The 57671-nt window shown below is 53.4% G+C and carries 56 protein-coding genes and 1 pseudogene (2 of these 57 only partly in view); 26 read left to right on the top strand and 31 right to left on the bottom strand.

The features are described from left to right. Positions 1–571, bottom strand: the 5' portion of a protein-coding gene (locus tag PanJK_RS05820) for a MipA/OmpV family protein (RefSeq protein ID WP_008110363.1). The gene continues 179 nt to the left of window position 1, outside the view; the window shows 571 of its 750 coding nt (coding positions 1–571); it begins with the start codon at positions 569–571; the stop codon falls past the left edge of the window. Between the two features lie 407 nt (positions 572–978). Between PanJK_RS05820 and yeaG the strand changes: the two genes are divergently transcribed. From yeaG to PanJK_RS05790, 6 genes are all read left to right on the top strand, one after another. Beyond that, on the top strand, positions 979–2913 hold the full coding sequence (gene yeaG / locus PanJK_RS05815; protein ID WP_008110364.1) for a protein kinase YeaG: 1935 nt from the start codon (positions 979–981) through the stop codon (positions 2911–2913). Positions 2914–3004: 91 nt separating this feature from the next. Then, positions 3005–4282 (top strand): YeaH/YhbH family protein, encoded by a 1278-nt coding sequence (locus tag PanJK_RS05810; protein ID WP_256696589.1) that lies wholly within the window; start codon positions 3005–3007, stop codon positions 4280–4282. A 230-nt stretch (positions 4283–4512) separates the two neighbouring features. Beyond that, entirely contained in the window at positions 4513–6240 is a 1728-nt protein-coding gene (locus PanJK_RS05805; protein ID WP_256696590.1) for a potassium/proton antiporter, read from the top strand. Between the two features lie 78 nt (positions 6241–6318). Continuing rightward, the gene (locus PanJK_RS05800) at positions 6319–6552 is read left to right on the top strand and encodes a DUF1480 family protein (protein WP_008110367.1); all 234 of its coding nucleotides are present in this window, start codon (positions 6319–6321) and stop codon (positions 6550–6552) included. 377 nt (positions 6553–6929) lie between these two features. Further along, on the top strand, positions 6930–8396 hold the full coding sequence (wbaP, locus tag PanJK_RS05795) for an undecaprenyl-phosphate galactose phosphotransferase WbaP (RefSeq protein WP_008110368.1): 1467 nt from the start codon (positions 6930–6932) through the stop codon (positions 8394–8396). A gap of 112 nt (positions 8397–8508) precedes the next feature. Further along, the gene (locus tag PanJK_RS05790) at positions 8509–9702 is read left to right on the top strand and encodes a multidrug effflux MFS transporter (protein WP_256696591.1); all 1194 of its coding nucleotides are present in this window, start codon (positions 8509–8511) and stop codon (positions 9700–9702) included. Here PanJK_RS05790 and dadX read toward each other — a convergent pair. Together dadX and PanJK_RS05780 are read right to left on the bottom strand one after the other, a co-directional pair. Beyond that, positions 9695–10765: a catabolic alanine racemase DadX gene (gene dadX, locus PanJK_RS05785; protein ID WP_265297960.1), complete on the bottom strand. Its 1071-nt coding sequence runs from the start codon at positions 10763–10765 to the stop codon at positions 9695–9697. The genes PanJK_RS05790 and dadX overlap by 8 nt on opposite strands. A gap of 21 nt (positions 10766–10786) precedes the next feature. Continuing rightward, complete coding sequence (locus PanJK_RS05780; RefSeq protein WP_265297957.1) at positions 10787–12088, bottom strand: D-amino acid dehydrogenase; 1302 nt, start codon at positions 12086–12088, stop codon at positions 10787–10789. A gap of 494 nt (positions 12089–12582) precedes the next feature. Here PanJK_RS05780 and PanJK_RS05775 point away from each other — a divergent pair, with 494 nt between their 5' ends. Beyond that, positions 12583–14118 carry a SpoVR family protein gene (locus PanJK_RS05775; RefSeq protein WP_265297954.1) on the top strand — a complete coding sequence of 512 codons (1536 nt, stop codon included), beginning with the start codon at positions 12583–12585 and terminating at the stop codon, positions 14116–14118. Between the two features lie 37 nt (positions 14119–14155). Here PanJK_RS05775 and fadR read toward each other — a convergent pair whose 3' ends face one another. After that, complete coding sequence (gene fadR, locus PanJK_RS05770) at positions 14156–14875, bottom strand: fatty acid metabolism transcriptional regulator FadR (RefSeq protein ID WP_008110376.1); 720 nt, start codon at positions 14873–14875, stop codon at positions 14156–14158. Positions 14876–15194: 319 nt separating this feature from the next. Between fadR and dsbB the strand changes: the two genes are divergently transcribed. Continuing rightward, entirely contained in the window at positions 15195–15725 is a 531-nt protein-coding gene (dsbB, locus tag PanJK_RS05765; protein WP_154156351.1) for a disulfide bond formation protein DsbB, read from the top strand. A 40-nt stretch (positions 15726–15765) separates the two neighbouring features. Here dsbB and PanJK_RS05760 read toward each other — a convergent pair whose 3' ends face one another. The 3 genes from PanJK_RS05760 to PanJK_RS05750 form a co-directional block, all read right to left on the bottom strand. Beyond that, entirely contained in the window at positions 15766–16212 is a 447-nt protein-coding gene (locus tag PanJK_RS05760; RefSeq protein WP_008110381.1) for a YcgN family cysteine cluster protein, read from the bottom strand. Positions 16213–16276: 64 nt separating this feature from the next. Next, positions 16277–16936, bottom strand: coding sequence for a fumarylacetoacetate hydrolase family protein (locus tag PanJK_RS05755; RefSeq protein WP_265297949.1), 660 nt, complete (start codon positions 16934–16936; stop codon positions 16277–16279). Positions 16937–17203: 267 nt separating this feature from the next. After that, positions 17204–17479 carry a YcgL domain-containing protein gene (locus PanJK_RS05750; RefSeq protein ID WP_007889664.1) on the bottom strand — a complete coding sequence of 92 codons (276 nt, stop codon included), beginning with the start codon at positions 17477–17479 and terminating at the stop codon, positions 17204–17206. 153 nt (positions 17480–17632) lie between these two features. Here PanJK_RS05750 and minC point away from each other — a divergent pair, with 153 nt between their 5' ends. Genes minC through minE form a run of 3 tightly spaced genes read left to right on the top strand, consistent with a single transcriptional unit; the run spans position 17633 to position 19462 of the window. Then, positions 17633–18343, top strand: a complete 711-nt coding sequence (gene minC, locus PanJK_RS05745; protein WP_256696593.1) for a septum site-determining protein MinC — start codon at positions 17633–17635, stop codon at positions 18341–18343. Positions 18344–18376: 33 nt separating this feature from the next. Further along, positions 18377–19189 (top strand): septum site-determining protein MinD, encoded by an 813-nt coding sequence (gene minD, locus PanJK_RS05740; protein ID WP_007889662.1) that lies wholly within the window; start codon positions 18377–18379, stop codon positions 19187–19189. A 3-nt stretch (positions 19190–19192) separates the two neighbouring features. Beyond that, positions 19193–19462: a cell division topological specificity factor MinE gene (gene minE, locus PanJK_RS05735; protein WP_007889661.1), complete on the top strand. Its 270-nt coding sequence runs from the start codon at positions 19193–19195 to the stop codon at positions 19460–19462. Between the two features lie 55 nt (positions 19463–19517). Here the strand turns inward: minE and rnd are convergent, their stop codons facing one another. The 5 genes from rnd to PanJK_RS05710 all read right to left on the bottom strand — a co-directional run bounded on the left by rnd (position 19518) and on the right by PanJK_RS05710 (position 25938). Continuing rightward, complete coding sequence (rnd, locus tag PanJK_RS05730; protein ID WP_265297939.1) at positions 19518–20639, bottom strand: ribonuclease D; 1122 nt, start codon at positions 20637–20639, stop codon at positions 19518–19520. Between the two features lie 98 nt (positions 20640–20737). Continuing rightward, positions 20738–22414 (bottom strand): long-chain-fatty-acid--CoA ligase FadD, encoded by a 1677-nt coding sequence (gene fadD, locus PanJK_RS05725; RefSeq protein ID WP_265297936.1) that lies wholly within the window; start codon positions 22412–22414, stop codon positions 20738–20740. Positions 22415–22622: 208 nt separating this feature from the next. Beyond that, positions 22623–23216, bottom strand: a complete 594-nt coding sequence (locus tag PanJK_RS05720) for a Slp family lipoprotein (RefSeq protein ID WP_265297934.1) — start codon at positions 23214–23216, stop codon at positions 22623–22625. Positions 23217–23276: 60 nt separating this feature from the next. Further along, the gene (gene tsaB / locus PanJK_RS05715) at positions 23277–23975 is read right to left on the bottom strand and encodes a tRNA (adenosine(37)-N6)-threonylcarbamoyltransferase complex dimerization subunit type 1 TsaB (protein WP_265297931.1); all 699 of its coding nucleotides are present in this window, start codon (positions 23973–23975) and stop codon (positions 23277–23279) included. Positions 23976–24027: 52 nt separating this feature from the next. Further along, positions 24028–25938 carry an ATP-dependent DNA helicase gene (locus PanJK_RS05710; protein ID WP_265297929.1) on the bottom strand — a complete coding sequence of 637 codons (1911 nt, stop codon included), beginning with the start codon at positions 25936–25938 and terminating at the stop codon, positions 24028–24030. 124 nt (positions 25939–26062) lie between these two features. On the opposite strand from PanJK_RS05710, the gene PanJK_RS05705 reads away from it, so the two are divergent. After that, entirely contained in the window at positions 26063–26407 is a 345-nt protein-coding gene (locus PanJK_RS05705) for a RidA family protein (RefSeq protein WP_061718729.1), read from the top strand. A 14-nt stretch (positions 26408–26421) separates the two neighbouring features. Here PanJK_RS05705 and PanJK_RS05700 read toward each other — a convergent pair whose 3' ends face one another. After that, entirely contained in the window at positions 26422–26619 is a 198-nt protein-coding gene (locus PanJK_RS05700; RefSeq protein WP_008110398.1) for a YoaH family protein, read from the bottom strand. 110 nt (positions 26620–26729) lie between these two features. On the opposite strand from PanJK_RS05700, the gene pabB reads away from it, so the two are divergent. The 4 genes from pabB to PanJK_RS05680 all read left to right on the top strand — a co-directional run bounded on the left by pabB (position 26730) and on the right by PanJK_RS05680 (position 32111). Continuing rightward, complete coding sequence (pabB, locus tag PanJK_RS05695; protein WP_265297924.1) at positions 26730–28088, top strand: aminodeoxychorismate synthase component 1; 1359 nt, start codon at positions 26730–26732, stop codon at positions 28086–28088. Position 28089: 1 nt separating this feature from the next. After that, positions 28090–28659: a CoA pyrophosphatase gene (locus PanJK_RS05690; protein ID WP_265297922.1), complete on the top strand. Its 570-nt coding sequence runs from the start codon at positions 28090–28092 to the stop codon at positions 28657–28659. A 305-nt stretch (positions 28660–28964) separates the two neighbouring features. Next, entirely contained in the window at positions 28965–30329 is a 1365-nt protein-coding gene (locus PanJK_RS05685) for an L-serine ammonia-lyase (RefSeq protein ID WP_265297919.1), read from the top strand. Between the two features lie 219 nt (positions 30330–30548). Further along, positions 30549–32111, top strand: a complete 1563-nt coding sequence (locus tag PanJK_RS05680) for an EAL domain-containing protein (protein ID WP_265297916.1) — start codon at positions 30549–30551, stop codon at positions 32109–32111. Between the two features lie 48 nt (positions 32112–32159). Here PanJK_RS05680 and PanJK_RS05675 read toward each other — a convergent pair whose 3' ends face one another. Then, entirely contained in the window at positions 32160–33725 is a 1566-nt protein-coding gene (locus PanJK_RS05675; protein WP_008110408.1) for a TerC family protein, read from the bottom strand. 511 nt (positions 33726–34236) lie between these two features. On the opposite strand from PanJK_RS05675, the gene manX reads away from it, so the two are divergent. From manX to PanJK_RS05655, 4 genes are all read left to right on the top strand, one after another. Continuing rightward, a complete protein-coding gene (gene manX, locus PanJK_RS05670; protein WP_265297913.1) occupies positions 34237–35208 on the top strand; it encodes a PTS mannose transporter subunit IIAB in 972 nt (323 codons plus the stop codon). 58 nt (positions 35209–35266) lie between these two features. Then, complete coding sequence (locus PanJK_RS05665) at positions 35267–36067, top strand: PTS mannose/fructose/sorbose transporter subunit IIC (RefSeq protein ID WP_008110410.1); 801 nt, start codon at positions 35267–35269, stop codon at positions 36065–36067. Positions 36068–36081: 14 nt separating this feature from the next. Further along, positions 36082–36927 carry a PTS mannose transporter subunit IID gene (locus tag PanJK_RS05660; RefSeq protein ID WP_265297910.1) on the top strand — a complete coding sequence of 282 codons (846 nt, stop codon included), beginning with the start codon at positions 36082–36084 and terminating at the stop codon, positions 36925–36927. Positions 36928–37019: 92 nt separating this feature from the next. Beyond that, on the top strand, positions 37020–37478 hold the full coding sequence (locus tag PanJK_RS05655) for a DUF986 family protein (protein WP_061718723.1): 459 nt from the start codon (positions 37020–37022) through the stop codon (positions 37476–37478). On the opposite strand, the gene rlmA is transcribed toward PanJK_RS05655, so the two are convergent. The 4 genes from rlmA to PanJK_RS05635 all read right to left on the bottom strand — a co-directional run bounded on the left by rlmA (position 37475) and on the right by PanJK_RS05635 (position 39752). After that, positions 37475–38281, bottom strand: a complete 807-nt coding sequence (rlmA, locus tag PanJK_RS05650; RefSeq protein ID WP_265297904.1) for a 23S rRNA (guanine(745)-N(1))-methyltransferase — start codon at positions 38279–38281, stop codon at positions 37475–37477. The genes PanJK_RS05655 and rlmA overlap by 4 nt on opposite strands. 141 nt (positions 38282–38422) lie before the next feature. Next, positions 38423–38632 (bottom strand): transcription antiterminator/RNA stability regulator CspE, encoded by a 210-nt coding sequence (cspE, locus tag PanJK_RS05645; protein WP_008110414.1) that lies wholly within the window; start codon positions 38630–38632, stop codon positions 38423–38425. Positions 38633–38715: 83 nt separating this feature from the next. Then, on the bottom strand, positions 38716–38790 hold the full coding sequence (locus PanJK_RS05640) for a DUF2627 domain-containing protein (RefSeq protein ID WP_110866451.1): 75 nt from the start codon (positions 38788–38790) through the stop codon (positions 38716–38718). 686 nt (positions 38791–39476) lie between these two features. After that, positions 39477–39752, bottom strand: coding sequence for a YebO family protein (locus PanJK_RS05635; RefSeq protein ID WP_256696604.1), 276 nt, complete (start codon positions 39750–39752; stop codon positions 39477–39479). Positions 39753–39966: 214 nt separating this feature from the next. Here PanJK_RS05635 and PanJK_RS05630 point away from each other — a divergent pair, with 214 nt between their 5' ends. Beyond that, a complete protein-coding gene (locus PanJK_RS05630) occupies positions 39967–40203 on the top strand; it encodes a YobH family protein (protein WP_008110416.1) in 237 nt (78 codons plus the stop codon). A 35-nt stretch (positions 40204–40238) separates the two neighbouring features. Here PanJK_RS05630 and kdgR read toward each other — a convergent pair whose 3' ends face one another. Next, entirely contained in the window at positions 40239–41030 is a 792-nt protein-coding gene (gene kdgR / locus PanJK_RS05625; protein ID WP_265297900.1) for a DNA-binding transcriptional regulator KdgR, read from the bottom strand. 193 nt (positions 41031–41223) lie between these two features. On the opposite strand from kdgR, the gene PanJK_RS05620 reads away from it, so the two are divergent. Then, entirely contained in the window at positions 41224–42606 is a 1383-nt protein-coding gene (locus PanJK_RS05620; RefSeq protein ID WP_256696606.1) for an MFS transporter, read from the top strand. Positions 42607–42657: 51 nt separating this feature from the next. Here the strand turns inward: PanJK_RS05620 and htpX are convergent, their stop codons facing one another. From htpX to PanJK_RS05600, 4 genes are all read right to left on the bottom strand, one after another. Continuing rightward, complete coding sequence (htpX, locus tag PanJK_RS05615; RefSeq protein WP_256696607.1) at positions 42658–43539, bottom strand: protease HtpX; 882 nt, start codon at positions 43537–43539, stop codon at positions 42658–42660. 220 nt (positions 43540–43759) lie between these two features. Beyond that, positions 43760–45799: a carboxy terminal-processing peptidase gene (prc, locus tag PanJK_RS05610; RefSeq protein WP_265297897.1), complete on the bottom strand. Its 2040-nt coding sequence runs from the start codon at positions 45797–45799 to the stop codon at positions 43760–43762. Positions 45800–45818: 19 nt separating this feature from the next. Further along, positions 45819–46499 carry an RNA chaperone ProQ gene (gene proQ / locus PanJK_RS05605; RefSeq protein ID WP_008110425.1) on the bottom strand — a complete coding sequence of 227 codons (681 nt, stop codon included), beginning with the start codon at positions 46497–46499 and terminating at the stop codon, positions 45819–45821. A 96-nt stretch (positions 46500–46595) separates the two neighbouring features. Further along, positions 46596–47096 carry a GAF domain-containing protein gene (locus PanJK_RS05600; protein ID WP_008110428.1) on the bottom strand — a complete coding sequence of 167 codons (501 nt, stop codon included), beginning with the start codon at positions 47094–47096 and terminating at the stop codon, positions 46596–46598. A gap of 217 nt (positions 47097–47313) precedes the next feature. On the opposite strand from PanJK_RS05600, the gene yebS reads away from it, so the two are divergent. The 3 genes from yebS to rsmF all read left to right on the top strand — a co-directional run bounded on the left by yebS (position 47314) and on the right by rsmF (position 52663). Continuing rightward, positions 47314–48558, top strand: coding sequence for a membrane integrity lipid transport subunit YebS (yebS, locus tag PanJK_RS05595; protein ID WP_265297893.1), 1245 nt, complete (start codon positions 47314–47316; stop codon positions 48556–48558). After that, positions 48527–51166 (top strand): PqiB family protein, encoded by a 2640-nt coding sequence (locus PanJK_RS05590; protein WP_265297891.1) that lies wholly within the window; start codon positions 48527–48529, stop codon positions 51164–51166. Before yebS ends, PanJK_RS05590 begins: the two co-directional genes overlap by 32 nt. A gap of 72 nt (positions 51167–51238) precedes the next feature. After that, positions 51239–52663, top strand: a complete 1425-nt coding sequence (gene rsmF / locus PanJK_RS05585) for a 16S rRNA (cytosine(1407)-C(5))-methyltransferase RsmF (RefSeq protein ID WP_265297889.1) — start codon at positions 51239–51241, stop codon at positions 52661–52663. A gap of 3 nt (positions 52664–52666) precedes the next feature. On the opposite strand, the gene PanJK_RS05580 is transcribed toward rsmF, so the two are convergent. Further along, positions 52667–53314, bottom strand: a complete 648-nt coding sequence (locus tag PanJK_RS05580; RefSeq protein WP_265298559.1) for a metallophosphoesterase — start codon at positions 53312–53314, stop codon at positions 52667–52669. A 256-nt stretch (positions 53315–53570) separates the two neighbouring features. Between PanJK_RS05580 and PanJK_RS05575 the strand changes: the two genes are divergently transcribed. Continuing rightward, the gene (locus PanJK_RS05575) at positions 53571–54302 is read left to right on the top strand and encodes a class I SAM-dependent methyltransferase (RefSeq protein ID WP_265297886.1); all 732 of its coding nucleotides are present in this window, start codon (positions 53571–53573) and stop codon (positions 54300–54302) included. A gap of 78 nt (positions 54303–54380) precedes the next feature. On the opposite strand, the gene PanJK_RS05570 is transcribed toward PanJK_RS05575, so the two are convergent. From PanJK_RS05570 to copC, 7 genes and pseudogenes are all read right to left on the bottom strand, one after another. Continuing rightward, positions 54381–54548: a hypothetical protein gene (locus tag PanJK_RS05570; RefSeq protein WP_008110452.1), complete on the bottom strand. Its 168-nt coding sequence runs from the start codon at positions 54546–54548 to the stop codon at positions 54381–54383. Between the two features lie 117 nt (positions 54549–54665). Further along, positions 54666–54985: pseudogene (locus tag PanJK_RS05565) on the bottom strand (hypothetical protein). 195 nt (positions 54986–55180) lie between these two features. After that, on the bottom strand, positions 55181–55324 hold the full coding sequence (locus PanJK_RS05560) for a cold-shock protein (protein WP_085982370.1): 144 nt from the start codon (positions 55322–55324) through the stop codon (positions 55181–55183). A gap of 2 nt (positions 55325–55326) precedes the next feature. After that, positions 55327–55539 carry a cold-shock protein gene (locus PanJK_RS05555; protein ID WP_007889586.1) on the bottom strand — a complete coding sequence of 71 codons (213 nt, stop codon included), beginning with the start codon at positions 55537–55539 and terminating at the stop codon, positions 55327–55329. A gap of 504 nt (positions 55540–56043) precedes the next feature. Continuing rightward, positions 56044–56391 carry a YebY family protein gene (locus tag PanJK_RS05550; protein ID WP_061718597.1) on the bottom strand — a complete coding sequence of 116 codons (348 nt, stop codon included), beginning with the start codon at positions 56389–56391 and terminating at the stop codon, positions 56044–56046. A 33-nt stretch (positions 56392–56424) separates the two neighbouring features. Beyond that, positions 56425–57306: a copper homeostasis membrane protein CopD gene (gene copD, locus PanJK_RS05545; RefSeq protein ID WP_265297881.1), complete on the bottom strand. Its 882-nt coding sequence runs from the start codon at positions 57304–57306 to the stop codon at positions 56425–56427. Between the two features lie 3 nt (positions 57307–57309). Next, positions 57310–57671, bottom strand: the 3' portion of a protein-coding gene (gene copC / locus PanJK_RS05540) for a copper homeostasis periplasmic binding protein CopC (RefSeq protein ID WP_256696616.1). 16 nt of this gene lie beyond the right edge of the window; 362 of the gene's 378 nt are visible here — the last part of the coding sequence; its start codon lies beyond the right edge, outside the window; its stop codon occupies positions 57310–57312.

Here is a 57671-nt window from a genome sequence, read left to right as displayed (position 1 = left end):
GATACTCAGCGATGCCGGTACGCGCACTTTCATGCGATGAAACACCGTAGTAATAACGGTTCTGATTGGCGCTGTTCCACAGCGCGCCAATGCCTGGCGTCAGGCTGAAAGCACCGAAATTAAAGCGATATAAATAGGTGAGATCCCACATCATGCCGTTGCTGTTATTGAGCACATCACCCAGCAATGTGGTTCGCACGATGCCCCAATCAGCGACATGACGATAGTTGGCGCCAGCCATCAGCGTCATACGACGCTTATCCAGCGCTTTCATATCACCCAAATCGTTGTCTTTCGGGTCGTACTCCTGCGGCGATCCCAGCACGGTCAGCGACAGCTGATTCTGCGGGTCTTTCCACAGGTAATAGCCGCCTTGCAGGCTGCGGAACCAGAAGTTTTCACCTTCATAATTAATCACCGGAATCGGCAGATAGCGGTCTTGTCCGCCCCGATAAGGTGACTGCGCGTAAATGACAGATGCGCCAAGAGATAAGGGTTCTGCATGAGTGCCGAACGCCGCAAAATAACAAGGAACAGCCAGAGCAAGCGCTTTAAGTTTGAATTGGTTCACAATTTAATCAGTCCATTAATATAACAATCACACGCAGAGTCTAACCAAATTTTTGCTATCGGTTAACGTTTAATGATGCTCTCTAACCAGCACCGGGAAATAATCTGAGTGGCTGCAACACTCTCGCTGCTTAGGTTGAATGCCTCAGTGCTTATGAGACTTTGTTATTGATATATCGCTGAATAAGGAGAAAAGTGGCTGCAGGTTTTCTGAATGCCTTCTACAGTTAAATGTAAGACGAGACTTTTTGTACGAGCAGAGTAACCATAAGAATTGTGTACCCCGATTAAAAAACGTCAGGTTGGCATAAGGGTTGCTGTACTCAATAAAGAATATCTTCCGGGAGCTGCTACAAACTTTTATTACGCTCCTTTACCTGTGCTAAAAACGAAAGGACGGGCATCGCTATGAATATATTCGATCACTATCGTCAGCGTTATGAAGCTGCCAAGGATGAAGAGTTCTCATTGCAGGAATTCCTCGCCATCTGTAAACAGGATCGCAGTGCCTACGCCAACGCTGCAGAGCGACTATTAATGGCCATCGGTGAGCCGGTGATGGTTGACACTGCGCAAGAGCCACGCCTTTCCCGCATCTTCTCCAACCGCGTCATGGGACGCTACCCTGCGTTCGAAGAGTTTTACGGTATGGAGGAAGCGATTGAGCAAATCGTCTCCTATTTGAAACACGCCGCGCAGGGTTTGGAGGAGAAGAAACAGATCCTTTACTTACTGGGCCCAGTGGGCGGCGGTAAATCCTCGCTGGCGGAGCGCCTGAAAGCGCTGATGCAGCGTGTGCCAATTTATGTGCTGAGCGCCGACGGCGAACGCAGCCCGGTAAACGATCATCCACTCTGCCTGTTTAACCCACAGGAAGATGCCAATATTCTGGAAAAAGAGTATGGCGTACCACGCCGCTACCTTGGCACCATCATGTCGCCTTGGGCGGCAAAGCGCCTGCATGAGTTTGGCGGCGATATTACCCGCTTTAAAGTGGTGAAAGTGTGGCCGTCGATTCTTGAACAGGTGGCGATTGCCAAAACTGAACCGGGTGATGAGAACAATCAGGATATCTCTGCGCTGGTCGGTAAAGTTGATATCCGCAAACTGGAAAATCACGCACAAAACGATCCTGATGCTTACGGCTATTCAGGTGCGTTATGCCGCGCGAACCAAGGTGTGATGGAATTCGTCGAGATGTTTAAAGCACCGATTAAAGTGCTGCATCCGCTGCTGACCGCCACGCAGGAAGGTAACTACAACGGTACCGAAGGGATCTCTGCCCTGCCGTTCAACGGCATCATCCTGGCACACTCCAACGAATCTGAATGGGTCACCTTCCGAAATAACAAAAACAATGAGGCGTTCCTTGACCGTGTTTACATCGTCAAAGTGCCTTACTGCTTACGCGTTTCCGAAGAGATCAAGATCTACAACAAACTGTTGGATCACAGTGAGTTGACCACAGCGCCGTGCGCACCGGGTACGTTAGAAACGCTGGCCCGCTTCTCCATTCTCTCGCGTTTGAAAGAGCCGGAAAACTCCAGCATCTACTCAAAAATGCGTGTTTATGATGGCGAGAGCCTAAAAGATACCGATCCAAAAGCAAAATCCTGGCAGGAATATCACGATTACGCGGGCGTTGATGAGGGCATGAACGGCCTTTCTACCCGCTTTGCGTTTAAAATCCTGTCGCGCGTGTTCAACTTCGACCATGCCGAAGTGGCCGCCAACCCGGTACACCTGTTCTACGTACTGGAGCAGCAAATTGAGCGTGAGCAATTCCCGCAGGATCAAGCCGAGAAGTATCTGGAGCACCTGAAAGGCTACCTGATTCCAAAATACGCCGAGTTTATTGGTAAAGAGATTCAGACCGCCTATCTGGAGTCCTACTCTGAATACGGTCAGAACATCTTTGATCGCTACGTCACCTACGCTGATTTTTGGATCCAGGATCAAGAGTATCGCGATCCTGACACCGGACAGCTGTTTGACCGCGAATCGCTGAACGCTGAGCTGGAAAAGATTGAGAAACCTGCCGGGATCAGTAACCCGAAAGATTTCCGTAACGAGATTGTCAACTTTGTGCTGCGTGCCCGCGCGCAGAATAGTGGGCGCAATCCGAACTGGACCAGCTACGAAAAACTACGCACGGTCATCGAGAAGAAAATGTTCTCGAACACCGAAGAGTTGCTGCCGGTGATTTCTTTCAATACCAAAACCTCAACGGACGAGCAGAAAAAACACGATGATTTTGTCGATCGCATGATGGAAAAAGGCTATACCCGCAAGCAAGTACGTCTGCTGTGCGAATGGTATCTGCGCGTGCGTAAATCTTCATAATCGTTATCTGTAAGCGTCGCGGCGCTTCGGTGCTGCAACAGGAGGCCGGGTTTTCCCGGCCTAAGCTTGCAATGCAGTTTGGGGGATTTTTATGGCCTATTTTATCGATCGGCGTCTCAACGGTAAGAACAAAAGCGCCGTCAACCGGCAGCGCTTTCTGCGCCGTTATAAGGCGCAAATCAAGCAATCGATCTCCGAGGCCATCAATAAGCGTTCGGTGACCGATGTCGAGAGCGGTGAATCGGTCTCGATTCCAATTGACGATATCAATGAGCCGAGTTTCCATCAGGGGCGCGGCGGCAGTCGCCATCGCGTTCATCCTGGAAACGACCATTTCGTGCAAAACGATCGCATTGAACGTCCGCAAGGTGGTGGCGGCAGCGGCGGTAGCGGCCAGGGCAACGCCAGCCAGGACGGTGAAGGCCAGGATGAATTCGTCTTCCAGATTTCCAAAGATGAGTATCTCGATTTGCTGTTCGAAGATTTGGCGCTGCCAAACCTGCGCAAGAATCAGCATCGTCAATTGAACGAGTACAAGACCCATCGCGCCGGTTACACCGCAAACGGTACGCCGGCGAACATCAGCGTGGTGCGTTCTCTGCAGAACTCGCTGGCACGTCGTACGGCGATGACAGCGGGTAAACGCCGCATGCTAAACGAACTGGAAGCCACGTTAACCGAAGTGGAAAACAACGAACCGGCTCAGCTACTGGAAGAGGAGCGTTTACGCAAAGAGATCGCTGAGTTGCGCGCGCGCATCGATCGCGTGCCGTTTATCGATACTTTTGACCTGCGCTACAAAAACTTCGAGAAGCGGCCAGAACCCTCCAGCCAGGCCGTGATGTTCTGTTTGATGGACGTGTCAGGTTCGATGGATCAGGCCACCAAAGATATGGCGAAGCGTTTCTACATTCTGCTGTATCTGTTCCTGAGCCGTACTTATAAGAACGTCGACGTGGTTTACATTCGCCATCACACTCAGGCGAAGGAGGTCGACGAACAGGAGTTCTTCTACTCGCAGGAAACCGGCGGCACCATTGTTTCCAGTGCACTGAAGTTGATGGATGAAGTGGTTAAAGAGCGTTATGACCCATCACAGTGGAACATCTATGCGGCGCAAGCGTCGGATGGTGATAACTGGGCCGATGATTCACCGCTCTGCCACGAGATTCTAGCCAAGCATATTCTGCCGGTTGTGCGCTATTACAGCTATATCGAAATCACGCGCCGCGCGCACCAGACCTTGTGGCGTGAGTATGAGCATCTACAGGCGATGTTTGATAACTTCGCAATCCAGCATATTCGCGAGCCAGAAGACATCTACCCAGTATTTAGAGAACTTTTTCACAAGCAGGCTACAGAAGCCTAAGTCTTTAAGCCGGTCACTGACCGGCTTTTTCTTTGCAGCAGCCCCGCTCACTTCCCGCCATTTCTTGTTGTTTTTTCATACAAATTTAGCTGTATATGGGATACGCCCCCACAGAATGAAAAAATGTGCAATTAAGCGCTGACAAGCTATTGATAAGGCATTATCTTTCCACCTTGTCTGTGTGAATCCCCCGCAGTTTGTCTTTTTTGCCCCGCCGCAGGAGAACGCCGTTGAATACCAGCATGATTTACAGTGTGTTTATTATTGGGTCCGTGCTGGTAGCAGCAAGTATTTTACTCAGTTCCTTTTCCTCGCGCCTTGGCATTCCGATTCTGGTGATCTTTCTCGCACTCGGCATGTTGGCCGGCATTGATGGTATTGGTGGCATCGCGTTTGATAACTATCCGGTTGCCTATCTGGTCTCTAACCTGGCGTTAGCCATCATCTTGCTTGATGGCGGTATGCGCACCAAAGCGACCTCGCTAAAAGTGGCGCTCGGCCCGGCGCTATCGCTGGCGACGGTCGGGGTGATGATCACCGCAGGTTTAACCGGCGTTGCCGCAGCCTGGTTGTTTAAACTCGACCTGATGCAGGGCTTCCTGATTGGCGCGATTATCGGTTCCACCGATGCCGCCGCTGTATTTTCGTTGCTGGGTGATAAAGGCCTCAACGAACGTGTCAGCTCCACGCTGGAGATTGAATCTGGCAGCAACGACCCGATGGCGGTGTTTCTCACCATCACGCTGATCGACATGATTCAGCAAGGCCAGTCAGGTTTGAGCTGGATGTTCGTGGTGCATCTGGTGCAGCAGTTTGGTCTCGGCATTGTATTAGGTCTTGGCGGCGGCTGGGCGCTGCAGCAATTGATTAACCGCATCAATCTTGCACAAGGTTTGTATCCCTTGCTAGCGTTAAGCGGCGGCATCATCGTGTTTGCGCTGACCACGGTGATGGAAGGCAGCGGTATTCTGGCGGTGTATCTTTGCGGCTTCCTGCTGGGCAACAGCCCGATTCGCAACCGCCACGGTATTTTGCAAACCTTCGACGGCATGGCATGGCTAAGCCAAATCGGCATGTTTATAGTGCTGGGTTTGCTGGTGACGCCTTCGGATTTGTGGCACATCGCGGTGCCGGCGATGATACTGTCGCTGTGGTTGATTCTGGTAGCGCGCCCGCTGTCAATTCTGGTGGGCCTGTTGCCTTTCAAGGGCTTTACTGGACGCGAACGTATCTTTATCAGTTGGGTGGGCTTACGTGGCGCGGTGCCGATCATCCTCGCCGTCTTCCCGATGATGGCCGGACTGGAAAACGCCAAGCTCTACTTCAATATCGCCTTCTTTGTGGTGCTGGTATCGCTGATGCTGCAAGGTACGTCGCTGGGCTATGCCGCGAAACGCGCCAAAGTAGTGGTGCCGCCAACCGCCTCGCCAATTAGCCGGGTGGGACTGGATATCCATCCGGAGAATCCGTGGGAGCAATTCATTTACCAGTTGGGCGCAGACAAGTGGTGCGTTGGCGCGGCGCTGCGTGATTTGCAGATGCCTCGCGAAACCCGCATCGCCGCCCTGTTCCGTGACAACGTATTGATGCACCCCAATGGCAACACGCGTCTGAAGGAAGGCGATGTGCTGTGTGTGATTGGCCGGGAACGCGATCTCCCCGCATTGGGTAAAATGTTCAGCCAATCGCCGCCCGTCTCGCTCGATCAACGCTTCTTCGGCGACTTTATCCTTGATGCCGAGGCACGTTTGAAAGATGTGGCGCAAATTTATGGCCTTGAGCTGGATGAACAAACCAACGATCAGCAGTCGCTAGGACAGCTGGTGATGAGTTTGCTGGGCAGTACGCCGGTGGTTGGCGATCAGGTGGAATGGAACCAGTTAACCTGGACGGTGGCAGAAAAAGAAGACAATCAAATCGTGAAAATTGGCGTACGCGTAATGGAAGACAAGGAATAATCCGAGGCCATTTTCGCTCGTAAACTGCGCGTGAACGACTATGCTCACTATTCAACCCAGTTAATACGGGAGAATGTAATGGGACACGTGGTGAAGATTGGTCGTTATGAAATTGTTGATGCAGAGTTCAATACTGACAATGGCGACACTGTGAGTATTCCCTGCCATACCAATCCCGGCCTGAGTGACCAACTCGACGGTTGGGATGTGGATACCAGTGTACCGGCATGGATTGATGAAGAGGCTGTCGATCTGCAAATCGGACACTACGATAAGCAGCAGGATCTGTGGGTACTGAAAAAACCTGCCTGACTGGCTGGCGCCGCCATTGATGGAAATGGCGGTCATTCCGAAAAGCCGTCTTAAAATGAAGCGTTATTTCCGCGATTAATTAACTTTTAACATTATTTTTCAAATAGATAGCCAATTTTTTCTTGAGTCATTTTTTTCCTTTTCAGACTATTTCCATATTAACTCTGTCAAATAACTCCTGCATACTCTTAAACGTTGCTGCAGCTTTTCGTGACGTGCATCACGTCCTAAACGGTCCTTTCCTTGCAGCGCTTATGGCAGCACAGACTTATAAATCGCTGAAAGAATTATTCTTTCTGCTTTTCAGCGGATCACTCCTGAGCGCGTACTTGATTCTGGTCAGGCCATCTTTTACTTAAGAAAAGAGAGCAGGTTTTATGGCAAGTACTTTGATAATGAATGATGCAACCCGCTCGTGGAGCGGACTGCGCAAAAACCTCATCGCAAAAGTTGCACTTAGTTTCTCCGATTTAATAGCGTTAAATCTGGCATTGTTTTTATCTGCCGCCACCGTTCAAGGTATTTGGGGCGAACTGGATACGTTTATTCCGCCTCAGCAGATTGAATACCGGTTTATTGCCCAATTTAGCCTTTCTATTCTTTGCACCGCCTGGTTCTGGGTGCGTATGCGTCACTATACCTATCGCAAACCGTTTTGGTTTGAATTGAAAGAAGTGATTAAAACCCTGTTCGTTTTTTCTCTGCTTGATCTGGCATTGATTGCCTTTTCAAAATGGGACTTCTCGCGCATGGTTTGGGTGTTCAGCTGGACTTACGCCCTGCTGCTGCTGCCGCTGATGCGTGCCGTGGTAAAACGCGCGATCAACCGTGCAGGTCAGTGGCAGAAGGAAACCATCATTATTGGTTCCGGTAAAAACGCCATGGAAGCCTATGCGGCGCTGCAGAGCGAAGAGATCCTGGGTTACAACGTGCAGGCGTTCATTTCACTGGACGATGACCAACAGCACGAAAAAGTGAATGGTGTGCCGGTGATCACCTGGAAAGACATCAACTGGCAAACCATGGACCGTGACAACACGCAATTTATCGTCGCCACCGAATTTGAGCAGCAAGTGGTGCGCGATAAATGGCTGAAGTTCCTGTCCAAAATGAAGTGCCGTTCGATTTCCGTGATCCCAACGCTGCGCGGCGTACCGCTGTATGGCACCGACATGTCATTCATCTTTAGCCATGAAGTGATGATCCTGCGCGTCAGCAACAATCTGGCAAAACGCTCTTCACGCTTCCTGAAACGCACCTTTGATATTGTGGTGGCATCCATGCTGCTGCTGTTCCTCGGTCCGGTATTTGGTCTGTTGTGTGCGATGGTGAAACGTGACGGCGGCAATGCGATTTATGGTCATGAACGCGTTGGACAGGATGGCGTTAAGTTTAAGTGCCTGAAGTTCCGCTCGATGGTGACCAACTCGCAGGAAGTGCTGCAAAATCTGCTGGCGACCAGCGAGGAAGCGCGCGCTGAATGGGATCGTGATTTCAAACTGAAAAACGATCCGCGCGTGACCAAAATTGGTAACTTCCTGCGCAAAACCAGCCTTGATGAGCTGCCACAGTTGTGGAACGTGATTCGCGGCGAAATGAGTCTGGTCGGTCCGCGTCCGGTGATTGAAGCGGAACTGGAACGTTATGCCGGTGATGTGGATTACTACCTGATGGCGAAACCGGGCATGACCGGCTTGTGGCAGGTCAGCGGCCGTAACGACATCGACTACGATACGCGCGTTTACTTCGATTCCTGGTACGTAAAAAACTGGGCATTGTGGACTGACATTGCGATTCTGTTCAAAACCGCTGGCGTAGTGGTCCGTCGCGACGGTGCTTACTAATACCCTCGAGGCGATGCCTGCGCACTTCGGCAGGCATCGCTTTTTTATCCCTTTCTTTTTCCCCTCAGAGTCATTACCCTTCCGGATTGTTTAACAGGTCGTTCGGTTCGTAATGCAAAAATTCACCTTAATTCTTCTTAGCCTGGTGCTGCTGGCGCCGCTGGGCATTGATCTTTACCTCCCTACATTGCCGCAAATCGCCGAAGGTCTTAACAGCCCGGTGAGCCTTATCCAGATCACGATTCCCCTGTTTTTATTGGTGATGGGCATCGGCCAACTGATTACCGGTCCGCTGGTGGATAACTTTGGTCGCAAGCCGATCGCATTGATTGGACTGGCGCTTTATATCGTTGGCAGCGCGATTGCCGCCACCAGCACGCTGTGGCCGGTGTTCTTCCTTGCGCGCATCATTCAGGGCTGCGCCGTGTGCTGTACAGCGGTGGTGGCATTCAGTGGCGTGCGCGATCGTCTCAGTGGCGAAGATGCCGCACGCGCTTACGGCTTTCTCAATGGTGCGCTGAATATCGTACCTGCGCTGGCACCGCTGCTTGGCGGAATTCTGGCTGAAGCCTACGGCTGGCGTATGCCGTTCTGGTTCCTGTGTGGCTATGCGGTGGTGATCGGCTTGATCGTGATGCTGTGGCTGCCAGAAACGCGTCCAGCAGACACATTGCGCGTGAAAGGTTTACCGCTGGCGCAGTACGCTGCCATCGCCCGTGAACCGCGCTTCCTTGCCTTTGCTTTTGCCAATGCCGGCGCGCTGGGCATGGTGCTGACCTATGTGTCGCTAGCGCCACACGTGCTGATGACCGAAGGCGGCCTGACGCCGCTACAATTCTCCTTTGCCTTTGGCGCCAATGGTTTTTGGATCATGCTGGTTAGCGCTTTCGTGAACAAAACCATTCGCAAAGCGGGACGTCCATTCTGTCTGGCGATGGGTTTCGCCACCATGTTGATCGGCGCGATTCTGTTGATGATGGGCACCACGCTATTACCGGCAGCGTGGCAAAACCATTGGTCGCTGTACATGATTCCCGTGGCGGTTTCCGTTGCTGGTCTCGCGTTCACGGTTGGTCCTGCCACCAGCTACGCGCTGGAGCCGTATCAGCAGCAAGCGGGCGTGGCCTCAGCACTGCAGGGATTTATTCAGATGGCGTGTGGTGCGGGTGGCAGCATGGCAATCGTGGCATTACCTGTTGCGGAAAAATCATCACTGGCACTGATGATGCTGCTGGGTGCAGCGCTGGCCATGATCGCCTGGCGCTGCAGCAAGAAGATGCACGGTCGTGTGACCGCGCTTAAATAACCTCAACCGGTACGCGTGGCGCGAGCGCACACATCAGCTCGTAGCCCACCGTCCCGGCGGCTTTTGCCACCTCATCGATCTTCACCTGATTGCCCCACAGCTCAACCTTCGAACCGATGCCGGCCTGCAGGCAAGGTTCCAAATCGATCATCATCATGTCCATGGAGATGGCGCCCAGCGTTTGCGTGCGGATGCCATCTACGCTGACTGGCGTGCCGGTTGGCGCATGACGCGGATAACCATCGGCGTAACCGCAGGCGACAATACCAATGCGCTGCGGGCCGCTGGCGTGATAGCGATAACCGTAGCCCACGCCTTCACCGGCATTCAGCTGCTGCACACCAATGATTTCGCTGCTGAGCGTCATCACCGGTTGCAATCCGGTGCTGGCGATATCCTGCCAGTCGCCGCTCGGTGACGCGCCATAGAGAATGATGCCGGGACGCACCCAGTCAAAATGCGCTTCAGGATGCCACAGCGTAGCTGCTGAGTTAGACAGGGAACGCGGACAACTGAGCCCTTCCGCCGCCCGTTCGACGCATTTCATCGGCTCAACCAGACCTTGCGGATTCTCTGCATCGGCAAAGTGCGCCATCAACGTCATTTCACCGACGTTCGGCAAAGCACGCAGTTTCTTCCACGCCGCATGCGCCTGCTCAGGACGGAAACCAAGTCGATTCATGCCGCTGTTGATTTTGAGGTAAACATCGACCGGTGCCGACAGCTGCGCTTTTGCCAGCGACTGAATCTGCCAGTTGCTGTGTACGCTGGTGGTGAGACGATAGCGATCGATCAGCGCTAAATCGTCAGCATGGAAGAAGCCTTCCAGCAGCAGGATCGGCTTTTTCCAGCCCTGCTCGCGCAGCAAGATCGCCTCTTCCATATTCAGCAGCGCAAAGCCGTCGGTTTCGGCCAGACTTTGCCACACGCGGGCCACACCGTGACCATACGCATTGGCTTTCACCACCGACCAGACGCGTGATTGCGGTGCTGCCTGGCGTACGACAGCCAGATTATGACGCAGTGCCTGTTGATTGATGGTGGCACCGGTTGGACGTGACATGCTTCTACTCTCCCTGAGGTCTCAGCGCGCCGCGCTGGCGTTACGCAGCGGCGAAGAATGTGGCTCAAAACCTGGCAGGTAGCGCAGCACTGACAAATCATCTGCGGCAATCGCCGGTTTATGACCGGAAATTAAATCAGCCAAAAGCTGACCGGAACCACAAGCCATGGTCCATCCCAACGTACCGTGCCCGGTATTGAGATAGAGATTGGAGAGCGGCGTGCGCCCGACAATCGGCGTACCGTCTGGCGTCATTGGACGCAATCCGGTCCAGAACGTGGCCTGTTCGACAAATCCGCCTTCAGGATAGAGATCGCGGACCACCATCTCCAGCGTTTCGCGTCGTGCCAGCAACAGTTTGGTGTTAAAACCAACAATTTCTGCCATGCCGCCCACGCGAATGCGATCGTCAAAGCGCGTGACGGCCACTTTGTAGGTTTCGTCGAGGATGGTGGAAACCGGTGCAGCGTCAGCGTTCTTAATGGGGATGGTCAGCGAATAACCCTTCAGCGGATAAACCGGGATGGCGAGAATGTCTTTCAGCAGCGCGGTTGAATAGGAACCGAACGCCACCACGTAAGCATCGGCTTTAATCACCTCATCGCCACACTTCACGCCATAAATGCGATTGCCCTCGCGCAGCAACTGATCAACCGACGTGTTGTAGCGGAAGGTCACGCCCGCCGCCGCAGCCATTTCTGCCAGGCGCTGAGTAAACAGCTGGCAGTCGCCGGTTTCGTCGTTAGGGAGACGTAAACCGCCGGTGAGTTTATGCGCCGTCGCCGCCAGCGCGGGTTCGACATTTTTCAGCTGATGCGCTTCCAGTAACTCATAGGGAACGCCCGCATCGCGCAGCACGGCGATATCTTTGCTGGCGCTTTCGAACTGTTGCTGCGTACGGAACAGCTGCAGCGTGCCGCCCTGACGACCTTCATAGGCGATGCCGGTGCTGGCGCGCAGTGTTTTCAGGCAGTCGCGGCTGTACTCCGCGATACGCACCATGCGGCTTTTATTCTCTTGATAGTGCTGCATGTCGCAGTTACGCAGCATATTCCACATCCATTCCAGCTGGAACTTACTGCCATCGAGACGAACCGCCAGCGGCGCGTGACGCTGGAACATCCATTTGACCGCTTTGAGCGGAACGCCCGGCGCCGCCCAAGGCGCGGCATAGCCCGGTGAGATCTGCCCCGCATTACCGGCGCTGGTTTCCAGCGCGGCGGCAGGTTGACGATCGATGACCGTGACCTCATGTCCGGCCTGCGCCAGATACCAGGCGCTCGCCACACCAACGACACCACTACCAAGAATTACTACGCGCATAAGCCCCTCGTCGCAGCAAAAGAATAATTAACTATTAACCAAGCCCAAGACAGCATAACCCGACCGCCACTCAAATCTTACATTCGACCGACTTATTTCACATGTTTTTTACCTGACTGCACACTGAAATCATGCAACAGAGGCAAAATCAGGATTTTTTATGCCTTAAATCCCTTAATCAGCCATTTATTATGTGGAAGGCAGCGGTTTTGACTTTTTTCAGGAGAAAGCGCCGCATTCATACAATCCACTTATAAACAGAGCATTATTCTAACAAGAAGAATAAAACCAACATTTATAACAAGTATCGACTTAACTACCGCTTTTTGAATGATTTTCTACCAAAAGAATTCGATTGAGATTCAGTTTCGGATAGGCGACAGTGGACTATCATTGAAGTGTTCGCTCAGTTTTATTGGGCCATCTTTACTCAGGATGAGGCCTTAAACGATCGTGACAGGTAATTCCTGCCGCTTGCAAAACAGAGGTGCGCTATGACGACAATCTTTGACGAGCCAACCCGCAACAGTAAACGACTCAGTGATGGTCCCGACTGGACTTTCGAACTGCTGGATGATTATCTGGCGGAAATTGACCGCGTAGCCAAAAGTTACGGACTGGAAACCTATCCGCACCAAATTGAAGTGATCACCTCAGAGCAAATGATGGATGCCTACTCCAGCGTAGGTATGCCGATCAACTATGCACACTGGTCGTTCGGCAAGAAATTCATCGAAACGGAACAGCGTTACAAGCACGGTCAGCAAGGCCTGGCGTATGAGATCGTCATCAACTCCAATCCGTGTATTGCCTATTTGATGGAAGAGAACACCATGACCATGCAGGCGCTGGTGATGGCGCACGCTTGTTACGGTCACAACTCTTTCTTCAAAAATAACTATCTGTTCCGCAGCTGGACCGATGCCAGTTCTATCGTGGATTACCTGCTGTTTGCGCGAAATTACATTACCGACTGCGAAGAGCGCTACGGCGTGGAGGAAGTTGAGCGGCTGCTCGATTCCTGCCATGCGCTGATGAACTACGGCGTGGATCGCTATAAACGTCCGCAGAAAATTTCGCTGCAGGAAGAGAAAGCGCGCCAGCAGAGCCGTGAAGAATATTTGCAGAGTCAGGTGAATACGCTGTGGCGTACGCTGCCGCGTAAAGAGAAGGAGTCGGTACACGTTGAGGCATCGCGCTACCCTTCTGAACCGCAGGAAAACCTGCTCTATTTCATGGAAAAAAATGCGCCGCTGCTGGAATCCTGGCAACGTGAAGTGCTGCGCATTGTGCGTAAAGTTAGCCAGTATTTCTATCCGCAGAAACAGACGCAGGTCATGAATGAGGGCTGGGCTACGTTCTGGCACTACACCATCCTCAATCATCTGTATGACGAAGGCAAAGTGTCGGAACGCTTTATGATGGAGTTCCTGCACAGCCACACCAACGTGGTGTATCAGCCGCCGTATAACAGCCAGTGGTATAACGGCATCAACCCGTATGCGCTGGGCTTTGCGATGTTCCAGGACATCAAGCGTATCTGTCAGACGCCAACCGAAGAAGATCGCTACTGGTTCCCGGACATTGCCGGTTCGGACTGGCTGAAAACCCTGCATTTCGCCATGCGCGAGTTTAAAGATGAGAGCTTTATCAGCCAGTTCCTGTCACCAAAAGTGATGCGTGATTTCCGCTTGTTCACGGTAATGGATGATGACCGCAACAATTTCCTCGAAATTGCAGCGATCCATGATGAAGCGGGTTATCGCGCCATTCGTCAGCAGCTGTCGGCGCAGTACAATCTCAGCAATCTTGAACCGAACATTCAGGTCTACAACGTGGATTTACGTGGCGACCGCTCACTGACGTTGCGTTATGTGCCGCAACAGCGTGCGCCGCTCGATAAGAGCCGCAAAGAAGTGTTGAAGCATGTGCATCGTTTGTGGGGTTTTGATGTGATTCTGGAGCAGCAGAACGAAGACGGCAGCGTCGAGTTGCTGGATCGTTCACCCGCGCGCGGCCCAACGCTATAAAGCAAAAAAACCGGACTGATGAGATCCGGTTTTTCTTTTATCGCTTGCTGGCTAAATCGTCCGGCATGCTTTTCTGCATCTTGTGCCAAATCTCACCGCTGCGACGACCGTATTCACGCACGCTGTCGACAATCTGCTCCTGCGAAGGGTTAGCCACGCATAGATCAGCCAATTGGCGATAGAAGTTACGCGCCAGTTCTCGCGCTTCCAGGCTGGAGAAATAGTGACGACCAACGCGGGTATACAAGCCTTTCAGCCCGTTCAAAATCAGACCATAAATCGGGTTGCCCGAGGCAAACGCCAGGCCACGGAACACGCGATAATCCAGCTCGGTATAGGCTTCGGCTTTATCCTCCTCGATCAGCGCATTCTCCAGCACTTCACGCGCTTTTTCTGGATGATGACGCAGCGCACGGCTGATAAAAATCGACGAGATGTTGGTGCGCACCGACAGCAGATTATCAATCAACTGAGGAACGCTATCGTGATCGAGTCGGGCCAGAGTTTCGAGGATGTTTAAACCGGAGGTTTCCCAGAAATCGTTAACGCGCGTCGGTTTGCCATGTTGAATGGTCAACCAGCCATCACGCGCCAGTCGTTGCAACACTTCGCGCAACGTGGTGCGTGTTACGCCAATCAGTTCAGAAAGCTCACGTTCGGCAGGTAGAATGGATCCCGGCGGAAAACGACTGTTCCAGATGCTTTCAATAATATACTCTTCAGCAAATCCCGCGGGGCTCTGCGCCTTAATCACCATAGCATTTATTTCTCGTTGCTTTCTTTAACGTATTGCGACTCATCATACCAGAGCGGCTATAGCGGAAATAGCCTGCCAACCGATTAAAAGCGCGCGCTGGCGCAAAATTCAGCCGTGAATACAGAGGAAACTTTTTGGCCGGGCACACGTTTGCATTGTGCCTGCGGCTTGCATTTATCGAATGACGCGACTGGCAGGATCTTTTTGGCCTTAACGCGACTTAAGTCATTTTTGTACATGATTTTTTCCCGTTACCTGGCTGGCACGGTTGCGCTTTTGGTTTACACTGCGAAACATTAACGGTTACAGGAAAAGCAATATGTTGCGATATTTGAATCAATGCTCGCGTGGACGTGGTGCCTGGCTTCTGCTGGCCCTGACGGCGTTGGCGTTTGAATTGACGGCGTTGTATTTTCAGCACGTAATGGGGCTGCAACCCTGCGTAATGTGTATTTATGAACGTTGCGCGCTGTTTGGCGTGATGGGCGCCGGCATTGTGGGCGCTATTGCGCCGAAAACCCCGCTGCGCTGGGCGGCGATCCTCATCTGGATCTACAGCGCGATTGAAGGTACGCGCCTCTCTTACGATCACACCATGATTCAACTGCATCCCAACCCGTTTGTCACCTGCGACTTTGCCGCGCGTTTCCCAACCTGGTTGCCGCTGGATAAATGGTTGCCTTCTGTATTCGTAGCGAGCGGTGATTGCGCTGAGCGCGGCTGGACCTTCCTGACCTGGAGCATGCCGCAGTGGATGATCGTGATTTTTGCCGCTTATCTGCTGGTGGCGCTGCTGGTGCTGATTGCACAACCGTTCAAACCGAAACGCCGCGATCTGTTCGGACGTTAAGCACAAACAAAACAGGCAGCCTTGGCTGCCTGTTCTATGTTTAACCGTTGCGATCCGGTCGATCGATAATATGCTCTTCCCAATCCCGCACTTCACTCTCCCGCACCGCAATAAAACGCACGGAAATGCGCTGCGCATGCATCGCCTTTTTAGAACCGGCGATCAGCGGATGCCACGCCGGCAAGGTTTTGCCTTCTCCTAACACACGATAGGCGCAGGTACGCGGCAGCCATTCAAAACTAGTGAGATTTTCACGCGTCAGCTTGATGCAATTCTCTTCCAACTCAAAACGATGCTCGTAGTTACGACACTGGCAGGTTTTGATATTCAGCTGATTGCAGGCCACGTTGGTGAAGTAAATTTCGTCAGTGTCCGCATCCTGCAACTTATTCAGGCAACATTGGCCGCAGCCGTCGCACAGGGATTCCCACTCTGCGTCGTTCATTTGGTCAAGGCGTTTAGTCTGCCAGAAAGGTTGTTCAGTCATGATGGCGGTCCGGGTTAGCAAAGAGACCGCACCTTATAAAGGTTCAGGTGCGGTGATGCAAGTTTTACAGAACGCGCGTCGAAATACCGTGACCGGCCAGCGTGATTTCCAGCTTATCGCCAGAGCGCATTGGGCCAACGCCCTCTGGCGTCCCGGTCAGCACCACATCGCCCGCGCGCAGCGTGAAATACTGGCTCATATAGGCAATCAGCGGCAGAATTTTGTGGATCATATCAGCGGTCGTGCCGTGCTGACGCACTTCACCGTTAACGACAAGCTTCAGTTCGGTGTTCTGTGGATCGCCGCTAAACTCAGAAACGGGAATAAAACCCGACAGCGGACACGAGTTATCGAAACCTTTGGATTTTTCCCACGGTTGCCCCGCTTTCTTCAAACCGGCCTGCACGTCGCGTAAGGTCAAATCCAGCGCGACGCCATAACCGGCAATCGCCTTCGCCACGTGCTCTTCGCTCGCCTGCTTCAGCGTCGAGCCAATCAGCACCGCCAGCTCCACTTCATGATGCACTTCACCAAAATTTGCCGGAATCGACAGCGGCTGGCGCAGATCGCACACCGCAGTTTCCGGTTTGATAAACACCACCGGTTCGGTTGGCGTGGCACTCCCCATTTCCTTTATGTGCTTCGCATAGTTGCTGCCGACGCAAACCACTTTGCTGACCGGATAATCCAACAGAGCGCCCTGCCAGATACGATGCTGATACATGCTATTCCCCTGCTTTGGTTGTGTTTGCCGCCAGTGCATCTGGCGATGAAGTCTGGCTCAGTGCCGGAACGCGGCAGGCTGAGGTGAAATATATTAACGGGTTTATGGCGGCTGGCGTGGCGGAAATTGTCAAAAGTCGTTAATCGTATACAACAAAATCAGCTAAACGCTTTGAAAATTGCCCGCAATAAAGGGTTAAAGCGGGCAGTTAATTAACGCAAATAGCACTGATTATTTCTACAGGATATATTTACAGATGAATCTGAATTAATCTTTTTTACCCTGATCGAGATGAATGTTGAGCAGACTTTCAACCGGCGGTGGAATTTGCAAATAATAGCCGTGTTCGCTTAAACCTTGCTTAACTTTATTGATATCCGCGTTAGCCAGCTTGTCACGCTTATCCAGAGATAACACCATTGCCAGCTGGGGTTTGCCGAAGCCACGCAGCAGTTCTTCTGGTACCCGTGAAAAATCGTCTTTTTTTTCAACATACAGATAAGTCTGTTCACGTTGCGGGCTTCTGTAGATCACACAAAACATATTTTTTACTCGAATTAACCGATGGCGTCACTTGCCTGAATATAGCAGTAACTATAACATGCTTGCAGAACTTCGAATATTGACCGTTTGATGTTATTGCCGATTTTATCGGCGTACATTTAAGGGTCGTAAAACAGGACTGAGTCAGCACAGATGTCGCAAACGCCAATCGAATTCAAGGGAAGCAGTTTTACCCTGTCAGTCGTTCATCTGCATCATTCGCAACCCGAGGTGATTCGTCAGGCGCTACAGGACAAAATCGATCAGGCACCTGCCTTTTTGCTGAATGCGCCGGTGGTGCTGAATGTGTCAGCGTTAACTGGCGACATTAACTGGAAACAGATGCAACAAGCAGTAATGGCGACCGGTCTGCGTATCGTCGGTGTCAGCGGTTGCAAAGATGAAGCCCTGAAAAAAATGATTGCCCGCGCAGGTTTGCCGGTACTTTCGGAAGGTAAAGAGAGCCGCAAACAAGCCTCGGCTCCCGTCATTGAAGCCGCGCCGGTTGTTCCAGCGGTGATCGCTGAAGCCGCCAGCAAAACCCGCATCGTTAATACGCCGGTGCGTTCGGGCCAACAGATTTATGCGCGTAATGCCGACCTCATCGTTACCAGCAGCGTCAGCGCCGGTGCCGAGCTGGTCGCCGACGGCAACATTCACATTTACGGCATGATGCGCGGTCGCGCGTTGGCCGGTGTCGGCGGACAACGCGACAGCCAGATTTTTTGCACCAACCTCGCCGCAGAGCTGGTCTCTATTGCCGGGGAATATTGGATGATGGATCACATTCCGGCGGAATTCTTTGGTAAAGCGGCGCGTCTGAGTCTCAAAGATGGCGCGCTGACCATTCAGACACTTAATTAAGCCCCTTTTCTTTCGTTAAGGAAATCAACATTTATGGCACGCATTATTGTAGTTACATCGGGTAAAGGGGGCGTTGGCAAGACCACGTCAAGCGCGGCCATCGCCACCGGCTTAGCGCAGAAAGGCAAAAAAACCGTCGTCATCGATTTCGATATCGGCCTGCGTAACCTCGATTTGATCATGGGCTGTGAACGTCGCGTGGTGTATGACTTTGTTAACGTCATTCAGGGCGATGCGACGCTGAACCAGGCGCTGATTCGCGACAAGCGCACAGAGCAACTCTACATTCTCCCAGCTTCTCAGACGCGTGATAAAGATGCGCTGACGCGTGAAGGCGTTGAGAAAGTGCTGAACGACCTGGCGGCGATGGAGTTCGACTTTATCGTCTGCGACTCACCAGCAGGTATCGAAACCGGCGCGCTGATGGCGTTGTACTTCGCCGATGAAGCCATTATCACCACCAACCCGGAAGTCTCTTCAGTACGTGACTCCGACCGTATTCTTGGCATCATCTCTTCGAAATCCCGTCGTGCAGAGAACAGCCAGGATCCGGTGAAAGAGCATCTGCTGCTGACCCGTTACAATCCTGGCCGCGTTACCCGTGGCGATATGCTGAGCATGGAAGATGTGCTGGAAATTCTGCGCATTCCACTGGTTGGCGTCATCCCGGAAGATCAATCTGTCCTGCGCGCCTCAAACCAGGGTGAGCCGGTGATCCTCGACGCAAACGCTGACGCCGGTAAAGCCTATGCTGATACCGTAGATCGCCTGCTTGGCGAAGAACGCCCCTTCCGCTTTATTGAAGAAGAGAAGAAGGGTTTCCTTAAACGCCTGTTCGGGGGATAACCAATGGCATTACTTGATTTCTTTTTATCCCGTAAGAAGAACACAGCCAATATAGCCAAGGAAAGGCTGCAGATTATCGTAGCCGAACGCAGAAGGGGCGACAGTGAGCCCCACTATCTGCCGCAGCTGAAGCGCGATATATTGGAAGTGATCTGTAAATACGTAAAAATTGACCCGGATATGGTGACCGTTCAGCTGGATCAGAAAGGGGATGATATCTCCATCCTCGAGCTCAACGTAACGCTGCCGGAGCCGGAAGACGTTCCTAAATGATTAAAGCGGTTTCCTGATTTTCCCCTGCGGTATTACGCAGGGGAAAATGCTCGCGTCAAAGTGCCTGCAGAATCTCGTCGATACCCGCTTTCAACAAATCGCCCCGCCAGCCTGTCTGCAATTCAGGAGTGCGCGTCGCGGTTTTCAATCCCCAATGTACACTCAGCACCTGATTAATCTGGCGACGTGATGCCAGCAGTTCCTGACTGAAACCACTCTCTTCACTCACCTGTTGCACCAGCGCTTTAATGGCTTTGAACGCCTGCTTGTAATGCGGATGATCGATCAGATTAGGCAGCGGCGCTGGCAAAGTCGCTTCATCCTGCGCCTGCGCTTCCGCCACCAGCGCTACCATCGCTTTACCGTGGAAGCGGATTTCATGGCCGTTCAGACCTAAATGATCCAGCTCACCAAGGCTACCTGGCATAAAGCGCGCCACTTTCCACAGATTCTCTTCACGTACCACGAAGTTCACCGCCATATCTTTTTGTCGGGCGATGTTTAAACGCCATGCCGCCAGTCGCTGCAACGCCGCCAACTGACGCGGACGCAGTTGCCACGCATTGGTGATATCGCGCCAGGCTTCTTCCGGCTGCAGCATATCCAGACGACGCTGGCACAGCAAATTGCATTCGCTTAACGCTGCCGCCATGTTGCCCGCTTCCTCGGTTTGCGCCACCAGCTGATGGGCAATCGGCAGCAGATAGGCGACATCGGCGGCGGCATATTCACATTGACGCTCGGTCAGCGGACGCGCCAGCCAATCGGTACGCGACTCACTTTTATCCAGCTCGATCTGGTTGAAATGCATCACCATCGAGGCAAAGCCCCACGACAGCGCCTGGCCGCTAAAGGCCGCCAGAATTTGCGTATCAATCATCGGATCGGGCAGGCATTTAAAACGATGCAGGAACACTTCCAGATCTTCGCCACCGGCGTGCAGGAATTTGGTGACCTGCTTGTCCTGCAGCAGCGCCACAAACGGCGTCCAGTCACTGATATTAAGCGGATCGATCAGGATCAATTGGTCGCCATCAAACAGCTGAATCAGGCCAAGCTGCGGATAGTAAGTGCGGGTACGCACGAATTCGGTGTCCAGCGCCACGGCGGCGTGCTGGCGTGCCTTCTCGCACACGGCGGCCAGTTGGTCATTTTGGTCGATCAGGGTGTAATTCACGTTGTATTTCTCGCTGCGGCAAACTACGCGCAGCGCTCCATGTTAAAAGCAATAAAAACGCCGGTCTGAGCCGGCGTTAACCTGAGGAGAATGGCGCGTTACTGCCCTTCTCGCTTCGCCTCATCACGCAATTCGCGACGCAAAATTTTGCCCACGTTGGTCTTCGGCAACTCGTCACGAAACTCGATAATCTTCGGCACTTTGTAGCCGGTGAGCTGGCGACGGCAGTGATCCAGCACCTCTTCTTTGGTCAGTGAGGGATCTTTCTTCACGATGCACACTTTAACCGCTTCGCCCGACAGATCGCTGGGAACGCCAATCGCCGCAGCTTCACGCACTTTTTCGTGCTGCATCAGCACATCTTCGATCTCGTTAGGATACACGTTAAAGCCTGACACCAGAATCATGTCTTTCTTACGATCGACGATGCGAATAAAGCCTTCGCTATCAACGGTAACAATATCACCGGTATGCAGCCAGCCATTTTTCAGCACTTCATCGGTCGCATCGGCGCGCTGCCAGTAGCCAATCATCACCTGCGGACCGCGAATACACAACTCGCCCGGTTCGCCTGGCGCTACATCCTTGTCTTCATCATCAACGATGCGCACATCGGTGGACGGCACTGGCAAACCAATGCTGCCAGTGTGACAGGTAATGTCATACGGATTCACTGATACCAGCGGCGAACACTCGGTCAGGCCGTAACCTTCCAGCAGATAGTGTCCGGTGAGTTTTTCCCAGCGCTCGGCGACCGCTTTTTGCACCGCCATGCCGCCGCCCGCTGACAGGCGCAGCGTGGAGAAATCGAGTTTATTGAAGTTAGCATCATTCAGCAGCGCATTGAACAAGGTGTTCACGCCGGTGATGGCGGTAAACGGAAACTTGCTGAGCTCTTTGACAAAGCCGGGAATATCGCGCGGATTGGTAATCAGCAGGTTGGTGCCGCCAAGGTCAAGGAACAGCAGGCCGTTCACCGTCAGCGCAAAGATGTGATAGAGCGGCAGCGCGGTCACCACTTGCTCTTTGCCCGGACGCAGCAGCTTGCCGTAAGTGGCTTTGGTCTGTTCCAGATTGGCCTGCATATTGCGGTGCGTCAGCATCGCGCCTTTGGCCACGCCAGTGGTGCCGCCGGTATATTGCAGGAAGGCGAGATCGTCATTGGTCACGGTTGGGCGTTGATAGGTCATCTGTTCGCCCTGCGACAAGGCGCTGCGGAACGGCACCGCGCCCGGCAGGTGGTATTTCGGCACCAGCTTTTTCACGTATTTCACGACGAAGTTTACCAGCGTGGCTTTCACTGGCGCCAGCTGATCGCCCATACGCGTTAACATCACATGCTTGATCGGCGTTTCGGCCACCACTTTTTCCAGCGTGTGGGCAAAGTTCGAGACGATGACAATGGCGCTGGCACCGCTATCAACTAACTGATGCTTGAGTTCACGCGGCGTGTAGAGCGGATTGACGTTCACCACCACCATGCCAGCGCGCAATACGCCAAACAGCGCGACGGGATATTGCAGCAGGTTTGGCATCATCAGCGCCACGCGATCGCCCTGCTTCAAACCTAAACCTTGTTGCAGCCAGGCGGCAAAGGCGCGGCTCTGCTTTTCCAGCTGCCGGTAGGTCATCGGTTGGCCCATATTAATGAAAGCCACCTGATCGGCGTATTGCTCTGCTGCGTGCTCGAAAAGATCGACCAGAGAAGCGTATCGATCCGCATTAATTTCCGCAGGGACATCTGCCGGATAGCGTTTGAGCCAAACCTTATTCAAAGAATCACCCCGATAATCTTGTTGCGTAGCCATCGCCGCCTCGACAATCAATGTTGTTAACAATATTTTAACTGATTGTACCAGTTTGCCTGTTTCGGCATTTTCAGGTTGCGAAGCGCATCACTAAATTTCGCGCATCGGTTGCGCGCCCAATAAAAAGGCCCGTTCGCAAGCACCGCGACCGGGCCGTAAAATAGATTTTAAAACTTTATTCAGTAAGGATAGTTTGCACCTGCGCCGGTTGGCCAAGGTTCATGCCCCAATAGGGATTCGGTCCCCAATATCCCGGACGATGGCGCGTTGGGCCATACCAGATATACGGATCAATCGGCTGCGGCGGCGTCATCACCTGTTGCGTCAGATGCCAGCGCTGATAACCGCGCACATCGATCACCACAAAATTGTAGCTGGCCTTACCAATATCCCCTTTCTCAATGCCTTTGATGTTGCCCAGCACCGTGATGTATTGGTTGTTCAAATCGACCGGATCGACAAAGCCGCGGATGTCGGCAAAGATGCGGCCAACCGAGGCGGCACCCAAACGCGGACGCGCGCTCTCATCCAGCGGTTGCGTCGCAATCTCCACGCGTGTTAAGCCGCTAAGATTGGTGACCTTCACCACTTTCCCGCCGAAGCGTGCTTCCTGGCCGACAAACAGTTGCGGCGCGTTCATCACGCGCAGTAAATCTTGCTGTGGAAGCTCAGAACTTCCTTTAATTGAATCTGGCACCGAAACACAGCCGCTGAGCAGCATTGCGCAGGCTAACAGAGCGCCAGACATCCCTTTACGACTTATTGGCATAGCACTTCTCCTGTTATTTCTCTGATTAGACTGAGCTCGCGAAGATAAGTTGCGCGCGACTTAGCGGCCGGGCAACTTTTTCCATGCCACTTCATTGCGCAGATAAACCGGCTCGGCATTCTCTACCGCGACTGCTTCGTCACGTTGCCAGGCGCTGAGCGCCAGCGGCAGCATATCTTCGGCGGCAGGTAATAACACCTCTGAAGCAATAAGCTGCGCGCCTGGCGAGGTCAACAGATGCGGATAGGCTTGCCAGCCGGTGCCAACGGCAGTCCATTCGCCGCTTAATGCCGCAATACGTTCCTGTGCTACTTCGGGTTTGATCACCGCTTCGGTTTCCGCACCCAGCCATTCGCCGTTTTCGTCACGCAGATATTCAGCCCAATAGAGTTCGCCCATACGCGCGTCAATCGCCGCCAGTACGCGCGTCGCGCCGGTCAAACGCCACGCGCCCTGCGCCATGGTGGCTAATGAGGAGACGCCGATCATCGGCAGATTCGCGCCAAGTGCCAGCCCCTGAGCAATACCAATGCCGATACGCACACCGGTAAAACTGCCCGGACCCCGGCCAAAAGCCAGCACGTCAAGCGCGGTCAGCTCCAGCTGCTGCGCCTGCAACAGCTCCTGCACCAGCGGCAGAATACGTTGGGTATGATCGCGCGGGGCGATTTCAAAGCGGGCATCAATCTGCTGCAGGTTTTGCAGCGCGGCAGAACAGGCTTCTGTCGCCGTGTCCAGGGCTAAAATTCGGGCGGACATAACAACCTCAGAGAGTCAAAATGGCGCGCATCTTATCACAGCCTGGCACAAATTAGTGATCCGCAGGCTGACGGACAAATTCGATGGCGCGTGCAATATCGCGGGTGCGCGGCGTGGGCGGCAAACTGTTGAGGAACAGGCCGCCGTAAGGACGTGAAACCAGACGCTGATCGCAAATCACCAGCACACCGCGATCTTCCGTGTCACGAATCAAACGCCCCACGCCCTGTTTCAGGGTGATCACCGCATCGGGCAATTGCACATCATTAAAGGGATCGCCGCCGCGCAGGCGACAATCTTCCATACGTGCTTTGAGCAGCGGATCTTCCGGTGAAGTAAACGGCAGCTTGTCGATGATCACCAGCGACAGCGCATCGCCGCGCACGTCAACACCTTCCCAGAAGCTGCTGGTTGCGACCAGCAGCGCGTTACCGGCTTCGAGGAACTGCTTCAGCAGCTGTCCTTTACTGGTCTCGCCCTGCAGCAGCACCGGCAAGGTCATCGAAGCACGAAACTCGATGGCTAACTCGCGCATCATCTTGTGCGAGGTGCAAAGGAAGAAGCAGCGGCCTTTGTTGGCATCAATCAGCGGCTTCATCATGCGCGCCAGCTGGCGAGCGCCGCCGGGATGATTGGGTTCCGGCATATTGCGCGGCACGCACAGCAGCGCTTGCTGAGTGTAATCGAATGGGCTGTCGAGAATCATGGTAGTGGCGTTATCCACGCCAAGACGGCTGGAGAAATGGCTCATCTGCTCATTCACTGCCAGCGTGGCAGACGTGAAAATCCACGCCGCTTTGCGGTTATCCATCACTTCCCGGAAGCGTTCCGCCACCGACAACGGCGTCAGCGCCAGGGTGAAATGGCGGCTGTTGCACTCATACCAATAGCTGAAGCCCGGCTCATCAATGGCGCGCAGACGTTTCAGGCGCGTGCGATACAGCGCCGCGCGCTCAAAGGCGGCATCAAGCAGCGCGGAACGCCCTAGCGACAGTTTGATCACGTCGTAACAGAGTTCGAGCGCATCATCCAGCAAGGTAAACATGCGCATGATGTTATTGTCGCTCAGTAGATCGCGCAGATTGCCGCGAAAGCCAGGTTCGCCAAGCATCAGTCGGAAATCCTGCGCGCACTGCGCCAGGCGATCGGCAGATTTCTGCAGCTGCTGCACATCCCGCACTTCGGTGCGATAGGCAATGATGATGTCTTTGGCGAGGTCCTGCAGTTGGCGGCTCGACAGCTGCTGACCGAAATACTGGCTGGCGATATCGGGCAACTGATGCGCTTCATCGAAGATCATCACATCGGCCTCTGGGATCAGTTCGCCGAAGCCGCCCTCTTTCACCACCAGATCGGCGAGAAACAGATGATGGTTCACCACCACCACATCGGCATCCATGGCTTTTTTGCGCGCTTTGACCACGAAGCAATCTTTGTACAACGGGCAATCGCTGCCGAGGCAGTTATCGTTGGTGCTGGTGACAAAGGGCCAGATCGGACTGTCTTCGGCCACGCCGTTGCAGTTGCTGACGTCGCCATCGGTGGTTTCTGACGACCAGCCGCGCACGCTGATCAAATCGCCCAGCGCCTGAACGCTAAGATCGCCGCCGGTTTGATTCTGCTGCTCAAGACGTTCAAGGCATAAATAGTTGGAGCGCCCTTTCAGCAGCGCGGTTTTGCCGCTGAACTTCAGGGCACGCGCGATGGTGGGCAGATCGCGGTTATAGAGCTGATCCTGCAATGCTTTGGAGCCAGTAGAGACGATGACTTTTTTCTTCGCCCGCAACGCTGGCGCCAGATAGGCATAGGTTTTACCGGTTCCGGTGCCCGCTTCAACCACCAGCTCGCCGCCTGTTTTCACCGCCTCGGTGACCGCTTTGGCCATTTGGCGCTGTGCTTCACGCGGTTTAAAGCCCGGAATTGCCTGCGCCAGTGCGCCGTCAGCTGCAAAATCGTCTGCCACACTTCCTCACATCAAAAATAAAAACCACTGTAATTATGTCAGGATTCCCGGCGGGCAACCACAACAGATGACATACGCCCCTGGGATATGGCAGGCTAGCGCAGCAAAATCAAAGGAGAACAGCATGACCATTACGCGTATTGATCCGGAACACCGCATGTCGGAAGCCGTGGTGCATAACCAAACCGTCTATTACACCAGCGTACCGGAAAATCTGGATGAAGATGCGGAAGCGCAAACTGCCAATGCGTTGGCCGTGATTGACGCCATTCTGACGCGCGTGGGATCGGATAAGAGCAAGATCCTCGACGCCACCATTTTCCTGGTGGAGAAGAGTGACTTCCCGGCGATGAATCGCGCCTGGGATGCGTGGGTTTCGCCGGGCAATGCGCCGGTGCGTTGCACCGTGCAGGCCGGTTTGATGAACCCGAAGTATAAAGTCGAAATTAAAATCATCGCCGCGCTGTAAAATCCGTTTGGGCGTTATTCGTTGTCGTCTTCTTCATCCTCGTCGTCTTCGAACATCGCCCGAATCGCTTCACCTTTGTAGGTTTGACGAATTTCCTGCGCCACTTGCGCAATCGCCTGTCCGCTCGACATACCGCCCGCCATTAATTCCTGGATGCGTTCAACCGCTTGCTGCTGTTGTTCGTGGGATAACGCTGGAAGACCTGTAAACATAATTCACTCCTGGTGCATGGGGGACGCATTATTACCACGTGGAACAAACGGGTGCCAGCAACAAAAAAATATGTCAGGCTAGCGACCTGCTTGCTGAAGTGATTTGTCCCATGATGGTAAAAAGCCTCGTTCTGAAGTATACGCCCGAAACGCTGTTAGACCTTTTTGCTCCGCTAGCCCACCAACGCTGGGCGATGTTGCTGACCTCCGGCCAGGCCGATCATGCGGATAATCGCTTTGATATCCTCACCGCCGATCCGCGCGCGACGCTGACCACACGCGGTGCCAGCACCGAAATTATCTGCGGTGAGGATGTCATTCACTCCGCCGCCGATCCGCTGCTGCTGGTGCAACAACAATGTGCCGCGCTGGGTGTCACGCCGGCTTTTGATGCCGGGTTACCGTTTCAGGGCGGCGCCCTCGGCCTGTTCGGTTACGATTTAGGACGACGCTTTGAAGACCTGCCGCAGCGCGCGCTGCAGGATCTCACCACGCCGGATATGGCGGTAGGCATTTATGACTGGGCGCTGATCGCCGATCACCATCTGCAACAACTGACGCTGGTTTCGCTCACCGATGCAGAGCAGCGCTGGCACTGGCTGCAAGCACAAACCGCGCCGCCCGCCGAGCCTTTCGCCTTGACCAGCGAGTGGCAATCCAACCTCAGTTATGACCAGTATGCGCAGCGCTTCCACGCGGTGCAGGCCTATATTCAAGCCGGTGATTGCTATCAGGTGAATCTGGCGCAGCGTTTTCAGGCGGGCTATCGCGGTGATGAGTGGCAGGCATTTTTGCGTCTGACGCAGGCGAATCGCGTGCCGTTCAGCGCCTTCCTGCGTTTGCCGGACAGCGCGCTGCTGAGTTTATCGCCAGAGCGCTTCCTCGCTTTACAGCAGCAGGAGATTGAAACACGTCCGATTAAAGGCACTTTGCCGCGTCTTGCTGATGCCGAGGCCGACCGTTTGCAGGCAGAGAAGCTCGCCAACTCGCAGAAAGATCGCGCTGAGAACCTGATGATTGTCGATCTGCTGCGCAATGATATTGGCCGCGTGGCCGTGCCCGGCAGCGTCAGCGTACCGGAACTGTTCGTGGTTGAACCTTTCCCGGCGGTGCATCATCTGGTCAGCACTGTACGTGCACGTTTGCCTGAGACGCTGAGCGCAACCGATCTGCTGCGTGCTTGCTTCCCCGGCGGTTCTATCACCGGCGCACCGAAGATCCGCGCGATGGAGATCATCGAAGAGTTAGAGCCGCATCGCCGCAATGCGTGGTGTGGCAGCATCGGCTACATCAGCCTGTGTGGCCGTATGGATACCAGCATCACCATTCGCACGCTGATTGCGGAAAACCACCAGCTTTACTGCGCCGCCGGTGGCGGATTGGTGGCGGACAGCGACCTTGATGCCGAATATCAGGAAACCTTCCATAAGGTGAACCGTATTTTGCCCAGCCTGCGTGATGGGACCTGAAATGAATTTAACCCTTGAGCAGTTCCTCAGCCGCTTTGTCCTGCAACCGCCGCTGCATGCGCCGAAAAGTGCCATCAGCGGACGCCGTGCGGCGGTACTGGTGCCGGTGATCGACGGCGCAGAACCTGGCTTGCTGCTCACGCGTCGCTCATCGCACCTGCGTAAACACGCGGGACAAGTGGCATTTCCCGGCGGCATGCAGGATGCCACTGACGCGTCATTGATCCACACCGCGCTGCGTGAAGCACAGGAAGAAGTGGGAATTCAACCGGAGCAGGTGCAGATCATTGGCGTTCTGCCGCCGGTAACCAGCAGCACCGGTTTCGCCGTGACCCCGGTGGTGGGCATTATTCCAGCTGATTTAGCGTTGCAGCTTAATGCGGAAGAAGTGGAAAGCGCCTTTGCCATGCCGCTGGCGGAAGCGCTGCGCCTGAGCCGTTACAGCGATCTCACCTTGCGGCGCGGTCATCGCCAACATCAGGTTTGGTTATCCTGGTATGAGGATTACTTTATCTGGGGCATGACCGCCGGGATTATTCGTGCGCTCGGTCAACAAATCGCCCTGCCGTAAATCTCCTAATGCTTTTGAGTGGGCTCTGACACATCTGCTGCGCCTCTGGCAAATGTGCCTTCTTCAATAACGCGCACTCGTCGTCGGCATAACTATCCATCAATGTGCTCAAAACTCACCGCTTCGTTAGCCTTTCGCCAGAAAAACCGACCCACTTCACAACTGGAGAAACGGATAACTATTTCTGTGGTTTATAATTAGTTTATTTCATGCGAAAAGCTGCTCGTTATCCGGCATGGGCGATTACTATTAGCCGCATAAACGGCTTCTGCCGTACAGAATAAGATTTGTGAGGAGTGTCACCGGTGATTAGTGTTTTTGACATGTTTAAAGTGGGCATCGGCCCATCCAGTTCACATACCGTCGGTCCGATGAAAGCGGGCAAGCAGTTTGTGGATCTGCTGGCCGAACAAGGCATATTGCAGGACGTGACGCGCGTGGCGGTCGACGTCTACGGTTCGCTGTCGCTCACTGGCAAAGGTCACCACACCGATATCGCTATTATCATGGGCCTGGCGGGTTTCGAACCGGCCACCGTGGATATCGACGGCATTCCCGCGTTCATCAAAGACGTGGAGCAACGCGAACGTCTGCTGTTAGCCAACGGCGCGCGCGAAGTGGACTTCCCTCGTGAAGGCGGCATGGTGTTCCGCAGCGAAAACCTGTCACTGCATGAGAATGGCATGACGGTGTTCGCTTTCGCTGGCGATCTATTAATTCTGAGCAAAACCTACTATTCCATCGGTGGCGGTTTCATCGTTGATGAAGAGCATTTCGGCCAGCCGGTGCTGAACGAAGTTTCTGTGCCGTGGCCGTTCCACTCTGCTAAAGAGCTGCTCAGCCATTGTCGCGAAAGCGGTCTGTCGCTGTCGGGTTTGGTGATGAAGAACGAACTGGCGCTGCATACTCGCGACGAGATTCACGCCTATTTTGGTCATGTGTGGCAAACCATGCAGGCCTGTATTGATCGCGGTCTCAATACCGAAGGCGTGCTGCCGGGCCCACTGCGCGTACCACGTCGCGCAGCTTCCTTGCGCCGCCTGCTGGTTTCATCTTCTAAGCATTCGAAAGATCCGATGGATGTGATCGACTGGGTGAACATGTTCGCGCTAGCGGTCAATGAAGAGAATGCGGCCGGTGGCCGTGTGGTGACAGCACCCACCAACGGTGCCTGCGGCATCGTGCCGGCGGTGTTGGCCTATTACGATCACTTTATCGAACCCGTTACGCCCGATATCTTTATCCGCTACTTCCTCGCCTCTGGCGCTATTGGCGTGCTGTACAAAATGAACGCCTCTATTTCGGGTGCCGAAGTGGGTTGCCAGGGCGAAGTCGGCGTGGCGTGCTCCATGGCGGCGGCCGGTCTGGCGGAACTGCTCGGCGGCAGCCCGGAGCAAGTGTGTGTCGCGGCGGAAATCGGCATGGAGCACAATCTGGGATTAACCTGCGATCCGGTCGCCGGTCAGGTTCAGGTGCCGTGCATTGAGCGCAACGCCATCGCTTCCGTGAAAGCCATCAACTCCGCGCGCATGGCGCTACGTCGCACCAGTGAACCGCGCGTGTCGCTGGATAAAGTGATTGAGACCATGTACGAAACCGGTAAGGACATGAACGCCAAATACCGTGAAACCTCACGCGGCGGATTGGCGATTAAGGTCCAGTGCGACTAATACTCCGCTGATGATTAAAGCAACAGTTGACTATTTTTCTGCATCTGTTGCTACCTCCAACTGAGTAAACCAGATACATTGATTTTGCGCGCGGCCCTTTGTGGCCGCGCTTTTTTTAGTGCCGTATTTTTTATTCAGCCGCGCTAAACCTGGCCGCCTCAATGCCGATAACCTACACGTTAATTTGGCTTCAATCTTTGTTTTGCAAGGTGGTTACTGATGCTCATTCCCCAGCAATTTGTGGGTCAATTTCGCCGTAAGCGACTGCTTATTGCGTTAGTGATCGCCTCGCTGGTTCTGGTCCTGACGCTAACTTTTCGTTATATCGAAGAGAAATCGCGCATTGAGCAGCAGTCGCTGAATTTCGCCACCCGCGCGATTGAACGTTTTGATCGCATGTTCTCGCCGCTGGATGTTTCCGCCAACAACACGCTTGGCCTGGTTGGCGTACCTTGCGCGCAGGTGCGCTATCCGCTGATTGAGAAAATTGCCGCGCTGCAAACCGTGCGCACCGTGCTGTTGGTTCAGGACGATACGCTTTACTGCTCCAGCATTTTCGGCCCGCAAAACCTCTCCTTCAGCCAAACCTACCCTGAGTTAGCCATCAATAATCAGCGCATGATGTTAGCCACGGATAATGATCTGCTGAAAGGATCGCCGGTGCTGCTGCTGTGGACGCCAAAATCGCTGGATAACCGCGAAGGTCTGCTGCAAGTCATTAATATTGAGTTGATGACCAACTATCTGCTCGAGCCGCAGTTGCCGTGGGTGGAGCGCGCGATCTTTAACGTCGGTGGTCAGAGCCTTGAATACGGCAATCCGCTGATTGAGCAAACCGAACCGTCTGAAGATGAAGTGGCTTACGATCAGGCATCGCTGCGTTATCCGTTCAGCATCACCTTGTACGGCCCTTCACCCGCCTGGCTGGCGCTCAACACGCTGCCTTCTCAGTTGCCGCTGGCGCTGATGCTGAGCTTGCTGATGGGTTACATCGTCTGGCTGGCGACCGCCAACCGTATGAGTCTCAGCTGGCAGATCAGTTATGGCATCACCGCTAACGAATTTATGGTCTATTGCCAGCCGCTGATTAACGCCAAAAGCGGCGAGTGTGACGGCATGGAACTGCTGCTGCGCTGGCATAACCAACGTCAGGGCTGGATTGCGCCGGACGTGTTTATTCCGCTCGCCGAGCGCCAGAACCTGATCGCGCCGTTAACCCGCTTCGTACTGGCGAAAGTGGTGGATGAGCTGCCCAACCTGCCGCAATGTCCGTCGTTCCATATTGCGATTAACGTTGCCGCCAGCCATTTCCGCGATCGCGCCATTGTGGAAGATCTGCAAAATATCTGGTGGCCCGCCAATCCGATGCCGAAACTGGTGGTCGAGCTGACGGAGCGTGATGCCCTGCCGATTATCGATCAATCGGTGGTGTCGCAGCTGCATGAGATTGGTGTGCGTCTGGCAATTGATGATTTCGGTACTGGCCACAGTTCGCTGGCTTACCTGAAAGACCTCAAACCGGACGTGCTTAAAATCGACAAGATTTTTACTGCCGCCATTGGCACCGACGCCATTAACGCGACCGTGACCGATATGGTGATCTCGCTGGCGCAGCGCCTGAATATTTCGCTGGTGGCGGAAGGTGTGGAAACTGCGGAACAGGCGCACTATTTGCGTGAGCGCGGCGTTGACCATCTGCAAGGCTATTTCTACGCGCGTCCCATGCCGATTGAAGATTTCCCGCAGTGGCTGGAGCAGCATCAGGCGCAGTTAAGCGCATAAAAAAACGGCCACTTATGTGGCCGTTTTTACTCGCATCAATCAGCTTACTTACTCGGCGTGTTCTTCGTGATCGAATGGCTTATCTTTGGTCACGCGCACCAGGTCGATACGGTAATCGGTCGCCTCAATCACCTGGAAGTGCAGCGGCGGCAAATCAATCACCTCGCCCGGCAGCGGCAGCTGGCCTTTCTGCGCAATCAACAAACCGGCTAACGAAGCGTGATCTTCATCGGCCTTCACTAACTCGTGATGATCCAGCAGCTGTTGCAGCGAGTGCAGATCGGTACCGCCCTTCACTAACCAACCGTCGCCATCGGCAATGATATCTGGCGTTTCATCTTCATCCGGGAACTCACCGGCAATCGCTTCCAGCACGTCCAGCGGCGTGATTAAGCCCTGTACCACACCAAACTCGTTGGTAACAATCACGAAGCTACCTTTGGCACGACGCAACACGCCCAGCAGATTGATTGGGTCCAGCGTTTCCGGTACCACAATCGCCGGGGTATTAGCAGCAAAGGTTGCCACATCCATACCGTGTTCCAGCGCCACCAGCAGCTCTTTAGCACGCACCACGCCAATGATTTCATCCAGCTCACCACGACACACCGGGAACAAACTGTGTGGCGTATCCAGCAGCTGAATACGGATTTCATCCAGCGGGCGCGAAACATCCACCCACGAAATGTTACCGCGCGGCGTCATGATGCTGCGGATTGAGCGTTGCGATAACGTCAATACGCCGTTAATCATGTAGCGTTCTTCGTCTTTAAACGCTTCCTGCGGCATCGCTTCGGTCAACGAGGTTTCTTCCGTGGTCGTCGCTTGCTTACGCTGGCGTCCGCCCATCAAACGCAAGATCGCTTCGGCGGTGCGTTCACGCATCGGGCGATGTTCCTGATGCTTAATAAAGTTACGGCGCGCAATCTGGTTAAACAGCTCGATGATGATCGAGAAGCCAATCGCCGCGTACAGGTAACCTTTAGGAATGTGGAAACCAAAGCCCTCGGCCACCAGCGACAGACCAATCATCAGCAGGAAGCTCAGACACAGCACCACCACCGTTGGGTGTGCGTTAACAAAATTCGTCAGCGGTTTTGAGGCCAGCAGCATCACGCCCATAGCGATTACCACCGCAGTCATCATCACCGGCAGATGGTTCACCATACCCACCGCAGTAATCACCGCATCCAGTGAGAACACCGCATCCAGCACGACGATCTGAATCACCACCGCCCAGAAACTGGCGTAGCTCTTATTGCCCTGATGTTCGAGTCCGCGGTTCTCGAGTCGCTCATGCAGTTCCATGGTTCCCTTGAATAACAGGAACAAACCACCGAACAACAAAATTAAATCTCGTCCGGAAAAGCTGAAATCGCCTACGCTGAATAGGGGTCGCGTCAGCGTCACGATCCAGGAGATGAGTGACAGCAAGCCAAGACGCATAATCAGGGCGAGCGACAAACCAATCAGTCGGGCTTTATCGCGCTGCTTTGGCGGCAATTTATCCGCGAGGATGGCGATAAACACCAGGTTATCAATACCGAGAACGATTTCCAGCACGATCAGCGTGAGCAAACCCGCCCAAATTGAGGGGTCGAAGAGAAATTCCATCAATGACTCCTTACCGAACGTGATGGCGTACGAAATTGCATCTGCACCAGAGGGCGAGACGTGGGATCGTTACAGTTGGTGATAACGCTGAAGAGCGTAGAAGCAGGCGCGAAAAAGCGCTGAGAACATGTTGAGCGACGTCGGTGACGGTCCATAAAGGTGAGCTGAAGCCCGGTACTCCTGAATAAAAAACAGAACGCTAATGTATCAGTTACATCAACGACGTCAAAAAAATTTATTACATTTACAAATATCTACGTGAACGCATGAATAACGAACAAAAGTGCACATTAGCGCCGTTACGCTCGAAATAGCTGACAAACATCACATAATTTATTTTTTCGATCACTAAAATAAATCGCGACCTTATCGCTGTGCAGCGGATTGTTTCGTTTTATTTATTGATGCTCTTTCTCAATCACATCATTAACGATCCACCTGAAACACTAACGGTAATTTTCAACGATTCCCGGCAATGCCAGAGAATCTCTCACGCGAACGGAGGTAGCAAGTGACCATTGCTATTGTAATTGGTACACATGGCTGGGCGGCAGAACAGTTGCTTAAAACAGCAGAGATGCTGTTGGGTGAGCAGGAAAATGTCGGATGGATTGATTTCGTTCCCGGCGAAAATGCAGAAACGCTAATCGAAAAGTATCAGGCACGGCTGGCAGATCTCGACACGTCAAAGGGCGTGTTGTTCCTGGTCGATACCTGGGGTGGCAGTCCATTTAATGCGGCCAGCCGCATTGTGGTGGACAAGGATGGCTATGATGTCATCGCCGGCGTCAACATTCCGATGCTGGTGGAAACCCTGATGGGACGCGATGACAATCCATCGCTGGAAGAACTGATTCACATCGCGGTAGAAGCCGGTCGTGAAGGTGTTAAAGCCCTCAAGACTGAAACGCCTGCGCAAGCCGCAGCGGCACCGGCTCCGGTTGCAGCGAAAGCGCCCGCTCAGCCGCAAAAACCGATGGCACCTGACGATCACATGAAAATCGGCCTGGCGCGTATTGATGACCGCTTGATTCACGGGCAAGTGGCCACGCGCTGGACCAAAGAGACCAACGTTAGTCGCATTATCGTAGTGTCTGATGAAGTGGCCAACGATCATGTGCGCAAAACCCTGCTGACGCAGGTGGCCCCGCCGGGCGTCACTGCGCATGTGGTGGATGTCGACAAGATGGTTCGCGTGTGGAACAACCCGAAATATGGCCAGGATAAAGTGATGCTGCTGTTCACCAATCCCACGGATGTAGTGAGGATTGTTGAGCAAGGCGTGGACATTAAGTCGGTCAATATTGGTGGCATGGCGTTCCGTCAGGGCAAAACGCAGGTGAACAACGCGGTATCGGTGGATGAAAAAGATATCACGGCATTCCGCAAACTTAATGAGCGCGGTATCGAACTGGAAGTACGTAAAGTGTCCAGCGATCAGCGACTGAAAATGATGGACCTGATCGCCAAGGTCAATCCGTAGTTCGCCCTTTGCCTGCATATGTGGGCGAATTTTAGAGACCTTGCAGAGGAGAAATGCAATGGAGATAACCACGCTACAAATCATTTTGATATTTATTGTGGCCTGTATCGCCGGGATGGGATCGATTCTTGATGAGTTCCAGTTCCACCGTCCGCTGGTGGCTTGTACCTTAATTGGTGCAGTCCTCGGTGATATGAAAACCGGTATCATCATCGGCGGTACGCTGGAGATGATTGCACTGGGATGGATGAACATCGGTGCGGCCGTTGCACCGGACGCGGCGCTGGCTTCGATTATCTCAACCATTTTGGTTATCGCCGGTGGTCAAAGCGTCGGTGCCGGTATTGCGCTGGCGATTCCACTGGCCGCAGCCGGTCAGGTTCTGACCATCATCGTGCGTACCATCACGGTCGCCTTCCAGCACGCCGCCGATAAGGCAGCCGAGAAAGGTAATCTGAATGCGATCAGCTGGATCCACGTGTCTGCGCTGGTATTGCAGGCGATGCGTATTGCGATCCCCGCCTTGATCGTGGCGATTTCTGTCGGTACGCACGTGGTTCAGGAACTGCTGAACTCGATTCCAGAAGTGGTCACCAACGGCCTGAACATCGCTGGCGGCATGATCGTGGTAGTCGGTTACGCGATGGTCATCAACATGATGCGCGCGGGCTACCTGATGCCGTTCTTCTACCTTGGCTTCGTTACTGCAGCCTTCACCAACTTCAATCTGGTTGCGCTCGGCGTGATTGGCGTGGTGATGGCGGTGCTGTATATCCAGCTGGCACCGAAATATAACCGCGTTGCAGGTGCTGCAAATGCCGGTCCTGCAAACAATGACCTCGATAACGAACTCGACTAGGAACAGGTGAAATCATGGTTGATACAACTAACACTCCAAAGAAACTCACCCCCGGCGATGTCCGTGGTGTGTTCCTGCGCTCTAACCTGTTTCAGGGTTCGTGGAACTTTGAACGTATGCAGGCGCTGGGTTTTTGCTACTCAATGGTGCCGGTGATTCGTCGCCTCTATCCAGAAAACAACGACGATCGTAAACAGGCGATTAAACGTCACCTCGAGTTCTTCAACACCCATCCTTATGTGGCAGCGCCGGTACTTGGCGTTACCATGGCGATGGAAGAGCAGCGTGCCAACGGTGCGCCGATTGATGATGCGGCGATTAACGGCATCAAAGTAGGTCTGATGGGGCCGCTGGCAGGCGTAGGTGACCCGATCTTCTGGGGTACCGTGCGTCCGGTGTTTGCTGCACTCGGTGCTGGTATCGCCATGAGCGGCAGCTTGCTAGGTCCGTTACTGTTCTTCATCCTGTTTAACGCGGTTCGTCTGTTAACGCGTTATTACGGCGTGGCGTACGGCTACCGTAAAGGTGTGGATATCGTCAGTGATATGGGCGGCGGTTTCCTGCAGAAACTGACGGAGGGCGCGTCGATTCTCGGCCTCTTTGTCATGGGGGCCTTGGTTAACAAGTGGACGCATGTGAATGTGCCGCTGGTGGTGTCGCGCATCACGGACCAGACCGGTAAAACCACGGTTACCACGGTGCAATCGATTCTCGATCAGCTGATGCCTGGCCTGATTCCACTGCTGCTAACCTTTGGCTGTATGTGGCTGCTGCGTCGTAAAGTGAATGCGTTGTGGATTATCGTCGGCTTTTTCGCCCTCGGTATCTTCGGTTACTGGATCGGCCTGCTCGGTCTGTAATCAGCCAGCCGGGAGCCACGCTCCCGGCTATTTTTGAGCGGCATTACCTGAGCGCCCACGTTGAGGTAATTTCGATTGAGGAAGAGTATTTTATGTCACTGACTGACGCGCTGATCGCCCTGCTGATTGCAGGCTTCATTCTTTTCGCTATCTATGATGAAGCGATCCTGCCGCGCCGCAACGGCCCGACCAAACTGCGCGTCGCGCTGCGCCGTCGCCATAAGATCGATAGCGCCATTTTCGTGGTGCTGCTGCTCATTCTTCTGTGGAACAACATTGATAAACATGGCACGCAACTCACCACCAATTTGCTGATGGTGCTGTGCTTTATGGCGATTTGGCTGTTCTGGGTGCGAAGCCCGAAGCTGCTGATGAAGGAGAATGGACTGTTTTTTGGCAGCGTGTGGATCGATTACGCTCGCATTCAGAGCATGAACCTGTCGGAAGACGGCATTCTGGTGATGCAACTGGAGCAGCGTCGCCTGCTGATTGCCGTCAAACAGCTTGATGATCTGGAACGTATCTACAATACGCTGGTGGAAGCGCGTTAATCGCGCTGCCACAACGTTAGCATGAAGTCGGCATCACAGGTAAACTCGCTGGATGCCGCAAGGTCCTGCCACACATCTTCGCGCGCACGCCAGGCAAATGGCGTCATCTGCAATAAGCTCACCGCCTCACTTCCGCTCAACGTCATGCTGTATTTCAGGTTTTGCTGATCGATCTGCTTAAAACCGGCATATACCTTTTCTTCCGCCGCATGCAGCTGTACTTCGCGATAAATCAGCGCCTTGAACTGCTGCAAATGATGCGGTCCCGGCGTCACCGTTAGCAGGTAGCCACCCGCTTTAATCACACGGCTCAGCTCCTCTTCATTACAGGGCGCATAAATGCGCACTACGCCATCCAGAGAAGCATCGGCAAAAGGCAAACGCTGGCTGGAGGCGACGCAGAATTTCACCTTGCGATAGCGTTTAGCGGCCATGCGAATCGCTGCTTTTGCGACATCCAGACCAAAGAGTTGTGCCTGCGGCAACGCATCGGCCATTGCTGCGGTGTAATAGCCTTCTCCGCAGCCGATATCTAATAGCTGCGAATTTTGATTACTCAGGTGCTGCGCAAGGATTTCGGCAACACCCGCGCGCAACGGCTGATAATGTCCAGCATCGAGGAAGGCACGCCGTGCCTGCAGCATCTCAGCGCTATCGCCCGGTTCGCGCGAACCTTTGTGCTGCACCGGCAGCAAATTGACGTACCCTTCTTTGGCCTGATCAAATTGATGCCCAGCATCACAGCGGAAGCTATTCGCCTGCTGCAATAAAGGCTGATGACAAAGTGGGCAAATCAAAGACATAGATAACTCCGGGTTAGCAATTCGCGGCGCAGTTTACCCTGATCATCTGGCTACAGAAAGGATAAAAGAAAAAGCCCCGTTCAGTGAACGGGGCTTTAGGATTCGTTTCAGTGGTGCATGGCACCGAGCCTGAGGGCGAAATCAGATTGGGGTAACGTTGACCGCAGCAGGACCTTTCTGGCCGTCCTGGATTTCGAACTCAACGCTTTGGCCTTCGGCCAGAGTTTTAAAACCATTGCCCTGGATTGCAGAGAAGTGTACGAACACATCTTTGCTACCATCAGCAGGAGTAATAAAACCAAAACCTTTAGACTCGTTGAACCACTTAACCTGACCTTTAATCTTTGCCATTTCGCAAATTTCCTTTCAATGATTATATTGCCCGCAGGCAGACTTACAGATAAACCAGAGACATTACTGAATGAGGCACTAATTTAAGGTTCGGCAAGGAAGCGGTATTCAACGTCAACGTCTTTACTCGTAACTTCTTTACTGAAGATGCCATACATAAACAGAACTGTACCTCGTTTGACCCACGATTTGTTATCACATATCCGTAAATTAATGGCAAGCCATTTTTAAACGGTGATCGACGTGACGCACATAATTAGTTAATTGCCGCTGCACTTCATCAATCAACATATTGACACCCAACTCGTTAGGTGCGCAAAAAAGGGTTATCAGTCAGTATAGTTAGCGCCTAATCCTCACTTAGTCAAGCGCAGCGGTAATGTCTAAACAGGTACATTTTAAAGGGGTAAAAAGTACGACAAAAATATTGCACTAATATGGCATCAATAAAATATTCCACTAAAAAGTTCGCCAGCCACACAACAACTGCGCGCCGTTCAAATCTTGTACAAATAGTTTTCTCAGGTATAAGTTATTAATTGCTTTGCACCAAAATCAGGAGAAACCAATAATATGCGCCCCATATATACGCATTAACATTGGGTGGCATTTATCTCAATTTTAACTATCAACCCAACAATTAAATGTTAAAAAAAACATTGATGAGCTTGATTTAACAAAAACTCATTAGGATTAATCTTAGTTGAAATTCTTTCTGGCAGAGATCATCGCTATTCATACTTGATTGAGGAAGCGAATTCACTAAATGGCAATATCCCGCCACGCACCATTTCAGTGCGCAGCCGGTTGCCCTGTCGGCGATTATTTCCCCCCTTCCAACGCCTTAACGTTCCGGGATCATCCGAATAAAATCGCGTTTTTCATCCGCGTCTTCATCCGCTAGTGGTTTTGCTGTGGATGGCTGTGCGTCAACCAGACGACGCAGTAGCACATTCTGTTTCTTTTGCTCTTCGATAACGGCTTCCAGCAAACGGATCTGCTCACTGGCACGCACGCTAGCCCGGTTAACAAAGAACCAGACAATAAAGGCCACAAGAATGATGATGGCCAGAACGCCATAGTTGAACAGCGGGCTGGTGTTTGCGGCTAATTCGTTCATAACTGCCTCTGTAGTCAAAAATCAAACCTCTACTCCGCCGCTGATTCTACTCGTTGCCGGGGCAAAAGATAATGGGTAGCGACGGAAAGCAGATTATCCCGCAAGACCTCTTTCAGTTATCTCTGATCGATTCGATAGCGAAAGCGAGGCATGCTGCTACAGTAGATTCGCAGCCATGTTGGACGCGCTGCGTTGTGTATCACAAGGAGAAAAGATGAAACTACTTATTCGGACGATTATGCTGGTGGCACTAATTTGGTTGGCGATGCTGCTAACCGGCTATGGCGTACTCACCGGCAGCAATAAGAATGCGGCGGGATTGGGACTGCAATGCAGTTATCTGACCGCACGCGGCATGATTACAGCACAGTATCTGCACACAGACAGCGGTATCGTCGGCGTAACGGATTGCCCACTGCTGAAGAAAAGTGGCGAAGTGGTCGACAATTAAACGTTGAAACGGGCTGGAAACAGCCCGTTTTCATTTCAGAACGGATAGTCGTGGTAGCCCATTTGTTCAGACAGATTGCGCGCCGCACGGTGCAGCATCGCCACATATTCATTTTTGGCTTCTTCTGAAAAACGAATGGTGGGGAACGAGATGCTCAATCCCGCAATCACCACACCAAAGCGGTCAAACACCGGCACCGCGATACAGCGTAAGCCCTCTTCTTGCTCTTCATTATCCTCGCCAAATCCCTGCTCTTTCACCTGATCCAGCACCGACAGCAGCGCTTCTGCAGTGACAATGGTTTTGGCAGTGCTGCGGCGGAACTCCACTTCGCTGAGGATCTCCTGTACTTCAGCGCGATCGCGCCATGCCAGTAACACTTTACCAATTGCGGTGGTGTGCAATGGATTGCGGCGGCCGATGCGCGAATACATGCGCAGGTTATACAATGAATCGATTTTATGGATATAGACGATGCTGTCTTCTTCCAGCGCACCGAGGTGAATGGTTTCTTTGGTCAGACGTGACAGCTCACGCATCTCAATATCGGCGCTACGAATCAGATCGACGTTCTGTAACGCTTTGGCCCCGAGCTCAAACAGCTTAAGCGTCAGCGAGTATTTCTCACTTTCCCCTTCCTGCGCCACATAACCAAGCGATTTCATGGTCTGTAAAAAGCGATAGACGGTGCTTTTCGACATCATCACGCGTTGGGACAATTCGGTGATTCCGTGATCGCGCTCTTCGCCCAGCGCCTGCAGAATGCCAAACACTTTCATCACCGATGAAACCGAGTCCGGCTGTTTATCGTTATCGCTGCTCGCCATGGCGCGTATCCTTTTTTGACAGTGTTTCAAAAAAAACGGAACAGAAGCGCCAGTATATGCGTTTCAACCTGATGGCGGCAACGATTGACGCTAAGTGACACATCCACACGTAATTTTATGTCAATGAATGCGGTGCTTTTCGGCAGCGAATTGATTAGCATGATGATATTCACTTCCTTTACTTACCTAACTTATGCCTTCTACTGTTGCTCAGGATGGATTGCCCATTCCACAGCGCTATGGCGCGATCATTACCATTGCACTCGGTATCATGATGGCGGTGCTGGATGGGGCTATCGCCAACGTGGCTTTGCCGACCATTGCCCGTGAACTGAATGCCAGTCCAGCCGAATCGATCTGGATTGTTAACGCCTATCAAATCGCTATCGTTATCTCGCTGCTGTCGCTATCGTTTCTTGGCGATATGCTTGGCTACCGCCGCGTCTATCAGGTTGGACTTGCGCTGTTTATCGCCACCTCGCTGTTTTGCGCCCTCTCCTCATCACTGAACACGCTAACCGTGGCCCGCGTGCTGCAAGGCTTTGGTGGCGCAGCGCTGATGAGCGTCAACACGGCTTTAATCCGCATCATCTATCCGCAGCGCTTTCTCGGACGCGGTATGGCGATCAACTCGCTGATCGTTGCGGTGTCGAGTGCGGCTGGCCCCACTGTGGCGGCAGCGATTCTTTCCGTCGCCAGTTGGAAATGGCTGTTCCTGATCAACATTCCACTTGGCATCGTTGCGTTATGGCTGGCGTTGCGTTTCCTGCCGGATAACCCGCAGAAAGCCAAACAACAGAAATTCGACGTGCCCAGCGCCGTAATGAATGCCCTGTTCTTTGGCCTGCTGATTACAGCACTGAGCGGCTTCTCGCAAGGGCAAAACGGCTGGTTGATTGTGGCCGAGTTGGTGGCATTAGTGTTGGTGGGCATCGTGTTTGTCCGTCGCCAACTGGCGATGCCGGTGCCATTGTTGCCGGTGGATTTGCTGCGCATTCCGATCTTTTCGCTCTCGATTGGCACCTCAATTTGCTCATTCTGCGCGCAGATGCTGGCGATGGTGGCGCTGCCGTTCTTCCTGCAAAACGTGTTGGGTCGTGATGAAGTAGCAACCGGTTTGCTGCTCACGCCGTGGCCGCTGGCAACCATGGTGATGGCGCCGATTGCGGGTCGACTGATAGAGAAATTCCATGCCGGATTATTGGGCGGATTGGGATTAGCGATGTTCGCTGCCGGCCTGTTCCTGCTGGCGCTGTTGCCGACTCAGCCAACGGATGGGGATATCATCTGGCGCATGATGCTATGCGGTGCCGGTTTTGGCCTGTTCCAGTCACCTAACAATCACACCATCATCACCGCAGCACCGCGTAATCGCAGCGGTGGCGCCAGCGGCATGCTCGGCACCGCGCGTCTGGTAGGACAAAGCAGCGGCGCGGCGCTGGTGGCGCTGATGTTTAATCTGTTCAACGATAGCGGCACGCACGCGTCACTGCTATTGGCGGGCAGCTTTGCCAGCGTCGCCGCCGTGGTGAGCCTGGCGCGTATGACGCAGACACGGCAGACTGTCGAATCCTGAAAACAACAAGGGCGCCATCTGGCGCCCTTGTTCTTGGTATGTCGACAATGACTACTTCAGGTATTCACCGCTGCGCAGCGCTTCGATACGTTTATCGAGCGGCGGGTGCGACATGAACAGCTCGCTCAACGATTTGTTTTTACCGTTGATACAGAATGCCATCATGCTGCCTGGCTCCTGCGGCTCGTAGCTGGTTTTCAGACGTTGCAGCGCGGCAATCATCTTCTCGCGACCCACCAGTTTGGCGGAACCCGCATCGGCGTGGAATTCACGGTGACGTGAGAACCACATGGTAATGATGCTAGCGAGGAAGCCGAACAGCAGTTCCAACACCATCGAGACGGCAAAATAGACCATCGGATTTCCGTTGCTGCTCTCTTCACCGTCGCGGTTACCCGACAGGAAGCCGGAAGCAATCTGCGCCAGAATACGCGAGATGAAAATAACAAAGGTGTTCACCACACCCTGAATCAGCGTCATGGTGATCATGTCACCGTTAGCGATGTGGGAGATTTCGTGCGCCAGCACCGCTTCCGCTTCATCGCGGCTCATGTTTTGCAACAAGCCAGTGGAAACAGCGACCAGCGACGCGTCACGGCGCGCACCTGTCGCAAAGGCGTTAATGTCGGGCGCGTGATAAATCGCCACCTGCGGCATTGCAATGCCAGCCTGTTGTGCCTGGCGGCCGACGGTTTCCATCAGCCAGCGTTCCGTCTCATTACGCGGTTGTTCAATGACCTCACCGCCAACGGATCGTAACGCCATCCATTTGGACATCAGCAGTGAAACAAACGCACCGCCAAAGCCAAACAGACCTGCCATAATCATCAGACCCTGAACACTGCTTGACTGGATTCCTGTCAGACTCAAAATCAGTCCGAATACCAACATCACCGCCAGGTTGGTGAGCAGGAAAAGAGCAATACGCATCATAAACGTTAATCTTCCTCAGTTGTGCACGCGCATATGCGCGGATATCTATCCTATGGTCATCGCCGCGCATTTCAAGCAACCTTAATCTTTAAGTGCCTAAAAAGACATAACTTTACATTAGGAAGCGAAGTGCGCACTTCAGTGCATCAGCCGCGCTTAATAACGATTTTAGCCTAAAAAAAAGCACCGCCGAAGCGGTGCTGTTTCATAGGCCAGACGGTTATTTCGCGCTTTCGGCTGCAGGCTGAGATTTTTCCAGCTGCGCCATGTCGTTAGCGATTTTCACCGTTTCATCCAGATACGGATCGGGCTCTTTATAGTCTTTCGGTAGATCTTCGATGCTCTTAAGCGGCGCTTTGCCTTCCGCCTGATAGCGTGCGTTGATACGTTCCAGACGCAGTGCATCATCTTCGCGGTTCTCTTTCTCACGCTGAGCAAGATTGAGCGACACGATATTACGCTTGTCTTTCATCGCATCGAAACGCGCAATATCTTTCATGATGTACTGGAACTCGCGATCTTTAGCGATGCGAGCGGCGTGCTCTTTGGTCAGCTGCGGTACCAGCGGCGCGATATCGCCGGTCTTGGTGTAGCTTGCCGCATTCACGCTGTCCCAAGGCAACGCGTTGTCCTCGAACTTCTCACCGGTTTCTGCCGCTTCGACGCCGGTTGGCATCAGCAGATCCGGCGTTACGCCTTTACGCTGAGTACTTCCGCCGTTGATACGGTAGAACTTCTGAATGGTGTACTGTACGGAACCCAGCGCTGGCCACTCAGGACGCAGCATCTGATCGTAAATGCGGTTCAGAGAACGATACTGCTGCACGGTGCCTTTACCGAAGGTCGGTTCACCGACAATCAGCGCACGACCGTAATCCTGCATCGCCGCAGCGAAGATTTCAGACGCCGAAGCACTGAAGCGATCGACCAGCACCACCAGCGGACCTTTGTAATAGACTATGCCGTCGTTATCGCTGTCTTCGCGCACGCGTCCATTGTTATCACGCACCTGCACCACCGGGCCGCTAGGAATAAACAGGCCAGAGAGTGAAACGGCTTCGGTCAGGGCACCACCGCCGTTGGTACGCAGATCGATCACCACGCTGTCGACGTTCTGCTTCTGCAATTTCTGCAGCTGCACCTTCACATCGTCAGTCAGGCCAACGTAGAAGCCAGGAATGTCGAGCACACCGACTTTCTCTTTACCAACGTTATGCACGGTCCCTTTCACGGCGCGATCTTCCAGACGGATTTTTTCACGCGTCAGTGTGACGGTGCGGGTTTTCGTGCCCTTACCGGCTGGCAGGATTTCCAGACGTACTTTGCTGCCTTTCGGTCCTTTGATTTTTGAAACCACATCATCCAGACGCCAGCCAATCACATCTTCCATTGGCTTGCCCGGCTGAGCGACACCGACAATGCGGTCGCCGACGCTGATCGCTTTACTCTTCGCCGCCGGACCACCCGCGACCATCGAGTTGATCACCGTGTAATCGTCATCCATCTGCAGCACTGCTCCAATACCTTCCAGCGACAGGCTCATTTCGGTATTGAACTGCTCGGTGTTGCGCGGTGAAAGATAGTTAGTGTGCGGATCGATTTCATGCGCGAACGCAGTCATCGCCAGCTGGAACACATCTTCACTGTTGCTTTGCGCCAGACGACGGATGGCAAAGTTGTAACGCTTAGTCAGCGTTTCGCGAATCTCTTTCTCATCTTTACCGGCCAGTTTCAGGCTCAGTTCGTCATATTTAACTTTGGCATCCCACAGCGCGTTGAGCTCATCAACGCTCTTCGGCCATGGCGATTTTGCCCGGTCAATGTCAATGGTGTCATTGCCGGTGAAATTCATTGGGCGGTTCAGCACGCTCAGCGCATATTGATAGCGCTCAAAGCGACGTTTCTGCGCCAGATTGTAGAGATCGTAGAACACATCCAGCTTACCGCTGCGGAACTCATCACCGACGGTGGTTTTCTTATCGGCGAATTGCGCGACATCCGATGCCAGCAGCACGTTGTGGCTGTAGTCGAGCAGATTCAGGTAGCGATCAAAAATTTTCGCGGAAAAATCCTGATTCAAATCGAACTGGCGATAGTGAGAGCGGGTAAAACGCGAGGTAACGCGTTCGCTGACGGTGGGATGCTGTGGATCTTCGTGTAGCTGGGGAATCTGGTCGGCGCGGGTAATATTATCTGCACCAAAGGTGGGGCCTGCTAAAAGCAGGCCCGCGATCATACCGATCTTTAAAATAGTGTTCATGCCAGGGTCAGCCTCCGTTTCAGAACTGCAAATGTTCTGCGCGCACAATCATAGCCATGCCGGAAGCGAGCTGAACCCGAACGCCATCTTTGGTTATTTCCAGAATGGTAGCGTCCATTGCACCTTTGCCTGCGGTCACTTTAATGTTCTGGCCGGGCTGCAACGTTGAGGTATCAGTGACAGGTTTAGCACGCGGTGGCTGCGGCGCTGCGGCACGTTCAGTAGCGGCCGCACGCGGCGCCTGAGGGCGTGGCTTACGCGGTGCATCACCTTCAGCAGCTTTACGCGGAGCAGGCTTGCGCGGACGACGCTCAGCGGTCTCTTCACCGGCTTCACGCTTCTTCGCTTTCTGCTGATCGCGCTGCGCCTGAACGCGGGCTTTCGCTTCTTCCAGTTGCTTGCGCGCATGTTCAACGTGTTGCTCATCCAGCACGCCACAGGCGTTACCATCGAGATCGACACGGATGGCACCTGCTTTGATGCCATAAAGATAACGCCAGCTAGAGGTATAAAGACGTAAGGCAGAACGCAGTTGCGTCTTGCTCAGGCTCAGTTCGCCTTGAACACGCTCGACCAGATCTTGAAAAATGCCGATTTTGAGCGGACGCGCCTCGCCTTCGGCGCTAAAGCATTGCGGAAAACGTTCCGCCAAAAAGGCGATGACTTCTTTACTGCTATTCAACTTAGGTTGATTTTCCATGAAATTTCCTGATTACAACGGATTTGCCGACCAGAGCAGGCATGAACAGGCGACATTATAATGACAACATCGCCAAATGCTATGTGATCCAGTCGATTAGCTGTGCGTCAGCTGAATAAATTTTACGATGTCGCTGCCCGCCAGCACTTCACAAAGCCCGTCGGTAAGGGCCACCAGCCCCGCTTCATCCTCGCTATCGAAGCGAGAATAAACCGTACTATCAATGTCTAAAACACCCACGAGGGTGCCATTTACTTTCAGAGGAATCACGATTTCGGCGTTGCTGGCGGCGTCACAGGCGATGTGACCTGGGAACGCGTGCACGTCTTCCACCAACTGCACTTTGTCCTCGGCTACCGCTGTACCACACACGCCTTTGCCAACCGGAATACGTACGCAAGCGATTTTGCCCTGGAACGGGCCCAGCACCAGCGTGTTCGGTTCCGTCAGTAAATAGAATCCAGCCCAGTTCACGCCTTCCAGACGTTCAAAAAGCAGCGCGCTGCAATTACCGAGCGCGGCCAGGAACGAGGTTTCGCCCGCCAACAGAGCGCGGATATCGCGATTCAAATCCTCGTAAAAAGCTTTTTTGTTCATTGTTCAACCATAACTCGTCACTGTGGTGACCTTGTTGTCACTCAGTTGTTAAAATAAGCACTAATAATCCAGGCGCATAAGGTGAATCATTTTGTTAGTTACTATACCCTTAGCAGTCGGTGGATAAGCGTATTCTGGTACCACCGAATATTGCAGGCAAATTTGCGCTACTCAGCATGCCGGTAAACGTAACGAACGATGGGCACTTGCGTCACCTATGAAAATTCACGCTATCAGCCAGACGTTGCCCCACGCACGTTATCAGCGTTGTCCGCAATGCGATACCCTTTTTTCCTTACCGGATGTGAAATCGCATCAGACAGCCTATTGCCCTCGCTGCCATGCACAAATTCAGAGCGGCCGTGACTGGTCGATGACGCGACTCACCGCTATGGCGGTGGTGATGATCGTGCTGATGCCGTTCGCCTTAAGCTTGCCGTTGGTGGATATTCGCCTGCTTGGCATGCGCATTAACGCCAGCCTGGTGGAGGGCGTGATTCAGATGGCGCAGCAAGGCAACATCCTCACCGCTTCGATGGTGGCGTTTTGCACCATTGGCGCGCCGGTTACGCTGGTCGTTGGCATCCTCTATCTTTGGCTGGGCAACGCGCTGGGTATGAACCTGCGCCCGGTCCTGCTGATGATGGATAAACTCAAAGAGTGGGTGATGCTGGATATCTATCTTGTCGGCGTGGCGGTGGCCTCAATCAAGGTGCAAGATTACGCCTCGTTGGAAGTGGGCTACGGTTTAGTGGCTTATATTGCGTTGACGGTGCTCAGCCTGCTGACGCTGATTCACCTCAACGTAGAACAGCTGTGGGAACAGTATTATCCGCAAGCGATGCCCACTTCTCCGCCCGAAGAGTGGCAGGTGTGCCTTAACTGCCATCTAACCGGTGTAGCTGATGAGCGTGGGCGCTGCACGCGTTGCCACACGCCGCTCGACTATCGCCGCCGCCACAGTTTGCAGAAATCCTGGTCAGCGCTGATTGCCTCAATTGTGCTGCTGATACCCGCCAATTTGCTGCCGATTTCGGTGGTGTACGTGAATGGCGCACGCCGTGAAGACACCATTTTCTCCGGCATTCTGGGATTGGCATCGGGCAATATTCCGGTCGCCGCCGTGGTGTTTATCGCCAGTATTCTGGTGCCCTTCACCAAAGTGTTAGTGATGCTGACCTTACTGATCAGCATTCATTTCAAATGCGAACAGGGTTTGAAAACCCGCATTCGCCTGCTGCGCGCCGTCTCCTGGGTGGGCCGCTGGTCGATGCTGGATCTGTTCGTCATTGCTGTAACCATGTCGCTGGTCAATCGTGATCAGCTACTGGCTTTTACCATGGGACCGGCCGCCTTCTATTTTGGTGCCGCCGTTGTTCTGACCATTATGGCTGTAGAGTGGCTTGATAGCCGCCTGATCTGGGATGCACATGCAACAGGAAACGCCGACTACACCGACTAGCGCCAATCTGCGCAACAAGCGCAAGATTTCGCCGTTCTGGTTATTGCCCATCATCGCCCTGCTGATTGCTGGCTGGCTGCTGTGGACCAATTATCAGGAGCGCGGTACGACGATCACCATTAACTTCCAGACCGCCGACGGGATTGTGCCAGGCCGCACGCCTATTCGCTATCAGGGCGTGGAAGTGGGCACGGTGCAAGGCATTGTGCTGAGTGATGACTATCGCAGCATCCAGATTAAGGCCAGCATCAAAAGCGACATGCGCGATGCACTGCGTGAAGACACCCAATTCTGGCTGGTGACGCCGAAAGCCTCGCTGGCGGGCGTCTCCGGGCTTGATGCACTGGTCGGTGGTAACTACATCGGCATGATGCCGGGCAAAGGTAAAGAGAGCGATCACTTCACCGCGCTCGATACTCAGCCGAAATATCGCGTCAATACCGGCGAGCTATTGATCCATCTGCGTGCACCGGATCTCGGCTCGCTTAACACCGGTTCGCTGGTCTACTACCGCAAAATTCCGGTGGGTCGCGTCTACGATTACAGCCTGAACAACAGCACCGATGGCGTCACCATTGATGTGCTGATTGAACGCCGCTTTATCAATCTGGTGAAAAAGCAGAGCCGCTTTTGGAATGTCTCCGGCGTTGATGCGGATGTCAGCCTGAGCGGGGCCAAAGTGAAGCTGGAAAGCCTGGCCGCGTTGGTGAACGGTGCGATTGCCTTCGATTCGCCCAATGACGGTGAGCAAGCGCAGGTGGATGCCAATTACCAGCTCTATCCGGATCTGGCGCGCAGTCAGCGCGGCGTGCAAGTGAAACTGGATTTGCCGAGCGGCGATAACCTGAAAGCCGATAGCACGCCGCTGATGTATCAGGGACTGGAAGTCGGCACCTTAACCAAACTCAACCTGCTGGATGGCGGCAAAGTCACCGGCGAGTTAACGGTCGATCCTTCAGTAACCGGTTTGATGCGCAGCGGTACGCGCATTGAGATGCGTACACCGAAGATCAGCCTGACCGACACCAATCTCAGCAGCCTGTTAACCGGTAATACCTTTGAGCTGGTGCCAGGCGAAGGCAAGCCGCAGGATCACTTCACCGTGTTGCCAGCCAGCGAAACCCTGCTACAAAAACCGGACGTGCTGACGGTAAAACTCAGCGCGCCGGAAACCTACGGCATCGATGCCGGCCAGCCGGTGATGCTGTATGGCATGAAAATCGGCCAGGTGATTTCACGCACGCTGGATGAAAATGGCATCAGCTTTGTCGCAGCTATCAACCCAGAGCACCGTAATCTGGTGCACGCCGACAGCAAGTTTGTGGTGAATAGCCGCCTCGACGTGAAGTTTGGCCTCGACGGTATGCAGGTGCTGGGCGCCAGCGCGCGCGAATGGGTGGATGGAGGCATTCGCCTGATTCCCGGCGCGAAAGGCAATCCATCCAGTCGTTATCCTTTATATGCCGATGCGGAACGTGCCCAGGAAGGCATCGTGGGCGAACAGCCGCCGACCACGCTGAAACTCACCGCCAACAGCTTGCCAGATGTGCAGGCTGGTTCGGTGCTGCTGTACCGCAAATTCCAGGTCGGCGAAGTGGTGGATGTGGTGCCGCGCGCGGATGCGTTTGAAATCTCGATTCACATTCAGCCGCAATATCGCAAGCTGCTCACCAGCGAGAGCGTGTTCTGGGCCGAAGGCGGCGCCAAAGTGCAACTCAACGGCAGCGGCTTGACCGTACAAGCGTCTCCGCTCAACCGTGCGCTAAAAGGTGCCATCAGCTTTGATAATCTGACCGGCGCGCAGGCGGCGAAAGGCGTTAAGCGCGTGCTGTACGCATCCGAAACCGCCGCGCGTGCAGTTGGCAGCCAGATCTCGCTGCACACCTATGATGCCAGCAAACTGGCGGCGGGAATGCCGATTCGCTATCTCGGCATTAATATTGGTCAGGTTGAATCACTGGCGCTGAGTTCGGATAACAACCAGGTTGTCGCTAAAGCGGTGCTTTATCCGGAATACGTGCAGGACTTCGCGCGCATTGGCAGTCGCTTCTCGGTGGTATCGCCGGAAATTTCTGCTGCGGGCGTGAATCATATCGAAACGCTGTTGCAGCCTTATCTCAACGTCGATCCGGGCAAAGGTGCGCCTGCGCGCACATTCGAACTACAGGAAAGCACCATCACCGATTCACGCTACCTGAACGGCCTGACGATTTATGTCGATGCCGCTGACGCCGGATCGTTGTCGGTGGGCACGCCAGTGCTGTTCCGAGGCGTAGAAGTGGGCACGGTCACCGGAACGTCGCTGGGCAATATGGCGGATCGCGTGCAGATCGCGCTACGCATCAGTAAGAAGTATCAACATCTGGTGCGTAACAACTCGGTGTTCTGGCTGGCTTCCGGCTATAACTTCGATTTTGGTCTGATTGGCGGCGTGTTGAAAACCGGCACCTTCCAACAGTTCATTCGCGGCGGCGTACAGTTTGCCACGCCGCCGACGGTGCCATTAGCACCGCAGGCCGGCGCCAACAAACACTTCCTGCTACAGGATGAAGCGCCGAAAGCGTGGCGCGACTGGGGCACCGCAATTCCGGACCCTCATCAACCCTAAGCAAATCGGGCAGCCTGGCTGCCCGATTCTTTTTCGCGTGTTACACTTCGCGCTCATTTCGTTTCCCGGTAGATGCCCGTGTCCGATCGCTTTCCCGAAGATTTCCTCGCGCTGATGCGCGCCAGCCTTGCTGACGACGCCGAACTGCAACGCTTTCTCGCTATTAGCCAGCAACCGCTGCGTCGCAGCTTACGCGTTAACACTTTAAAAATTAGCGTGCCAGATTTCCTCGCCCGCACCGCCGATTATGGCTGGCGCTTATCGCCCATTCCGTGGTGCGCTGAAGGGTTCTGGATTGAGCGTGACGACGAATCGTTGCCGCTCGGTAGCGTAGCGGAACACCTGAGCGGACTGTTTTATATTCAGGAAGCCAGCTCAATGCTGCCGGTCACCGCGCTGTTTGATGCCGCTCCCGATGCACGTCAGGTGATGGATGTGGCTGCCGCGCCGGGTTCAAAAACCACGCAGATGGCCGCGCTGATGCGCAATGAAGGCGCTATTCTGGCGAACGAATACTCGGCCAGCCGCGTTAAAGTGCTGCATGCAAATATCAGCCGCTGCGGTGTCAGCAATGTGGCGCTGACGCATTTTGATGGCCGCGTGTTTGGTGCCGCGCTGCCGGAACGTTTCGATGCCATTCTGCTCGATGCGCCCTGCTCTGGCGAAGGCGTGGTGCGTAAAGATGCCGACGCGCTGCGTAACTGGACGCTGGCCAGCACCGAAGCGATCGCTGAGACCCAACGCGATTTGCTCGACAGCGCTTTCCATGCCTTGCAGCCCGGCGGCACGCTGATTTACTCCACCTGCACACTGAATCAGATCGAGAATCAGCAGGTGATTCACTGGTTGCAACAGCGTTATCCCGATGCGGTTGACATCGTACCGCTGAACAACCTGTTCGCCGGAGCCGATCGGGCGTTAACCGCCGAAGGTTTCCTGCACGTGTTCCCGCAGATTTTCGATAGCGAAGGTTTCTTCGTCGCGCGTCTGCGTAAAACCGCCAGCATTCCCGCGTTACCCACGCCAACCTATAAAGTCGGCAAATTGCCCTTCTCTCCGGCCAGCCGCAAGCTAAGCGCTGAAGTGCAGCAGGCGGCGGCAAACGTCGGTTTGCAGTGGGATGAGAACCACACGCTGTGGCAGCGCGATAAAGAGCTGTGGCTGTTCCCGGCGGCGCTGGAGAATTGGCTGGGTAAAGTGCGCTTCTCGCGCATCGGCCTTAAGCTGGCAGAAACCTTCCCGAAAGGCTATCGCTGGCAGCACGAAGCGGTGGTAGCGCTGTCGCAGCCAGGCAGCGCGCTGGATTTCGAACTCACCGATGCGGAAGCGGAAACCTGGTATCGCGGTCAGGATATCCATCCGGAAACCTTGCCCAATCGGGATGAAGTGATCGTCACTTATCAGCAACAGCCGCTGGGATTGGCGAAGAAAGTGGGTAATCGCATTAAAAACAGTTATCCGCGTGAACTGGTGCGCGACGGGCGTTTATTCCGTTAAACGTCACTGCAATTGCACCAGAGTGAGATGATTGCCGAAGACCGCGCCAGTATCGATGTAATGCTGATTCGCCACATTGAGCGGTTGTTCTAACGGCGTGTGGCCAAAGTAGAAATCACTGGCGCCATCGATGTGGGCTGAACTGCCACGTTGATGGCGTCCCAGCCGATCGCGACTCCACACCACTTGTTGCCAGTCAACATCCTGCCCCAATGCATAATGGCTGGCAGGATAATCGGCGTGGGCAATCACTACTACGCGATTGCCGAAATCCAGATGCAGGATCAACGGTAACTCAGCGCAGCGTCTTAACGCATGGCGCGCAGCAATTAATTTTGCGCCCTTCAGCTGCCAAAACCACTCGCCGCCGTTCATCATCCACAAGGTTTGGTTGCGACCATCCAGCGCAGCGAGCGCCATCTGTTCGTGGTTGCCGCGCACGCAGCGAAACCAGGGTTCCTGCATCAGCGCTAAACAGCCAGGACTGTCCGGCCCGCGATCGATTAAATCGCCCACCGACAGCAACAAATCCTGCTGCTTATCGAAATCTCGCTTCTGCAGTTGCGCATCGAGTTGGGCGCGGCATCCGTGCAGATCGCCAACCACCCAAATCTTTCGCCACATTTGCGTGTTTACCGTTTGGTAAAGCATGTAATCTTCCCCGGTTGACTGGAAGTTTAGTGATCCCGGCATAAAGTATAGTCCGGTAAGGTTTAGCCAGCGGAGGGAACAGCATGAGCGGACGGAAGCAATTCATTGGTGTGTTAATCGTTATTTTCATTGGTAGCTTGCTGCTACTGGAATCACTCGCTCGTCTGGTACATCTGTTATTTGTGGGATAATTACGCGACTTTACATTCCGCGCTAAACGCCTAAACTCCTTTGCGCATCATATAAAGGAGCCTGTATGAGCCAGAATATTTACGACAATCCTACCTTTTTTGCCGGTTACGCCACTTTGCCACGTTCCGTTAAGGGATTAGACGGCGCGCCAGAATGGCCCGCACTGCGTGCATTACTCCCAGACCTGCAGGACAAACGTGTTCTCGATTTAGGCTGCGGCTACGGCTGGTTTTGCCGATACGCGCAGCAGCAAGGCGCGCGTGACGTGCTGGGACTGGACGTTTCCGAGAAGATGCTGGCGCAGGCCGCGACCATGACGCAGGGAACGCAGATTCGCTATCAGCGCGCCGATTTAGAAACGCTGCAGCTAACCGAATCCTTTGATCTCGCCTACAGCTCGCTGGCGCTGCACTACCTCACCAATATTGACGTACTTTTCGCTACCTTGTTTGAGGCGCTCACGCCGGGCGGCGCGCTGGTGTTTTCCTGTGAACATCCGATTTACACCGCGCCTGCACAACAGCAATGGATAGTGGGTGAGCACCAGCAGCGCAGCTGGCCGGTCAATCACTATCAGCAGGAAGGCGAGCGCATCAGCAACTGGTTTGCCGATGGCGTGAAGAAGCAGCATCGCAAACTGGCGACCTGGATTAATGCAGTGATCGGCGCAGGATTTGAGATCGTGCATCTCGATGAATGGGGTCCGAGCGAAGAGATGGTTGCGCTGAATCCCGCGCTGGCGGAAGAGCGCGATCGTCCGATGATGTTTCTGCTGGCAGCGCGTAAACCATTGTGACGTTGTCTTGAGGCTGCACACTGCAGCCTTTTACATATCCCTGCGACGCTATTTGTGACATTCAGGGGGCATTGCGTACTAGCGCGTGATTAAAAAGATCGCCAGCAAGAAGAAGGCTAATAAACCGGCGAATGTCAGCGTTCCAATACGCGGCGTTTTGGCGCGGCCAACTACCACACCAATAAAGATACAAAGCAGCGTTAAGGTGCCAATCATTACCCAGAGAAGATATTGTGTATTTGCCATGAAGGATCCTTATCCGGCCATTAATCAGATGCGCCAACGTTATACCATTTTTCGCACAGACTGACTGCAGCTATATGACCGCACCTTTTCTGCTGATTATTTCCCGTCCGGTCATCATTAAGTCGCGTTATGCTCGCAACGCATAGCCTTGAGATTTTCCAACTGCTGTAAACGCGCTGCAGCCTTATTGTTCGCACTGGCTTTCGCAATGCCGTTACCAATACCAAAATCCCCGACGAAGCCGAGTATGGTCAGCGCGTCAAACTCGCCAGTTTTATCGATCTGCTGCTTAACACTTTGGCTTTTAGCAATCTCCTGATTTAGTGCTGCACAGTCGTAGGTTGCGCTTCGGCATCGCTCACATTGGCAGACTGCGGATATTGTTTCAGCGCGCAACCACTCAGCAGCATGGCGATCAGAATAACAGGCTTGTACATCTTGCAAGATTCTCACTAAAGCGGCGATTTATTTCGAGAAACTGTAGCATCTGGGGGAGATGACGATCGGGGGAATAAGTAACGTTAAGATGGGTATTTAAAAATAAAAAAGCACTGCCTAAGCAGTGCTAATAATTTTGATATCAGGCAATTACCTGATAAGCCCTAATAATTATCAGGGCAGAATATCCGTTATTATGCAGTTTTCAACATAATCATTGATGACTTGCAGAAAATGCATTTAGCGCCATGTGGGTTCATTTTAGTAATATCGAACGCGGAGGTGCGATATTGTGAACTCTGGCAATGCGGACATCTTAAACGATGATAAATGCGAATAATTACAGACCTAATACATTTGTTGCAGACGGACCTTTAGGACCATCTTCAACTGAAAACTCAACACGCTGACCTTCATCAAGTGAGCGATAATCAGTGCCCTGAATGGCTGAGAAGTGGACGAAAACGTCCTTGCTGCCATTTTCAGGAGAAATAAAGCCGAAGCCTTTTTCTGAGTTGAACCATTTTACCGTTCCAAGAATTTTATTAGACATAATTTTTACCTTTTAAATGAGCCTATTGGCGTAAGGGCCGAGTTGCAGATACGAATCAGAACTTAGGATAAGACTCAAAGAGAAAGGGCTTGAAGCGGCACTAACTGGGATGAGAAATACAATGGGAACTAACCTTCTAACTGTCTGCTATTCAGACCGACGAAGCATTAACGCATTTATTTGCGCCACTAGCAAGCGAAAAGAATATTTAATTTTCGATAAATAATCATTGTTTTTAAATTTACCACGTAAAAAAGAGGCAAAAAAAGACCGAATACGATTCCTATATTCGGTCCAGGGAAATGGCTCTTTGAGAGCCGTGCGCTAAAAGTTGGCATTTTTGCAGGCGAGGACGCCTTGCCATTTAAAGGTAGACCAGGATTGAGGGTTTTCCAGCCAATCCACAGGTTTGATACGCAAAGGTGACAACTCTGTGATCGGAGTGACAGAACGAGAAAGCAAGCGTAGCGGCAGAATTGTGCGCTACGCCTGAGAATATAGGGATTACTTACCGCACAGTTGCTGCGCGCGGTCGATGATCGGTTGCAGACTCATTTTCTGGCCTGGATGGGCTTTATCAACGGCGACAATGGTGTCGATCGATTGCAGTGTGCCCTGCCCGGCCGTTTTGCGCGCAAAGGCTTTATCGTTGAGCGGATACTGCAACAAAGTGCCCGGGTTAATCGCGAACAGCGCGCCGTCTTTCTCGCAGGTCAACATCACCTCTTCGCGGGTGAAGGGCCATTTGTCTTTTCCAATCTCAAAACGGCTGACGGTAATAATCTGTGCCGCCATCGCCTGGCTGCACAGCGCCATCAATACGCAAGCTGGAATCAGTTTCTTCAGCAAAATATCGACCTCATTTCATCTTCTTTAATGACACATTCAGGTCGGTGACAGTGTGGCAAACACGCTCACCAATCCAATAACAATAACGGCCAGCAGCAGCTCAAGCTGCGTCAAGCGAATAAACAGATGCGCTGCATTGCTGGCCGCCAGGCGAAAGCGCGGCACCAGCAGATATCGATTGGTTAACGCGATAGCGATCATCAGCATGACCAGCAGCACCTTCACCACCAGCAACTCGCTCCACAGCGTAACTTGCCAATTTAGCGGTGAACCGGCAATCAGCAAGCTATTGATCGTGCCCGTCAGCAGCGCTAACGCTACTGCAAGGTGGCCGTAACGCGAGAAGCGCATCATGCAGCGTATCGCATCAGTGCGAAAGGCAATCTGCCGCGCTTCACGCATCAGCACTAACAGTGGCAATAATCCGCCCGTCCAGAATGCAGCTGCAATTAAATGCAGCGCGTGATTGCCTTGTTGCAGTAATCCAGGCCAGCCATCGCGCATCGCCGCATGCCCAACGCCGGCTAAAGCCATCAGCTGCAAGAGGCCGCTGCACAACAGCAGATTTTGCCGCAGTGTGCCACGTAGCAGCAGCGCTAACGTGCTCAGCAGTGCGAAGGCAATTTCCCAGCGCCAAACCTGACCGAAGCGCGTGCTGAGCACCGCTTGCCAGGTTACCCTGTCACTGACATTTCGCCAGTCGCCGCTCATCAAGCCGGTTTGCGTTGCCAGCATCAGCACCGCGCTGAACAAACTCAGCAGCGCGCTGGTACGTAAAATTAAACCTAAACGTTGTGATAGCAGCGGACGATAGCGGCGCGGTGCCAGCAGCGCGGTATAGAAGGCGCTACCAGCGAGCAGCAGCACCGACAAAAAATGCAGCGCTCGCAAGCCAACCCACAACGTGCTCAAACTCATCAATCACTTCACGCTGAAGGTGTAGCTGCCTGTGGTTTTATGCCCATCAACGGACAGCACGTGCCAGTTAACCTGATAATTGCCCGATGGCAGCGGCTGGCTGATCGGCACAATCAACTGATCATGGTGTTTATCGTTGAGTGTGGCTTTCCCGACCGCCACCGGCTGATGTTGAGCATTGAGCACATCTACGCCACTGAATGCCGCTTCAACATCTTCGGTAAAGGTCAGCGTTAAATTCTGCGGGGAGGTTTCCACCACCGCTTTATCGGCGGGGACCGGTGTTTTCAGGTGAGCATGCGCAATGGCAAACTGGCTGAAGGCCAGCGTTGATGACGCCAGAAGTAGCGCGACGATCGAGTTGA

Source organism: Pantoea sp. JK, assembly GCF_026130245.1.
Lineage (GTDB): Bacteria > Pseudomonadota > Gammaproteobacteria > Enterobacterales > Enterobacteriaceae > Pantoea > Pantoea trifolii.
Note: the sequence above shows the minus strand (reverse complement) of the source record. Positions and strands in the feature narration are given on the sequence as shown.

Excerpts from the sequence above, each read along its gene's own strand:
- yeaG (WP_008110364.1), top strand. The coding sequence starts at position 979 with ATGAATATATTCGATCACTATCGTCAGCGTTATGAAGCTGCCAAGGAT.
- PanJK_RS05810 (WP_256696589.1), top strand. The coding sequence starts at position 3,005 with ATGGCCTATTTTATCGATCGGCGTCTCAACGGTAAGAACAAAAGCGCC.
- PanJK_RS05800 (WP_008110367.1), top strand. The coding sequence starts at position 6,319 with ATGGGACACGTGGTGAAGATTGGTCGTTATGAAATTGTTGATGCAGAG.
- wbaP (WP_008110368.1), top strand. The coding sequence starts at position 6,930 with ATGGCAAGTACTTTGATAATGAATGATGCAACCCGCTCGTGGAGCGGA.
- PanJK_RS05790 (WP_256696591.1), top strand. The coding sequence starts at position 8,509 with ATGCAAAAATTCACCTTAATTCTTCTTAGCCTGGTGCTGCTGGCGCCG.
- dadX (WP_265297960.1), bottom strand. The coding sequence starts at position 10,765 with ATGTCACGTCCAACCGGTGCCACCATCAATCAACAGGCACTGCGTCAT.
- PanJK_RS05780 (WP_265297957.1), bottom strand. The coding sequence starts at position 12,088 with ATGCGCGTAGTAATTCTTGGTAGTGGTGTCGTTGGTGTGGCGAGCGCC.
- PanJK_RS05775 (WP_265297954.1), top strand. The coding sequence starts at position 12,583 with ATGACGACAATCTTTGACGAGCCAACCCGCAACAGTAAACGACTCAGT.
- fadR (WP_008110376.1), bottom strand. The coding sequence starts at position 14,875 with ATGGTGATTAAGGCGCAGAGCCCCGCGGGATTTGCTGAAGAGTATATT.
- dsbB (WP_154156351.1), top strand. The coding sequence starts at position 15,195 with ATGTTGCGATATTTGAATCAATGCTCGCGTGGACGTGGTGCCTGGCTT.
- PanJK_RS05760 (WP_008110381.1), bottom strand. The coding sequence starts at position 16,212 with ATGACTGAACAACCTTTCTGGCAGACTAAACGCCTTGACCAAATGAAC.
- PanJK_RS05755 (WP_265297949.1), bottom strand. The coding sequence starts at position 16,936 with ATGTATCAGCATCGTATCTGGCAGGGCGCTCTGTTGGATTATCCGGTC.
- PanJK_RS05750 (WP_007889664.1), bottom strand. The coding sequence starts at position 17,479 with ATGTTTTGTGTGATCTACAGAAGCCCGCAACGTGAACAGACTTATCTG.
- minC (WP_256696593.1), top strand. The coding sequence starts at position 17,633 with ATGTCGCAAACGCCAATCGAATTCAAGGGAAGCAGTTTTACCCTGTCA.
- minD (WP_007889662.1), top strand. The coding sequence starts at position 18,377 with ATGGCACGCATTATTGTAGTTACATCGGGTAAAGGGGGCGTTGGCAAG.
- minE (WP_007889661.1), top strand. The coding sequence starts at position 19,193 with ATGGCATTACTTGATTTCTTTTTATCCCGTAAGAAGAACACAGCCAAT.
- PanJK_RS05720 (WP_265297934.1), bottom strand. The coding sequence starts at position 23,216 with ATGCCAATAAGTCGTAAAGGGATGTCTGGCGCTCTGTTAGCCTGCGCA.
- tsaB (WP_265297931.1), bottom strand. The coding sequence starts at position 23,975 with ATGTCCGCCCGAATTTTAGCCCTGGACACGGCGACAGAAGCCTGTTCT.
- PanJK_RS05705 (WP_061718729.1), top strand. The coding sequence starts at position 26,063 with ATGACCATTACGCGTATTGATCCGGAACACCGCATGTCGGAAGCCGTG.
- PanJK_RS05700 (WP_008110398.1), bottom strand. The coding sequence starts at position 26,619 with ATGTTTACAGGTCTTCCAGCGTTATCCCACGAACAACAGCAGCAAGCG.
- pabB (WP_265297924.1), top strand. The coding sequence starts at position 26,730 with ATGATGGTAAAAAGCCTCGTTCTGAAGTATACGCCCGAAACGCTGTTA.
- PanJK_RS05690 (WP_265297922.1), top strand. The coding sequence starts at position 28,090 with ATGAATTTAACCCTTGAGCAGTTCCTCAGCCGCTTTGTCCTGCAACCG.
- PanJK_RS05680 (WP_265297916.1), top strand. The coding sequence starts at position 30,549 with ATGCTCATTCCCCAGCAATTTGTGGGTCAATTTCGCCGTAAGCGACTG.
- PanJK_RS05675 (WP_008110408.1), bottom strand. The coding sequence starts at position 33,725 with ATGGAATTTCTCTTCGACCCCTCAATTTGGGCGGGTTTGCTCACGCTG.
- PanJK_RS05665 (WP_008110410.1), top strand. The coding sequence starts at position 35,267 with ATGGAGATAACCACGCTACAAATCATTTTGATATTTATTGTGGCCTGT.
- PanJK_RS05660 (WP_265297910.1), top strand. The coding sequence starts at position 36,082 with ATGGTTGATACAACTAACACTCCAAAGAAACTCACCCCCGGCGATGTC.
- PanJK_RS05655 (WP_061718723.1), top strand. The coding sequence starts at position 37,020 with ATGTCACTGACTGACGCGCTGATCGCCCTGCTGATTGCAGGCTTCATT.
- rlmA (WP_265297904.1), bottom strand. The coding sequence starts at position 38,281 with ATGTCTTTGATTTGCCCACTTTGTCATCAGCCTTTATTGCAGCAGGCG.
- cspE (WP_008110414.1), bottom strand. The coding sequence starts at position 38,632 with ATGGCAAAGATTAAAGGTCAGGTTAAGTGGTTCAACGAGTCTAAAGGT.
- PanJK_RS05635 (WP_256696604.1), bottom strand. The coding sequence starts at position 39,752 with ATGAACGAATTAGCCGCAAACACCAGCCCGCTGTTCAACTATGGCGTT.
- PanJK_RS05630 (WP_008110416.1), top strand. The coding sequence starts at position 39,967 with ATGAAACTACTTATTCGGACGATTATGCTGGTGGCACTAATTTGGTTG.
- kdgR (WP_265297900.1), bottom strand. The coding sequence starts at position 41,030 with ATGGCGAGCAGCGATAACGATAAACAGCCGGACTCGGTTTCATCGGTG.
- PanJK_RS05620 (WP_256696606.1), top strand. The coding sequence starts at position 41,224 with ATGCCTTCTACTGTTGCTCAGGATGGATTGCCCATTCCACAGCGCTAT.
- htpX (WP_256696607.1), bottom strand. The coding sequence starts at position 43,539 with ATGATGCGTATTGCTCTTTTCCTGCTCACCAACCTGGCGGTGATGTTG.
- prc (WP_265297897.1), bottom strand. The coding sequence starts at position 45,799 with ATGAACACTATTTTAAAGATCGGTATGATCGCGGGCCTGCTTTTAGCA.
- proQ (WP_008110425.1), bottom strand. The coding sequence starts at position 46,499 with ATGGAAAATCAACCTAAGTTGAATAGCAGTAAAGAAGTCATCGCCTTT.
- PanJK_RS05600 (WP_008110428.1), bottom strand. The coding sequence starts at position 47,096 with ATGAACAAAAAAGCTTTTTACGAGGATTTGAATCGCGATATCCGCGCT.
- yebS (WP_265297893.1), top strand. The coding sequence starts at position 47,314 with ATGAAAATTCACGCTATCAGCCAGACGTTGCCCCACGCACGTTATCAG.
- PanJK_RS05590 (WP_265297891.1), top strand. The coding sequence starts at position 48,527 with ATGCAACAGGAAACGCCGACTACACCGACTAGCGCCAATCTGCGCAAC.
- rsmF (WP_265297889.1), top strand. The coding sequence starts at position 51,239 with ATGCCCGTGTCCGATCGCTTTCCCGAAGATTTCCTCGCGCTGATGCGC.
- PanJK_RS05580 (WP_265298559.1), bottom strand. The coding sequence starts at position 53,314 with ATGCTTTACCAAACGGTAAACACGCAAATGTGGCGAAAGATTTGGGTG.
- PanJK_RS05575 (WP_265297886.1), top strand. The coding sequence starts at position 53,571 with ATGAGCCAGAATATTTACGACAATCCTACCTTTTTTGCCGGTTACGCC.
- PanJK_RS05570 (WP_008110452.1), bottom strand. The coding sequence starts at position 54,548 with ATGGCAAATACACAATATCTTCTCTGGGTAATGATTGGCACCTTAACG.
- PanJK_RS05555 (WP_007889586.1), bottom strand. The coding sequence starts at position 55,539 with ATGTCTAATAAAATTCTTGGAACGGTAAAATGGTTCAACTCAGAAAAA.
- copD (WP_265297881.1), bottom strand. The coding sequence starts at position 57,306 with ATGAGTTTGAGCACGTTGTGGGTTGGCTTGCGAGCGCTGCATTTTTTG.